Source organism: Helicobacter sp. 11S02596-1 (assembly GCF_002272825.1).
In the GTDB taxonomy this organism is placed as follows: domain Bacteria; phylum Campylobacterota; class Campylobacteria; order Campylobacterales; family Helicobacteraceae; genus Helicobacter_J.
Genome location: NZ_MLAM01000003.1, coordinates 1 through 57,671, shown reverse-complemented (window position 1 = coordinate 57,671; position 57,671 = coordinate 1). Strand labels below are relative to the sequence as shown.

The 57,671-nt window shown below is 41.4% G+C and carries 53 protein-coding genes and 1 pseudogene (1 of these 54 running past the window's edge); 37 read left to right on the top strand and 17 right to left on the bottom strand.

Translation table 11 applies throughout. The features are described from left to right. On the top strand, window positions 1–1,473 hold the 3' portion of the coding sequence (serA, locus tag BJI48_RS02755; RefSeq protein WP_095331656.1) for a phosphoglycerate dehydrogenase. The gene continues 108 nt to the left of window position 1, outside the view; only the last 1,473 of its 1,581 coding nucleotides appear in the window; its start codon lies off the left edge, out of view; it ends in the stop codon at window positions 1,471–1,473. Between the two features lie 5 nt (window positions 1,474–1,478). On the opposite strand, the gene BJI48_RS02750 is transcribed toward serA, so the two are convergent. Beyond that, the gene (locus tag BJI48_RS02750) at window positions 1,479–2,384 is read right to left on the bottom strand and encodes a DMT family transporter (protein WP_095331654.1); all 906 of its coding nucleotides are present in this window, start codon (window positions 2,382–2,384) and stop codon (window positions 1,479–1,481) included. A 227-nt stretch (window positions 2,385–2,611) separates the two neighbouring features. Then, window positions 2,612–3,904 carry an isocitrate dehydrogenase (NADP(+)) gene (gene icd, locus BJI48_RS02745; RefSeq protein ID WP_095331652.1) on the bottom strand — a complete coding sequence of 431 codons (1,293 nt, stop codon included), beginning with the start codon at window positions 3,902–3,904 and terminating at the stop codon, window positions 2,612–2,614. A gap of 158 nt (window positions 3,905–4,062) precedes the next feature. Here icd and BJI48_RS02740 point away from each other — a divergent pair, with 158 nt between their 5' ends. After that, window positions 4,063–5,346 carry a citrate synthase gene (locus tag BJI48_RS02740; protein ID WP_095331650.1) on the top strand — a complete coding sequence of 428 codons (1,284 nt, stop codon included), beginning with the start codon at window positions 4,063–4,065 and terminating at the stop codon, window positions 5,344–5,346. 1,134 nt (window positions 5,347–6,480) lie between these two features. Here BJI48_RS02740 and BJI48_RS02735 read toward each other — a convergent pair. The 7 genes from BJI48_RS02735 to metK form a co-directional block, all read right to left on the bottom strand. Next, a complete protein-coding gene (locus tag BJI48_RS02735; protein WP_095331648.1) occupies window positions 6,481–7,470 on the bottom strand; it encodes a beta-ketoacyl-ACP synthase III in 990 nt (329 codons plus the stop codon). 10 nt (window positions 7,471–7,480) lie between these two features. Beyond that, window positions 7,481–8,491: a phosphate acyltransferase PlsX gene (plsX, locus tag BJI48_RS02730; RefSeq protein WP_095331646.1), complete on the bottom strand. Its 1,011-nt coding sequence runs from the start codon at window positions 8,489–8,491 to the stop codon at window positions 7,481–7,483. Window positions 8,492–8,550: 59 nt separating this feature from the next. Next, window positions 8,551–8,700 carry a 50S ribosomal protein L32 gene (rpmF, locus tag BJI48_RS02725; RefSeq protein ID WP_095331644.1) on the bottom strand — a complete coding sequence of 50 codons (150 nt, stop codon included), beginning with the start codon at window positions 8,698–8,700 and terminating at the stop codon, window positions 8,551–8,553. A 10-nt stretch (window positions 8,701–8,710) separates the two neighbouring features. After that, window positions 8,711–9,067: a hypothetical protein gene (locus tag BJI48_RS02720; RefSeq protein WP_095331642.1), complete on the bottom strand. Its 357-nt coding sequence runs from the start codon at window positions 9,065–9,067 to the stop codon at window positions 8,711–8,713. 9 nt (window positions 9,068–9,076) lie between these two features. Beyond that, complete coding sequence (gene ndk / locus BJI48_RS02715; RefSeq protein WP_095331640.1) at window positions 9,077–9,490, bottom strand: nucleoside-diphosphate kinase; 414 nt, start codon at window positions 9,488–9,490, stop codon at window positions 9,077–9,079. A gap of 155 nt (window positions 9,491–9,645) precedes the next feature. Continuing rightward, a complete protein-coding gene (locus BJI48_RS02710) occupies window positions 9,646–9,924 on the bottom strand; it encodes a 4Fe-4S dicluster domain-containing protein (protein WP_095331638.1) in 279 nt (92 codons plus the stop codon). Between the two features lie 76 nt (window positions 9,925–10,000). Beyond that, entirely contained in the window at window positions 10,001–11,161 is a 1,161-nt protein-coding gene (gene metK, locus BJI48_RS02705; protein ID WP_095331636.1) for a methionine adenosyltransferase, read from the bottom strand. Window positions 11,162–11,330: 169 nt separating this feature from the next. Here metK and BJI48_RS02700 point away from each other — a divergent pair, with 169 nt between their 5' ends. Further along, entirely contained in the window at window positions 11,331–11,927 is a 597-nt protein-coding gene (locus tag BJI48_RS02700; protein WP_095331634.1) for a peroxiredoxin, read from the top strand. Between the two features lie 36 nt (window positions 11,928–11,963). On the opposite strand, the gene BJI48_RS02695 is transcribed toward BJI48_RS02700, so the two are convergent. Further along, window positions 11,964–12,593 carry a class II aldolase and adducin N-terminal domain-containing protein gene (locus tag BJI48_RS02695; protein ID WP_180763025.1) on the bottom strand — a complete coding sequence of 210 codons (630 nt, stop codon included), beginning with the start codon at window positions 12,591–12,593 and terminating at the stop codon, window positions 11,964–11,966. A 551-nt stretch (window positions 12,594–13,144) separates the two neighbouring features. Between BJI48_RS02695 and BJI48_RS02690 the strand changes: the two genes are divergently transcribed. The 7 genes and pseudogenes from BJI48_RS02690 (at window position 13,145) to BJI48_RS02660 (ending at window position 18,528) form a co-directional block, all read left to right on the top strand. Next, window positions 13,145–13,987 carry a biotin synthase gene (locus BJI48_RS02690; RefSeq protein WP_095331630.1) on the top strand — a complete coding sequence of 281 codons (843 nt, stop codon included), beginning with the start codon at window positions 13,145–13,147 and terminating at the stop codon, window positions 13,985–13,987. Next, window positions 13,987–14,832: a YihY family inner membrane protein gene (locus tag BJI48_RS02685; protein ID WP_095331628.1), complete on the top strand. Its 846-nt coding sequence runs from the start codon at window positions 13,987–13,989 to the stop codon at window positions 14,830–14,832. Before BJI48_RS02690 ends, BJI48_RS02685 begins: the two co-directional genes overlap by 1 nt. Window positions 14,833–15,049: 217 nt before the next feature. Next, window positions 15,050–15,745 carry an outer membrane beta-barrel protein gene (locus tag BJI48_RS02680; RefSeq protein WP_095331626.1) on the top strand — a complete coding sequence of 232 codons (696 nt, stop codon included), beginning with the start codon at window positions 15,050–15,052 and terminating at the stop codon, window positions 15,743–15,745. An 84-nt stretch (window positions 15,746–15,829) separates the two neighbouring features. After that, entirely contained in the window at window positions 15,830–16,528 is a 699-nt protein-coding gene (locus BJI48_RS02675) for an outer membrane beta-barrel protein (protein ID WP_095331624.1), read from the top strand. 84 nt (window positions 16,529–16,612) lie between these two features. Next, window positions 16,613–17,314: an outer membrane beta-barrel protein gene (locus BJI48_RS02670; protein WP_095331622.1), complete on the top strand. Its 702-nt coding sequence runs from the start codon at window positions 16,613–16,615 to the stop codon at window positions 17,312–17,314. Between the two features lie 135 nt (window positions 17,315–17,449). Next, window positions 17,450–17,605: pseudogene (locus tag BJI48_RS02665) on the top strand (YhjD/YihY/BrkB family envelope integrity protein); the annotation flags it as partial. A 233-nt stretch (window positions 17,606–17,838) separates the two neighbouring features. Continuing rightward, window positions 17,839–18,528, top strand: a complete 690-nt coding sequence (locus tag BJI48_RS02660; RefSeq protein ID WP_095331618.1) for an outer membrane beta-barrel protein — start codon at window positions 17,839–17,841, stop codon at window positions 18,526–18,528. A gap of 35 nt (window positions 18,529–18,563) precedes the next feature. On the opposite strand, the gene BJI48_RS02655 is transcribed toward BJI48_RS02660, so the two are convergent. Beyond that, a complete protein-coding gene (locus BJI48_RS02655; protein ID WP_095331616.1) occupies window positions 18,564–21,095 on the bottom strand; it encodes an autotransporter outer membrane beta-barrel domain-containing protein in 2,532 nt (843 codons plus the stop codon). A gap of 161 nt (window positions 21,096–21,256) precedes the next feature. Between BJI48_RS02655 and napA the strand changes: the two genes are divergently transcribed. The 18 genes from napA to BJI48_RS02565 all read left to right on the top strand — a co-directional run bounded on the left by napA (window position 21,257) and on the right by BJI48_RS02565 (window position 38,037). Further along, window positions 21,257–24,043, top strand: a complete 2,787-nt coding sequence (napA, locus tag BJI48_RS02650; protein ID WP_095331614.1) for a nitrate reductase catalytic subunit NapA — start codon at window positions 21,257–21,259, stop codon at window positions 24,041–24,043. Window positions 24,044–24,046: 3 nt separating this feature from the next. After that, window positions 24,047–24,823, top strand: coding sequence for a ferredoxin-type protein NapG (gene napG / locus BJI48_RS02645; RefSeq protein ID WP_095331612.1), 777 nt, complete (start codon window positions 24,047–24,049; stop codon window positions 24,821–24,823). Then, window positions 24,823–25,731, top strand: a complete 909-nt coding sequence (gene napH, locus BJI48_RS02640) for a quinol dehydrogenase ferredoxin subunit NapH (RefSeq protein ID WP_095331610.1) — start codon at window positions 24,823–24,825, stop codon at window positions 25,729–25,731. The genes napG and napH overlap by 1 nt, the downstream gene beginning before the upstream one ends. Further along, on the top strand, window positions 25,728–26,255 hold the full coding sequence (locus tag BJI48_RS02635) for a nitrate reductase cytochrome c-type subunit (RefSeq protein ID WP_095331608.1): 528 nt from the start codon (window positions 25,728–25,730) through the stop codon (window positions 26,253–26,255). Before napH ends, BJI48_RS02635 begins: the two co-directional genes overlap by 4 nt. Next, the gene (locus tag BJI48_RS02630; RefSeq protein ID WP_095331606.1) at window positions 26,256–26,711 is read left to right on the top strand and encodes a 4Fe-4S binding protein; all 456 of its coding nucleotides are present in this window, start codon (window positions 26,256–26,258) and stop codon (window positions 26,709–26,711) included. It begins immediately after the preceding gene. Continuing rightward, the gene (locus BJI48_RS02625; protein ID WP_095331604.1) at window positions 26,711–27,679 is read left to right on the top strand and encodes a WD40 repeat domain-containing protein; all 969 of its coding nucleotides are present in this window, start codon (window positions 26,711–26,713) and stop codon (window positions 27,677–27,679) included. The genes BJI48_RS02630 and BJI48_RS02625 overlap by 1 nt, the downstream gene beginning before the upstream one ends. Then, window positions 27,676–28,020 carry a chaperone NapD gene (locus BJI48_RS02620; protein WP_143428760.1) on the top strand — a complete coding sequence of 115 codons (345 nt, stop codon included), beginning with the start codon at window positions 27,676–27,678 and terminating at the stop codon, window positions 28,018–28,020. Before BJI48_RS02625 ends, BJI48_RS02620 begins: the two co-directional genes overlap by 4 nt. Window positions 28,021–28,161: 141 nt before the next feature. Then, complete coding sequence (locus tag BJI48_RS02615) at window positions 28,162–28,827, top strand: META domain-containing protein (protein ID WP_095331600.1); 666 nt, start codon at window positions 28,162–28,164, stop codon at window positions 28,825–28,827. Then, on the top strand, window positions 28,824–29,411 hold the full coding sequence (locus tag BJI48_RS02610; protein WP_095331598.1) for a YigZ family protein: 588 nt from the start codon (window positions 28,824–28,826) through the stop codon (window positions 29,409–29,411). The genes BJI48_RS02615 and BJI48_RS02610 overlap by 4 nt, the downstream gene beginning before the upstream one ends. A 2-nt stretch (window positions 29,412–29,413) precedes the next feature. Beyond that, window positions 29,414–29,860, top strand: coding sequence for a protoporphyrinogen oxidase HemJ (gene hemJ / locus BJI48_RS02605; protein WP_095331596.1), 447 nt, complete (start codon window positions 29,414–29,416; stop codon window positions 29,858–29,860). 8 nt (window positions 29,861–29,868) lie between these two features. After that, complete coding sequence (gene argH, locus BJI48_RS02600) at window positions 29,869–31,296, top strand: argininosuccinate lyase (RefSeq protein WP_095331594.1); 1,428 nt, start codon at window positions 29,869–29,871, stop codon at window positions 31,294–31,296. Further along, on the top strand, window positions 31,289–32,095 hold the full coding sequence (locus tag BJI48_RS02595) for a class I SAM-dependent methyltransferase (protein WP_095331592.1): 807 nt from the start codon (window positions 31,289–31,291) through the stop codon (window positions 32,093–32,095). The genes argH and BJI48_RS02595 overlap by 8 nt, the downstream gene beginning before the upstream one ends. Further along, window positions 32,092–33,483: a cation:dicarboxylase symporter family transporter gene (locus tag BJI48_RS02590; protein ID WP_095331590.1), complete on the top strand. Its 1,392-nt coding sequence runs from the start codon at window positions 32,092–32,094 to the stop codon at window positions 33,481–33,483. The genes BJI48_RS02595 and BJI48_RS02590 overlap by 4 nt, the downstream gene beginning before the upstream one ends. A 35-nt stretch (window positions 33,484–33,518) precedes the next feature. Further along, a complete protein-coding gene (xseB, locus tag BJI48_RS02585; protein ID WP_095331588.1) occupies window positions 33,519–33,728 on the top strand; it encodes an exodeoxyribonuclease VII small subunit in 210 nt (69 codons plus the stop codon). Further along, the gene (locus BJI48_RS02580; RefSeq protein WP_095331586.1) at window positions 33,725–34,522 is read left to right on the top strand and encodes a carbon-nitrogen hydrolase family protein; all 798 of its coding nucleotides are present in this window, start codon (window positions 33,725–33,727) and stop codon (window positions 34,520–34,522) included. The genes xseB and BJI48_RS02580 overlap by 4 nt, the downstream gene beginning before the upstream one ends. 80 nt (window positions 34,523–34,602) lie before the next feature. Then, window positions 34,603–36,453, top strand: coding sequence for an RNA polymerase sigma factor RpoD (rpoD, locus tag BJI48_RS02575; protein WP_095331584.1), 1,851 nt, complete (start codon window positions 34,603–34,605; stop codon window positions 36,451–36,453). Further along, on the top strand, window positions 36,450–37,103 hold the full coding sequence (locus BJI48_RS02570) for a phosphoethanolamine transferase domain-containing protein (protein WP_095331582.1): 654 nt from the start codon (window positions 36,450–36,452) through the stop codon (window positions 37,101–37,103). The genes rpoD and BJI48_RS02570 overlap by 4 nt, the downstream gene beginning before the upstream one ends. Beyond that, on the top strand, window positions 37,063–38,037 hold the full coding sequence (locus BJI48_RS02565) for a sulfatase-like hydrolase/transferase (protein WP_180763023.1): 975 nt from the start codon (window positions 37,063–37,065) through the stop codon (window positions 38,035–38,037). Before BJI48_RS02570 ends, BJI48_RS02565 begins: the two co-directional genes overlap by 41 nt. A 5-nt stretch (window positions 38,038–38,042) precedes the next feature. Here the strand turns inward: BJI48_RS02565 and ftsZ are convergent, their stop codons facing one another. The 3 genes from ftsZ to BJI48_RS02550 are packed head-to-tail and all read right to left on the bottom strand — an operon-like array spanning window position 38,043 to window position 42,037. Then, window positions 38,043–39,182, bottom strand: a complete 1,140-nt coding sequence (gene ftsZ, locus BJI48_RS02560) for a cell division protein FtsZ (protein WP_095331578.1) — start codon at window positions 39,180–39,182, stop codon at window positions 38,043–38,045. 13 nt (window positions 39,183–39,195) lie between these two features. Continuing rightward, window positions 39,196–40,578, bottom strand: a complete 1,383-nt coding sequence (ftsA, locus tag BJI48_RS02555) for a cell division protein FtsA (protein WP_095331576.1) — start codon at window positions 40,576–40,578, stop codon at window positions 39,196–39,198. 16 nt (window positions 40,579–40,594) lie between these two features. After that, entirely contained in the window at window positions 40,595–42,037 is a 1,443-nt protein-coding gene (locus BJI48_RS02550; RefSeq protein WP_095331574.1) for a peptidylprolyl isomerase, read from the bottom strand. Window positions 42,038–42,224: 187 nt separating this feature from the next. On the opposite strand from BJI48_RS02550, the gene BJI48_RS02545 reads away from it, so the two are divergent. From BJI48_RS02545 to BJI48_RS02510, 8 genes are all read left to right on the top strand, one after another. Beyond that, complete coding sequence (locus tag BJI48_RS02545) at window positions 42,225–43,520, top strand: adenosylmethionine--8-amino-7-oxononanoate transaminase (RefSeq protein WP_095331572.1); 1,296 nt, start codon at window positions 42,225–42,227, stop codon at window positions 43,518–43,520. A gap of 136 nt (window positions 43,521–43,656) precedes the next feature. Further along, window positions 43,657–44,373: a UMP kinase gene (gene pyrH / locus BJI48_RS02540; RefSeq protein ID WP_095331570.1), complete on the top strand. Its 717-nt coding sequence runs from the start codon at window positions 43,657–43,659 to the stop codon at window positions 44,371–44,373. A gap of 28 nt (window positions 44,374–44,401) precedes the next feature. Next, window positions 44,402–44,617 (top strand): DNA-directed RNA polymerase subunit omega, encoded by a 216-nt coding sequence (locus BJI48_RS02535; RefSeq protein ID WP_095331568.1) that lies wholly within the window; start codon window positions 44,402–44,404, stop codon window positions 44,615–44,617. A gap of 15 nt (window positions 44,618–44,632) precedes the next feature. Further along, the gene (locus BJI48_RS02530) at window positions 44,633–46,777 is read left to right on the top strand and encodes a RelA/SpoT family protein (RefSeq protein ID WP_095331820.1); all 2,145 of its coding nucleotides are present in this window, start codon (window positions 44,633–44,635) and stop codon (window positions 46,775–46,777) included. 45 nt (window positions 46,778–46,822) lie between these two features. Next, entirely contained in the window at window positions 46,823–48,031 is a 1,209-nt protein-coding gene (tyrS, locus tag BJI48_RS02525) for a tyrosine--tRNA ligase (protein WP_095331818.1), read from the top strand. A gap of 18 nt (window positions 48,032–48,049) precedes the next feature. Next, window positions 48,050–49,141 (top strand): nitronate monooxygenase, encoded by a 1,092-nt coding sequence (locus BJI48_RS02520; RefSeq protein WP_095331566.1) that lies wholly within the window; start codon window positions 48,050–48,052, stop codon window positions 49,139–49,141. 4 nt (window positions 49,142–49,145) lie between these two features. After that, a complete protein-coding gene (locus BJI48_RS02515) occupies window positions 49,146–50,510 on the top strand; it encodes an N-acetylmuramoyl-L-alanine amidase (protein ID WP_095331564.1) in 1,365 nt (454 codons plus the stop codon). 12 nt (window positions 50,511–50,522) lie between these two features. After that, the gene (locus BJI48_RS02510) at window positions 50,523–51,374 is read left to right on the top strand and encodes a hypothetical protein (RefSeq protein ID WP_095331562.1); all 852 of its coding nucleotides are present in this window, start codon (window positions 50,523–50,525) and stop codon (window positions 51,372–51,374) included. Here the strand turns inward: BJI48_RS02510 and BJI48_RS02505 are convergent. Next, complete coding sequence (locus BJI48_RS02505; RefSeq protein ID WP_095331560.1) at window positions 51,371–52,054, bottom strand: MqnA/MqnD/SBP family protein; 684 nt, start codon at window positions 52,052–52,054, stop codon at window positions 51,371–51,373. The genes BJI48_RS02510 and BJI48_RS02505 overlap by 4 nt on opposite strands. An 82-nt stretch (window positions 52,055–52,136) precedes the next feature. Next, window positions 52,137–53,354, bottom strand: a complete 1,218-nt coding sequence (locus BJI48_RS02500; protein WP_095331816.1) for an aromatic amino acid transport family protein — start codon at window positions 53,352–53,354, stop codon at window positions 52,137–52,139. A gap of 266 nt (window positions 53,355–53,620) precedes the next feature. On the opposite strand from BJI48_RS02500, the gene abc-f reads away from it, so the two are divergent. Beyond that, the gene (abc-f, locus tag BJI48_RS02495; protein WP_095331558.1) at window positions 53,621–55,555 is read left to right on the top strand and encodes a ribosomal protection-like ABC-F family protein; all 1,935 of its coding nucleotides are present in this window, start codon (window positions 53,621–53,623) and stop codon (window positions 55,553–55,555) included. A 1,847-nt stretch (window positions 55,556–57,402) separates the two neighbouring features. Here abc-f and BJI48_RS09310 read toward each other — a convergent pair. Then, window positions 57,403–57,671, bottom strand: a 269-nt coding sequence (locus BJI48_RS09310) for a hypothetical protein (protein ID WP_219350123.1), incomplete at its 5' end; no start/stop codon positions are given.

Genomic DNA, 57,671 nt, shown 5'->3' with positions numbered 1-57,671 from the left:
CTCCTTAACCATCTAAAAGATGCTGATGTTATTATCACCAGAAGTTCTACCAATGTCGATGACAAGCTTTTGGCATCTGTAGGGAATCTCAAAGCCATCGTTAGGGCTGGGGTAGGGGTAGATAATATCGATATAGAAAATTGCTCCAGAAAGGGCATTGTCGTGATGAATGTTCCCACCGCAAACACCATCGCAGCTGTCGAACTCACGATGGCGCATATCATCAATGCAGTCAGGAACTTTCCCGGGGCTGATACGCAACTAAGAATCCAAAGAAAATGGAAACGTGAAGATTGGTATGGCACAGAGCTCAAAGGTAAAAAACTCGGTATTATCGGATTTGGTAACATCGGCTCTCGTGTGGGTGCGCGTGCAAAGGCTTTTGAAATGGATGTGATTGCTTATGACCCCTATATTTTTGCCTCCAAAGCAACGGATATGGGGATTGGCTACACCAAAGATTTCCAAGATATTCTAAAATGCGACATCATCACGATCCACACCCCCAAAAACGAAGAAACCAAAAACATCATCACTGCCAAAGAAATTGCAAAGATGAAAGAGGGCGTGATATTAATCAATTGTGCTAGGGGTGGGCTATATAATGAAGATGACATCTATGATGCCCTAAAAAGCCACAAAATCCGTTGGGCAGGGATTGATGTATTTGGCAAAGAGCCTGGCACAGACAACAAACTGCTTGATTTGGATAATATCTATGTTACGCCTCATATTGGGGCAAATACGCTTGAATCCCAAGAGCAAATCGCCCTCCAAGCCGCCCAAGCTGCCCTAGAAGCCGCACGAGGGGCGAGCTACCCGAATGCTTTGAATTTGCCTGTCAAAGAAACAGAGCTACCTAAATGTATCAAAGCTTATTTGGAGCTTACTCAAAAGCTAGGATTTTTCTGTGCGCAAGCCAACAAGGGGGCGATCGCTTCGGTGCATTTAAGCCTTGAGGGGGAAATCGCCAAATATGCTGATTCTTTGAAGACTTTTGCTTTGGTGGGCGTTCTCAAATCATCTTTGGGTGATAATATCAATTATGTCAATGCGCAATTCATCGCCAAAGAGCGGGGCATTGATGTGTTGGTGAAGACAAAAGAACATTCTAATTCTTACAAAAATCTCATTACTATCACTTTAGCAACCACTCAAGAGTCTTTGAGTGCGAGCGGGACGGTGTTTGGGGAGGATATTATTAGGCTTACGAACATCAATGGTTTTAATACCGACATTGAGCCTAAAGGGAGGATGATCCTTTTCAAAAATACCGATGTTCCCGGCGTGATTGGCAATGTGGGTAATATCTTGGCCAAGCACAATATCAACATCGCTGATTTTAGGCTCGGCAGAAATGCCCACAAAGAAGCACTTGCCCTCATTATTATTGACAATCAAATCCCAGAAAATGCTATCACAGAGCTTCGGAATATCCCAGCTTGTATCAGCGTGAAGAATGTTACTATCTGATACCCTTAAACGCATTGGGATAAAAAAAGCCCCAATAACACCAAAGCACTTCCTATCAATATATCTAGTGTGATGGGCTCATTGAGCGTGATAGAGGCGACTAGGATAGAAACAATCGGGATAGTGTATAGATAAGCGCTCGCTTTGAGCGTGCCTAAAAGTTTCAAAGATTTTCCCCAAGACAAATAACATACCGCCGAAGCAAAAATCCCTAAAAATAATAGATTAAAAGCATTTTGCGGGACAAAAAACCTCTCGATAGAGGGATTTACCCCGCCATAAAAAAGCGTGAGCGAACTAAAAATTATCCCATAAAAAAAGATTTTCTTCGTAATGGCAAGCGTATTTGCGGTTTTTTTGATTTCAAAAAGCTTATCTAAAAAGATGGTATAAAATGCCCAGCTAAGACCGGCTAAGATACACAAAAGATCCCCAAACGGATTGATTTGGAATGTGTTGGTTGCACGAAATGCGATGGGTTGAAATACAATGATTATTATTCCAAAAAGGGCAAAAACAAACCCGAGTAAAAAGAATCTTCCCAATCGTTTTTTGAAAATAAAAAATCCTAAAAGTGCCGTATAAATCGGACTTATCGAGACTAGCACCCCCGCATTTGAAGCGCTCGTATAGTTTAGTGCGATATTTTCTAGCAAAAAATATAGACACACCCCACACAGCCCACATATGGCAAAAAGAGCTTCTTCTTTTAAGGATATAGGCTTGAGAAATCGAGGGTAAAAAGCGAACAAACACACATAAGCGAGCAAAAATCGAAACACTAGAATTTCATAAGAATTAAAAGAATCCAATAAGGCTTTGGTCGCACTGAAGGTGCTACCCCAAATAAGGATGGTGAAAATCGCAAAAATATGCCCATAAATTCTGGAATTGCCAAGCGAGTTTTTCATAGAAATTCTTTATTGATTTTTATTAAAGCTTATACCGAAATTTTGTATCAAAATATTTAAAAAATATATAATTATTAAAAATAGCAGATTTATTCCAGAAAAAAATACGCCAAAAATCTCACATAACAAAAACCCACAGGGTGAAACAAAGCACATCAACCTGTGGATTCCCATTGTTTTTTCGGCGCTTTTTGTATCGTTTTTTGAGCTAAGTTTGTCGTATAGCCTTACATCTTTTCGATCATCACACCAGCAAACTCAGAACACTTGACCTCGCTGGCCCCATCCATCAATCTCGCAAAATCATATGTAACTTTTTTGGATTCGATAGCTTTTTTCATCGAAGCCACCACCAAATCCGCAGCCTCCACCCAGCCTATATGGCGGAGCATCATCTCCGCACTTAAGATCAAAGAACCCGGATTGACTTTATCTTGACCAGCGTATTTTGGGGCGGTGCCGTGTGTGGCTTCAAACATCGCAACGCTGTCGTTGAGATTTGCCCCTGGAGCGATACCAATCCCCCCAACCATCGCCGCTAACGCATCTGAAATATAATCACCATTGAGATTCATCGTGGCAATCACATCGTATTCAGCCGGGCGCAAAAGGATTTGTTGCAAGAAAGCATCCGCAATCACATCTTTGATGATGATTTCCTTGCCTGTTTTGGGGTTTTTGAGTTTGCACCACGGACCCCCATCGATTTCACTAGCGCCAAATTCATCTTTGGCAAGCCCATAGCCCCATTTCATAAACGCCCCCTCGGTAAATTTCATAATATTGCCCTTATGCACGAGGGTAACAGAATCCCTGTCATTATCGATAGCGTAAGCGATAGCTTTTCTCACCAGTCGTTCTGTCCCCTCTTTGCTAGCGGGCTTGATACCAATGCCACTACTTTGCGGGAAGCGAATCTTGGTAACTCCCATTTCTTTTTGCAAGAAATCAATGAGTTTTTTCGCCTCGGGGCTACCTTGGGCAAACTCAATACCCGCATAAATATCCTCGCTATTTTCCCGAAAAATAACCATATCGACCTTTGCAGGCTCTTTGACTGGGCTTGGGCTACCATACCAGCGGACAGGGCGGAGGCAAACATAGAGATCCATCATTTGGCGCAAGGCGACATTTAGCGAACGAAAACCCTCGCCTACTGGCGTGGTGAGAGGTCCTTTGATGGAAACTTTGAAATAATTGATCGCATCGATAGTATCAGGCAATAGCCATTGTTCCATCGGGCTTAGCGAGCTTTCATTTTTGAATTTGTTGTAGCATTTTTCGCCTGTAAAGACTTCATACCAAGCGATTTTCCGCTCGCCTTTGTAGGCTTTTGCCACGCTCGCATCGATGACTTTTTGCATCGCTGGGGTAATATCCACACCGATACCATCGCCCTCAATGTAGGGGATAACGGGGTTATTAGGGACGTTGAGCTTTCCATCTTGTGCGATAGTGATCGCTTCGCCACTTTCAGGGAGCTTGAGGAACTTGGGGTGATAACCATTGAATTTTGACATCATTTTCTCCTAATATTAAAATCGTATTGTATAGTTTAGCACTAAAATACTAAAAACATAGGGGAGTTATTGAGTTATTTTAAGGGTTTGGGTGTAAAATAGTGCCGGGAATCAAAATTGGCAAAAAATAAAAATTTAATTTTAAGCGAGGTATAAAAATGGCAACCGTAACTTTGATAAACAACGAGACCAACGAAAAATTCGATTTTGAGATGATAGAATGCACACGAGGGCCTAAGGCGGTAAATTTTTCAAAACTTTTTGAAACCACAGGGATTTTTTCTTATGACCCGGGCTATGGCTCTACAGCAGGGTGTGAATCAACGATTAGTTATGTAGATGGCAAAAATGGCAAGCTCTTATACAAAGGACACAAGATAGAGGATTTGGTAGCAAAATACAAATTTAGCGATGTTTGCAAGCTCCTTATCAGCGAAGAACTCCCTAAAGATGACAAAGAGTCTTTGGAGTTTGATTTGGAGTTGCGTCATCGGAGTTTTTTGCACGAAGGGCTTATCAATCTATTTTCAGCCCTGCCTGATGGCGCACACCCGATGGCGACGCTTTCTTCAGCGGTTTCCGTGCTTTCGACGCTGTATTATGATCATAAGGATATGGAAGATGAAGACGATTACCAAACGATGGCGCGTCGGATCATTGCCAAAATACCTACAATGGTGGCATTTTGCTACCGCAATGCGGTGGGTGCGCCATTTATCTATCCAGATGTCAAACGCTCCTATGTGGAAAATTTCTTGTATATGTTGCGGGCATACCCTCACGGCAGGCTAAAACAAACCTCTAGCGGGGAGGAGGAGATTACTGAGTTGGAGATTGAAGCGTTGGATAAAATCTTCACTCTCCACGCTGATCACGGGCAAAATGCCTCCACCACGACCGTTCGGAATGTTGCTTCCACAGGCGTGCATCCCTATGCTGCTATTAGTGCGGGGATTTCAGCCCTCTGGGGTCCTGCACACGGCGGGGCAAACGAAAAAGTTCTCAAACAGCTTAATGAGATCGGCGATGTCAAAAATGTCGATAAATTTATCCAAAAAGCTAAGGACAAAAATGACCCATTCCGATTGATGGGTTTTGGGCATCGGGTGTATAAAAACTACGACCCCCGAGCAAAGGTCCTCAAAAGTCTCAAAGATGAGTTGGATAAAAGGGGTATCAAGATGGATGCCCATCTGAGTGAAATCGCCGAAAAGGTCGAAGAGGTGGCGTTGAGTGATGAATATTTTATTGAAAGAAATCTCTACCCAAATGTGGATTTTTATTCAGGCATTATTCTCACAGCGCTAAAAATCCCCACCCAGCTTTTTACGCCGATTTTTGTTATTGGCAGGATGCCGGGGTGGTGTGCGCAATTGCTCGAGCATATCAAAAATCCCCACGCTAGAATCACCCGCCCAAGACAAGTCTATATCGGCAAATAGTATTTTAGAGACTATCAAGGGATAGTCTCTTTTGATAATCCCTCTATCAGTAAATCGCCATCGCAATGAGCCTATAACAAAACATAAGCGTATCCAAAACGCCAGAATACCTCATAATCTAATCTTAAATCAAAATATTTTTATCAAAAGCCATCGGGCAAGCAATGCTTAAGACTTGGATTCTAAGTCTTGGATTTTTTCGATATGGTTGATATTGAGGCAAATAAATCGATACGATAGATAAATCATTAAGGGCCAGGCAAAAAGATATAAGAGTGTCATTTTTTTCCTTTCATAGAAGTTTGCACGGATTTGCTCTGTTCAAGCGATCTTTAGATTTATTCTAGCAAATTTCAGCTAAAACTTATCTCTGATACTCAGGTAAAATTTGGTCTGAAACTTGGTAGGGTTTTTAAGTCTCTAAAGCTGGGGTGATTTTTTGGAATAACTCGGGTAGTGGTCAAACCTCTAGGAGCAAATGGGGCTTCAATCCCGTGAGTTGTCTTTTAGGTTTGCAAAACAAACCGAGCAAGAAAAGAGAGTGAGAGAAAATCCCAACAAAGTAGCTCTTCCTTACGAGCAAAATAAATAATGTTTTTTGGTCTCCCACCTTTTTATTACGCAGGGGGTGGGGTTCTACTTAGCAAGCGTCTTAGCCGTATTGCCATACAACTTGTGAAGCATAAGGCAATCGGCGTGCGAGGCTAGCAAAGCCAAGCAGTTGGCTTTGCCTTTACGCCTCTCCCCCCTTCCTAAAACCTCTTTGGGTGGGCGAGTCAGAAACCCACTGCACGCCCCCTTAGCAGATATGATGACAGGGCGTAGGTGGTTGGGTTTGAAGATGGATAAGAATTGCAAACCTTAGAAAATGGGTTGATGACCAGCGGTAGCAGGATATAACTCGAGTGGGTGGGTCGAAATCCTTTAGGAACGTAGGCGGGCTTTGCCCGTTGTAGTGGTCTTCGGATTCGATTTATCGAATCGAGTAAAACACAATAAAAACCTCTAAAACCTATCTCCAATATTCAAGCTTGCTTGAATATGAGATGATTACTTTAGGAACGTAGGGCAGTTTCACTGCCCGAAGTGGTCTTCAGATTCACAACGTGAATCAAGTAAAACATAATGAAAACTTCACGCCCCAAAATAAACCAATGCTGAACCCCACGTGAGCCCGCCACCAAAAGCGTCTAAAAGCATTAAATCTCCCGCTTTTAATCTCCCGCTTTCATAAATATCATTCATCGCCATCGGAATACTTGCAGCAGAAGTATTACCATACTTTTCAACCGTTATCACAACTTGTTCTGAAGAAAATTTTAGCTGTTCTCCGACTGCAGAAATGATACGTAAATTTGCCTGATGGGGGATAAAAAAATCAATATCCTTAGATGCAATATTATTCTTTTTCATAATATTTTCAACATCATTTGTAAGCGTTTTGACCGCCAGCTTGAACGTCTCATTACCTTTCATTTGGAGATATTGAGGGGAAAACCTTTCTTGCAAAAACCCGCTTCCTTTCAAGGTCCTGGGTGTGAATAAATAATCATAATACGTGCCATCTGAAGAAATATGCACATCAAGGATCGATTTATCCTGTTCGGTGGTGCTTGTAATAACAGCCGCCCCTGCCCCATCGCCAAAAAGCACACAGGTGCTTCTATCCTTGAAATCAAGGATGCTACTGACTTTTTCTGCCCCGACAATCAAAATATTTTCATAAGTGCCTGACTCTATAAAGGATTTTGCCAAAGAAAGCAGGTAAATAAAACCCGAACAGGCGGTGCTGATATCAAAAGCAGGTTTGTTTCTAATCCCAAGCTTGGCGCTCAAAAGACAAGCAGTCGATGGCATCCCCAAATAATCCGGACTCAATGTCGCTACGATCACCAAATCAATATCCCCAACAGCCAATCCTGCACGTTCGATGGCTAATTTTGCAGCCTTTGTGCCTAAATCGCTACTATTTTCATCATCAGAAGCAAAATAACGTGTCTGGATACCGGTGCGTTTGCGTATCCATTCATCAGTAGTATCCAAAACCGCTTCGAAATCGGAATTTTTCACACATCTTGAGGGGATATAAGAAGCGATGGATTTCAAAGAAGCGTATTTTTTCATCTATCGCCCTTCATCCTATTGTCTTTGCAGGATTGTCTGTGCGATTGCTAAAAGCTTGTGCTATCTTATCGCAAACATTCGATTCAATCGCTCGGATTGCTTGATAAATAGCACATTCAATTGCTCTAGCATTGCTCTTGCCGTGACTAATAATAACGGTCTTATTCACACCCAAAAGAGGCGCGCCACCATACTCGGCATAATCCATCTTTTTTTTGAGATTTTTAAACACACCTTTCAAAAGCAAGCCACCCAAAAGCCCCCATACACAAGATTTGATCTCACTTTTAAGGATATGACTGATAGAACTCGCCACCCCCTCAGCAGCCTTTAATACGATATTCCCACTGAAGCCATCACAAACAACAACATCCACGCTACCATTGAAGATGTCGTTGCCCTCGACATTGCCCTTGAAAAATGGGTATTGTTGCAACATCTTAAAAGCTTCTTTGGTGAGTTCATTACCCTTACAATCTTCTTCTCCATTTGCCAAAAGCCCCACGCAAGGATTGGCATAGCCCATAACATTTTTGGCATATTCATAGCCCATAATTGCAAAATCAACCAAATACTCAGGCTTACAATCCGTATTCGCACCCGCATCCAGTATCATACTAGGATTTTGCGTGATTGAGGGCATCAGCGTGCAGATAGCAGGGCGGGAAACCCCAGCGATTCTGCCGATTTTAAGCGTTGCCAAACTCATCGTAGCCCCGCTATGCCCTGCAGAAACGATGGCATCGGCCTTGCCCTCTCTAACAAGCTCAGTCCCTATATATATGGAAGACTGCTTTCTTTTTGTAGCCACAGAGGCTGTTTCTTCCATCTTGATAAAATCTGAACAATGGACGATCTCAATCTTGTTGGCAATATTTTTTGGAATCAAGGGCTTGATGGCGTCCTCATCGCCGACCAATATTGCCTCAAAATCCTTGGAAGCCAAAGCCCTACTGACCCCCGCAACAATGGGCAAAACACCATTGTCAGCACCCATCGCATCGACGACTATCTTTAACATATGTTTTCCCAATTATTTAAAATCCAAATCATTATCGCAAAAAATCTTGCTCAAGCAATTTATTTGTAAGAACCGGTAAATTTATTCACACGATGGGGCATTTTCCAACTCCCGTCTTTATCACGCACAGGACACGCCAACTTGACTTTATAATGCGTGCGTCTTTTTGCTGCTCTGGTTTTACTCACTCGCCTATCAGGAACTGCCATTTTAACTCCTTTATGATTCTTTCGTATGATAGTCCATCTTGATGGAGGCTATCTCGCTTTCTAAAATATATCCAATATCAATAAAGCCATCAAAAAACTCAATAACATCAAAATCATCAAGCTTTAAACTTTGGCTTTGCATATCCCACAAACCATCTGAAATATACAAAACCAAAGATTCATCAAAATCTTTGAAAAAACTTTCCCCACTAATATCACAAACCAACTCCAAACTCCCGTTCAAGTTCGCTTGCATACAAAAAAGCTTGGAAGACTTCCGAGCGATCTCCCCCCGTAAAACAAGCCCCTCAGATTCCAAAGAAAACACCTTGGGAACCTGAGTGATTTTTCTCATTTCTATCTTCATCCAAAAATACTAACAAATTTCCCTTTTTGAAAAGAAAAATTCAATTTCAATTTTTGCATTCTCAAGGCTATCGCTCCCGTGCACGGCATTTGCATCGATACTTTCAGCAAAATCAGCACGAATCGTTCCAGGCTTGGCTTCTTTAGGATTAGTAGCTCCCATCAAATCGCGATTTTTCATAACAGCATTTTCGCCCTCCAAAACCATCGCAACCACAGAACCACTCACCATAAATTTCACCAAATCGTTAAAAAATGGTCTGTCTTTATGCACATTATAAAAAGCTTTTGCCTCACATTCTGACAAATGAATTTTTTTAATAGCAACAATTCTTAGCCCTGCAGACTCAAATCGATCGATAATCTTTCCAATGACGTTTTTTTTCACCGCATCGGGTTTGATAATTGAGAGTGTCTGTTCCATAAATAATGCTCCTCATTGAAAGGCTAAAATTGCCTAGAATTTTACAAAATCAAACTTTGATTATACATAAAATCGCCTTAGGAATGCTTAAATCTCTCCCAAAGACTTCAAAATCAAAATTTGCAAGCTTTTTGAAAAAACTCTAAACACAAACCTCACCGCCCAACAGGACACAACCCATCCCGCATACCCAAACCAATCTCAATCCGATGGGGCTTGCCTAGATCGCTCCAAACAATACACCCATCCGTAGGGCAAGCATTTGCGCACGCAGGCATTTGATTATACCCAACGCATTCAACGCATTTATCGGGATATACATAATAAGTGTTTTCACCATCAGGATTGTCATCATTATCGACAATCGCCCAAACAGGGCATTCATCAATACACGCACCACACGCAATGCAAATATCTGTAATTTTTACCGACATCCCATTCTATCCATCAATCAGGCTTCAAACACAATCAAATGCCCCATCAAGCAACGGAGCAAATCCCATAACCCAATCAGTGAATACCAAAAAATTCTTTTATCTCGCTGACCTTATCGGTTTTTTCCCAGCTAAACTCGGGCAATTCTCGCCCAAAATGCCCATAAGCTGCTGTGTTTCTATAGATGGGTCTAAGCAAATCCAAGCTTTCGATGATGCCTTTAGGGGTCAGACGAAAAACCTTCCGAACGCAAGCTTCGATTTTTGCATCATCAAATGTTGCAGTCCCGTGCGTATTGACATAGATAGAGACAGGTTCGACAACCCCGATAGCATAGGCAAGCTGCACGGTTGCTCGCTCACAAACCCCGCTGGCAACGAGATTTTTTGCCACATATCTGGCTGCATAGGCCGCACTTCTATCGACTTTGCTCGGGTCTTTCCCACTAAATGCCCCACCGCCGTGCGGGCAAGAACCCCCATAGGTATCTACGATGATTTTTCTTCCTGTAAGCCCCGCATCCCCTTGTGGGCCTCCGATGACAAACTTACCGGTAGGATTGACGTGATATTTAATGTCATCATTGAGGTATTCTTTTGGCAAAACCTTATAAACGATTTCTTCGATGACAGCTTCACGCAAATGTTGCTGATCGACTTCGGGGGAATGCTGGGTAGAGATGACAATAGTATCGATAGCAACGGGCTTGCCATCGACATATTTGACCGTTACTTGGGATTTGCCATCAGGTCGTAGAAATGGAATCGTGCCATCTTTTCTCCTTGCTGCAAGCCCTTCGGTAAGCTTGTGTGCCAGCCAGATAGGCAAAGGCATTAGTGTATCGGTTTCTTTGCACGCATAGCCAAACATCAACCCCTGATCGCCTGCCCCGATCTCACCATCGCTCCGATCTACGCCTTGATTGATATCAGGACTTTGCTCGCCAATACCATTAAGCACGGCTGCACTGCGGTAATCAAAGCCATAGAGTGCATCGGTATAACCGATACTTTTTACTACTTCCCGAGCGATCTCTTGCATTGGGGCATAAACAGAAGTCTTGAGCTCCCCAGCGATCACACAAAAACCATTTGAAACGAGCGTCTCACAAGCCACGCGAGCGTTTTTGTCTCTCCCAATGATATAGTCTAAAACCGCATCGCTAATCTGATCAGCCATCTTGTCGGGATGTCCCTCTGTTACAGACTCTGAAGTAAAAAGAAATTCATTTTTCATAAACTCACCTTGTATTTGAAATTTTTTTGGGATTGTAGCAGTTTTTTACAAATACAAATAGGACTCAAAATGAAAATAATTAGACGTCAATTAACTTTCAATCGTTATCATTAGCAAGTGATAATTATTATTTGTTATCAAACTCAAAATTAACTTACAAGGAGAAAAAATGTTAGTAACAAAAAAAGCACCTGATTTCAAAGCAGCAGCGGTTTTAGCCAATAATGAGATTGTTGAGGATTTTGAGCTATCAAAAAACCTAGGCAAAAATGGTGCGGTGTTGTTTTTTTGGCCAAAAGATTTTACATTTGTATGCCCATCAGAAATCATCGCATTTGATCATCGTGTCAAGGATTTTCAAGAAAAAGGCTTCAATGTTATTGGTGTATCGACAGATACTGAAGTTGTGCATTTTGCGTGGAAAAATACCCCTGTCAATCAAGGCGGTATCGGCAATATCACATTCCCAATGGTAGCAGATATCACCAAAGCAATCTCAAGAGATTATGATGTGCTATTCAACGGTGCTGTCGCCCTTAGAGGTTCGTTTTTGATCGACAAAAATCAAATCATCCGCCACGCTGTCATCAACGATCTTCCATTAGGTAGAAATGTCGATGAGATGATCCGAATGGTAGATGCCCTCTTGTTCTTTGAAGAAAATGGCGAAGTTTGCCCCGCAGGCTGGAGAAAAGGCGATAAAGGGATGAAAGCTACCCATCAAGGTGTCGCAGAATATCTATCTGAAAACGCTTCAAAGCTCTAAGCCCAAACAACCAAGGCATTGCCTTGGTTAGTTTAATCAAATATCAAACCGCATTTCATTCCCATAACCCAAATCAAACATATCTGCTAATTGCAACACCTTGCAACTATTTTCGATCAAAGCGATGATTTTTGCTAGCGAATACAAATCCCGGTGATACGCATAAATCCCATAGCCTTTGATAAAAACAAAATTTCTTTTTGTTTGCTTGAAATATCTTGAAATATCAATATCAGCCCGCTCATACCAATCATCATAGTTTTTTGGATCAAAAATATCGATTTGTTTGCCCAAAAATCGATAACCAAAATAATCTTTGGGGAATAAAACATCGTGTTTGAGTGAATACGCAACACTATAAGGGGGCATACTATAGACGACAAAACGCGCCTCTGTGAAGTTCTGATAAATATTAGAATGGATATATGCATCCATACTTGCTTCCTGCCAGCGATAGTCCTCTTTGTCATAAAGCATAATCAAAGAATTATTATCAATCCTGTCAAATATGGCGTCTTTTTTGTTGATAAGGAATCGATTTTGAGAAACTCTCGCAGATATTGAGCCGTGAAAAACCCCAAAAAAGCTCTTGCGAAACATCGCCAAAGAAACACTGCTGATCTTGTCAATGAGATTTGGATCTACATCTTTTGTATATATATTCATAAATTGCATTCTACCATTGAATTGAAAACCTAAACTTTAACCCAAACACACAATAATCAGGCAGATAAATCAAAATATTTAGGAATAAATGGGGAGCTAAGCTTTCGTGAGTGGTCTTCAGGTTTGCAAGGCGACAAACCGAGTTTGTATAATCAATTGTGTATTTTGCCACCAGCTTAAAGTTAAGGGGAATTAAAGGTTAGATAAATTTTTTACTACGATTATGTTTGAGGTTGTGCCAAGAGGGCAAGCAACCTCTTGGCAAATTTATGACCTCGAAATGAGGTGATGAAGATGTCAATACATAAGATAGTCAAGGCTATCTTGAGGGTGATTATAGCATTAATTTTATTAATCTCATTAGCCCTTTAAGATAAAACGCTTAGAGTGAGGGAAATTTCTCTTCAGCAAGCCACTCTAAGCTTCTTGATTATCTCCCTCTAGCTTGCTTTTCTTGATTTTATTTATCAATTTGATTCTTTCTTGCTGGTCATATTTATTCACAACGATACAATTTGTTATAATTTCTTTTTAGCCAAAAGGAAGTTTAAATGGATGATGGAATATTTTTGTGTTCGATTTCAAATGTGAGTAGCGGGAATTGTAGCGAAGATTGTGCGTATTGTGCGCAGAGTTCGCATTATCACGCCGATATTGAAAAATACAAGTTCAAAGCCCCAGAAGTCGTTTTGAAAGAGGCTAGGGCGTTAAAAGAATTTGGGGCATTGGGGTTTTGCTTGGTAACGGCGGGGCGGGGTTTGGATGATAAAAAATGCGATTATATTGCAAAAACTGCCAAGATGATCAAAGATGATGGCTTGGATTTGCATATCATCGCGTGTTGTGGGCGTGCGGATACGGAGTCGCTCAAATATCTGAAGCAAAACGGCGTGGATAGCTACAATCACAACCTAGAAACCGCCAAGGATTTTTTCCCAAAGATTTGCACGACCCATCCGTGGAAAGAGCGTTTTGAGACTTGTGAAAATGCCTTGAGTGCAGGGCTTGGGCTGTGTAGCGGGGGGATATTTGGCTTGGGAGAGAGCTGGGGGGATCGTATCGAGCTACTCAAAGCACTCCAAATCCTCTCCCCGCATTCGGTGCCGGTGAATTTTTTTATCCACAACCCCGCTTTACCTATCTCACAAACCACGCTAGAGCCTGAGGAAGCCCTCGAATGCGTGGTGCTAGCAAGGGAATTTTTGCCTAAGGCGCGTTTGATGATCGCAGGCGGGCGGGAAGTGGTGTTTGGCAGGGAACAAAAAGCCTTGTTTGAATGTGGTATCAATGCCGTCGTGCTGGGGGATTATCTCACCACAAAAGGCGATAGCCCCCAAAAAGATGTCGATATGATACGCTCTTATGGGCTTGAGATCGCAACAAGTTGCCACTGATGAAATTCACAATCTTGCAAGAATTTTGTCGCAATATCTCCAAAAAGCTCAAAGAAATCTATAGTTTTCTCACCCACGAACAAGAGATGTTTTATTATGCCTCATCGCTAAGTTTTTACACGATTTTTGCTTTGATCCCGTTGTTGTTGATTGTATTTTCGATAATGCTAAATTTCCCCAATGTCCGGGATCGTGTCAATGATTTTAAGGATTTTATCCTCTCAAACATCCTGCCGACCCATACCGAAATCATCAGCTCCTTTTTGGATACTTTTATGCAAAATAGCACGAAACTCGGCGTGATGGGGCTTATTTATATTCTTTTTACCTCGCTGATGTTTTTTAGAAATTATGCTTATATCACATCGAAGATGTTTAATTCCAAGCCACGAAAGTTTTTTGATTCTCTGGTGGTGTATTGGGCGATGATGACGCTTTTTCCGATCGCATTTTTTATGACGATTTATTTTAGTGGGGCGGTGCAGGGGGCTTTCAAAGACAAGGTAAATGGGTTGTTTTTCCCAGATATTTTGTTATGGCTAGGGACTTGTGTGCTGTTTTTGACCCTATTTCAGATCTCAGCTAACAAGCCGTTGAATAAAAAAGCGTTGGTATTTACGTCGTTTGCGAGTGCTAGCGTGTGGTATTTGTTTAAATGGGGATTTGTTTATTATGTTTCTTATAACAAGACATACCCCACGCTTTATGGGTCGGTATCGGTGTTGTTGATATTGATGCTGTGGATTTATATTTCTTGGTTGGTTTTGCTTTTTGGGATGCGATCGTGTGAGGCACTTATTTCTAATTTTGGTAAAAATGAAAAAGAAACTATCAAAGATTCCTAGCTTTTCCTTTTTTAATCGTGCATTTTGTCATTTATGTCAATAGATTTAAAAAATAGATAAATATTTTATAATAATTAAAATAATATTGATTTTATTAAATACATATCCCATCATAAAAATAATCCTAGTTTTTTTCATTATCGATAATTTATTTTTCAGTTATATTTCAGATAATTATTTATAGAATAGAAAATCAAATTTATTAAGGAGGTTTTCTATGGGTCGGTTTTTAAAGGTCACATTGTGTTCGATGGCGTTATTTTCTGCTTTGAATGCAGAAAGTAGTGGCGCATTTATCGGCGTAAGTATGCAGATGGGGGCAGGGAGTGCTGTTTTTGAGGGAGAAAGCAAAACTCAAAATGTTTCTGAAACTACAAAAATAGATACCTCGGTTATGGGATTTGGTATTAAGTTGGGTTATAAACAATTTTTCAATCCCACATTGGGTGTTCGTTATTACGGATTTGTGGATTCTGGAGAATTTATAAGGGGTGCATCTTCTGCCACTCTTGCTAACGTTGTGCCTTTGCTGAACTATGGGGTCGGTGCGGAAGCTCTTTATAATATTGTGGCGTTGCCATCATTTGATTTTGGTGTATTTGGTGGGTTGGGATTAGGGGCAAATACCTACTTTAATGAGAGCTATCAGGTAGAAGTAACTGGATCAATACCAGTCCCCCCGAACACTCCCCTAAAATCCCCTTATCAAAATACCCACTTTCAGATGACTTTGGATCTGGGAGTGCGGGCGATTTTAAAAAGTGGTAGTAGTATCGAGCTTGGGCTTAAAGCGCCACTTTTAAGCAGTAAGATCTTTAAAAAACCCCCTGAAGCGATGTATGCCACTAGCGTTACTGCTATCACTGCTCGCCACAATTTTTCATTTTATGCCAGCTATGTTTATGCGTTTTGATTGAACCAAAATTCCTATCACACGAGGTAGTTGATGGGTTAATAGGCGTATTCTTCCTAATTGTTTTTTATAAGGAGATTTTCTATGGGTCGGTTTTTAAAGGTCACATTGTGTTCGATGGTGTTATGCTCTGCTTTGAATGCAGAAAATAACGGGGCATTTATCGGCGTGAGCGCACAAGTAGGAGCGGGGAGCGCTACTGCTGAAGCCAACATATCAACCATTGCTTCAGGTGTTGAAACTAATAATTCAGCCATCCAAAAATCCAATACTTTAATCACAGGATTTGGTATCAAATTGGGTTATAAATATTTTTTCACACAAGGCTTAGGCATTCGGGCTTATGGTTTTACGGATTCTGGAAAATTTATATTTAGCCCCACTAACGTTGTGCCTTTGCTGAACTATGGGGTCGGTGCGGAAGCTCTTTATAATATTGTGGCGTTGCCATCATTTGATTTTGGTGTATTTGGTGGGTTGGGATTAGGGGCAAATACCTACTTTAATGAGAGCTATCAGGTAGAAGTAACTGGATCAATACCAGTCCCCCCGAACACTCCCCTAAAATCCCCTTATCAAAATACCCACTTTCAGATGACTTTGGATCTGGGAGTGCGGGCGATTTTAAAAAGTGGTAGTAGTATCGAGCTTGGGCTTAAAGCGCCACTTTTAAGCAGTAAGATCTTTAAAAAACCCCCTGAAGCGATGTATGCCACTAGCGTTACTGCTATCACTGCTCGCCACAATTTTTCATTTTATGCCAGCTATGTTTATGCGTTTTGATTGAACCAAAATTCCTATCACACGAGGTAGTTGATGGGTTAATAGGCGTATTCTTCCTAATTGTTTTTTATAAGGAGATTTTCTATGGGTCGGTTTTTAAAGGTCACATTGTGTTCGATGGTGTTATGCTCTGCTTTGAATGCAGAAAATAACGGGGCATTTATCGGCGTGAGCGCACAAGTAGGAGCGGGGAGCGCTACTGCTGAAGCCAACATATCAACCATTGCTTCAGGTGTTGAAACTAATAATTCAGCCATCCAAAAATCCAATACTTTAATCACAGGATTTGGTATCAAATTGGGTTATAAATATTTTTTCACACAAGGCTTAGGCATTCGGGCTTATGGTTTTACGGATTCTGGAAAATTTATATTTAGCCCCACTAATGTTGTGTCTTTGCTGAACTATGGGGTCGGTGCGGAAGCCCTTTATAATGTCGTAGCATTGCCATCATTTGATTTTGGTGTATTTGGTGGGCTGGGATTAGGAGCAAATACGTATTTTTATAATAGCTATCAAGTAACTACAAAGAAAAATGGAAAAACCCGAAAAACAAACTCCTCTGATAAAAATACCCACTTTCAAATGACTTTGGATCTGGGAGTGCGGGCGATTTTAAAGAGTGGCAGTAGTATTGAGCTTGGGTTCAAAGCACCACTTTTGACCAATACAATCTCTGAACAAAAAAGCGTAATTTACAAATCAACTACAACTCAAGTTATTGAAATGATTGGCACCACCCGCCATAATTTTTCATTTTATGCCAGCTATGTTTATGCGTTTTGATGGGGGTAAATCCCTCACGCCCCTAGCCGATAAGCTTATTTAGAAAAGCCCTCAAAATGATTTTCCCGATAAAACGTATCTGGTGCTTTTTGCAACGGCGGTTCATAGGGTTTATGGGGATTTGTTTATAACAAAACATATCCCACGCTTTATGGGTCGGTATCGGTGTTGTTGATATTGATGCTGTGGATTTATATTTCTTGGTTGGTTTTGCTTTTTGGGATGCGATCGTGTGAGGCACTTATTTCTAACTTTGGTAAAAATAAAAAAGATATTATTACAGAGATTTAATTCTGTATTTTGGCAATAGGAGATTACCTATTGTCGCTACCTACTATAAATAGACTCTAAAATAGATAAATATTCTATAAAAATCAAAATAATATTGATTTTGAAAAATACCTATCCTGTCATAAAAATAATCCTAAATTTTTTTATTCTTACTAACTTTGTTATTCAGTTGTTTTTCAAATAAATACTTATAAAATAGAAAATCAAAATTATTTTGCATAAGGAGATTTTCTATGGGTCGGTTTTCAAAGGTAATATTGTGTTCGATGGCATTATGCTCTGCTTTGAATGCAGAAAATAGTGGCGCATTTATCGGTGTGAGTGCGCAAGTGGGGGCGGGGAACTCTGTTACTAAAACAGAAACAACAACTCGTCATTCTGTTGAAACCACCAAGCTAGATACTTTGATTACAGGGGTTGGTATCAAGTTGGGTTATAAATATTTTTTCACACAAGGCTTAGGCATTCGGGCTTATGGATTTGTGGATTCTGGAAATTCTACAACAGCTATATCTAATGCCATTATAGATCCCGCTATACATTTGCTCAACTACGGGGTCGGTGCGGAAGTCCTTTATAATATTGTGGCGTTGCCATCATTTGATTTTGGTGTATTTGGTGGGTTGGGATTAGGGGCAAATACTTACTTTGCAGGGAGTTCGCAAACAACAACAAAGCTCAATGGAAAAACCGAAATAACAAATTCTAAAAACCGAAATACCCACTTTCAGATGACTTTAGATCTGGGAGTGCGGGCGATTTTAAAGAGTGGTAGCAGTATCGAGCTGGGGTTCAAAGCGCCACTTTTGACCAATACAATCCTTAAAGATACCTCAGGATTGACCACTTCAGGATTAACCACTATTACTTTAACCACCCGCCACAATTTCTCACTCTATGCCAGCTATGTTTATGCGTTTTGATGGGGGTAAATCCCTCACACCCCTAGCCGATAAGCTTATTTAGGAAAGCCCTCAAAATGGTTTTCCCGATAAAACGTATCGGGTGCTTTTTGCAACGGCGGTTCATAGGGTTTGAGGAAATTCATTTTTTTGCTTTTTTGGCTATTTTTGTCTTTGGGGCGCTTAGGGATAGGGCGAGTGCTTAGTTGTGGCATAGCTTTTGGAGGCTTTTGTCCAAATTTATAACGCAAGCCCGCACTAATAAGCCAATAGGTATTGAGCCTACCAAAAAATTCGGTTTTAAAATCAGCAAACAAACTCAAGCTATCATAAAGCCCCAGCCATTTTATCCCCGCACCCATCCCAAGCCGATGGTCGGCGTGATTGGCGTCATTATATAGCGGGACTTTTGCGGTATCTATGAGCGTAACCTTACCCCCAAGATTCAAGTCGGCGCTGTATTCAACCAAAGCATTCACGCTCAAAACTCCCCAATCATATTCATAACGTTTCACCCCCAAAAGCCCGATTTTACTAATCAACACTGGTGCTGTGCCAAGCTTGGCTGTGATGGGGACTTGGGATTGTTTTTGGACAAATGAAAACTCTTGCCCCCATACCACGCCCGGACTAAGCGAGGCATAAGGCTCAAGATACGTGCGGGTATCTTTGATCTTTGTGGCTACTTTGACATTCCTGCAAAAGACCTTTTGGATACATTTTTCTATAGTTCTGGTTCTATGCACAGAAAAAGGATATATCTTATACCCCGCCCGAGCGCTCATTAGCAACATATGGGAATTGAAATCAATCGGCGTATCTTGCGCGTTTAGATGGGTGCGCACAGGGGCATAGATATAGCCCATACTCCCATCTAGCACCCAACCTTCTTGTTGGATATACCCACCATATGCGCCCAGCTCAATCGCTTCTGCTTTGCCCTGATAGCCACTATCTGAAGCATTGAGATGGGTATAACCCAAATTCCCCCCATAAAAATACCGCCAAGTTTCAAAAGTCTCCCCCACATCATAGCCCCCAGAAAAATGATAAAAAAGATTTTGGGTGGTTGGTGCGCCATCGGGTTGTTTGGCATAAATGCCCCCGCCAGAAGTTTTCACCCACGCCCCATTGAGTGTGGGCGGGTAGGTGAGATCATCGACTCTGGTGTGGAGATTATCTGCTTGGAGACGATAGATCATATACGGCAGGGAAAAGATATTCAAAAGGCTTTTTGCCGTTTGGCTAGGTGTCCGCTCAATCGCGCTCAAAACCCATTCGCTCCCGCCTGTTGCGGTGGTGTTTTTTTGCAAAATAGGCAGATAGTCATACAGCCCAAGCAACGTGGCAATGCCTCTGAAATCTGCCCCATCACCTAGCGTGTTTGCCTCTGCGACGACCATATTGGGCGTAGCGGGGGTCAAAAGGATATTGTTGGGATTTTGATAGATTTGGATGAAATGCACCCCACGCACTTCACCGGCTTCTATGCGATCGCTTTGCCCGGAGGCCAAATCCGCCATCAGGGCAAAGATGCCATTTTCTCCATTGATGGATTGGGTTTTGAGGGTGCGTGGAGCAAAGGTTTCTGCAGTTCTAGGGCAGTCATCATTGGGGCAATACACGCCTGGAATATTGCTAGAAGCGTATTTGGCGAGATCGACAATAGAAAGATTTTGCATACTCTCCAGACTGATGGGTATATCGGGATTCAAAGATGAGTTCGATACGCTAAGATTGCCCGCATAAGAATCATCGGTTAAAAACCATTTGCCCCCATTTTCAAGGGTGAGATTGACAAAGGAATTGCTTGTGGGGTCATCTCTTGCTGTGCGTGTTTTGCCTATCAAGAAAGAATAGGGATTGGTGAGATTGATAAATACGCTGGAATTTCTTGAAGCAGTAGCAGCGGTGTCTGAAAAATTAATATCACCTTTGAGTTGGACAATATTATTGACATCAACGCTCTGATTTGTGGTGGGGTCGTAGTTGAAATAAGCTACGCCCGCATTTTCTAGCTCGATGATGGAACGCACATATGTCCCACTCGTGCAACTTGCCGTGCCACAAGCGAGGCGGGGGAGGGCGTTGTTTGCGTCGATGAATGTATTTTTGTTGAAATGCAAAATCCCTGAGACTACGCCACTAGAAGGTCCCCAAAAAACAGCTCGCCCCATATTTGAACCCGCAGCCATCCTCACAGAAATATTGGAATCAAAAATCAAAGGCTGGGTGTTTGTGCCTGCTTTTTCACGCGTTATAAAAAGCCCTCCAAGATTGGTGTTTGTGCCAATGCGTGTCCCATCATAATAAAAATTCAAACTCCCGCCTTCAAAACGCACCGGATTTTTATCATTGCCAAGTATAAAGACAGAAAAAACAGCCCCCGGTGTTAAGCCGGTCGCTGTGAAATTGATAGTATAAACTGCCCCATTTGACAAGGTATTGGTGCTATCGTGCGGGAATAATGGTCTATAGTTTTCAAGTGTATTATTTATGTTTAGTGTTTGGTCTGAGGTGAAGTCCCAGCCATACAAAAAATCTAAAACAAAACAAATAAAAAGGATAGAGATAATATTTTGATTCACTGCCAATACTTCATTAATTTTATAAAATCAAACAAATTGCATTCCATTATCGCAATTATAAGCCTATAGGGGGTTTGATATATATCAAGCTTTGAGAGTGGGATTGTTTATACAATTTTCATCAAGCATTTTTGCTATACCAAGACCTTTGAGGAGACTATATGAGTGGCTTATCAAGAAGAGACTTTATCAAGGCTGCAGCGGTTGCTTCTGCTGCATCGAGTGTAGGCATTGCTGTCCCTAGCTCGCTAGCAGCACAAGCAGAAGTTGCCCAGAAAAATTGGAAATGGGACAAGGCAGTTTGTCGGTTTTGTGGGACTGGGTGCGGGATTATGGTAGCTACAAAAGACAAAAAAATCGTAGCGGTCAAAGGAGATCCTGAAGCACCTGTAAATCGAGGCTTGAATTGTATCAAGGGGTATTTTTGTGCCAAAATTATGTATGGAGAAGATCGGCTCACCCAGCCCCTTTTGCGGGTGAATGCCAAAGGTGAGTTTGACAAAAAAGGAAAATTCACCCCTGTGAGCTGGCAGAGAGCATTTGATGAGATGGAAAAGCAATTTAGAAAGACCTATGAGCAGATGGGACCCAAAGGGATTGCCGTGATGGCAAGCGGGCAATACACCGTTCAAGAGGGCTATGCAGCAGTTAAGTTGATGAAAGGGGGCTTTAGGAGCAATAATATCGATCCTAATGCGAGGCATTGTATGGCAAGTGCGGTTGTTGGGTTTATGCAGACATTTGGGATTGATGAGCCAGCAGGTTGCTATGATGATATTGAGCTTACCGATACGATCATCGCGTGGGGGGCGAATATGGCTGAAATGCACCCCATTCTTTGGAGCCGTGTAACCGATAGAAAGCTCAGCAATGCTTCCAAAGTAAAAGTTGTCAATCTCACGACATTTACCAATAGAACTTCTGATTTGGCAGATATTGAGATTGTTTTCAAACCCCAGACAGACTTGGCGATTTGGAATTATATTGCCAGAGAGATTGTTTATAACCACCCTGAAGTCATTGATAAGCGCTTTGTCCAAGAAAACTGCGTGTTTAGCACCGGATTTGTCAATATTGGCTATGGGATGCGACGCGACCCTAATCACAAGGGGTTCAATCCATTAGAAAAAGAGATTGTTGCTAAAGAATTAGCCAAGCCATTGAGCGAAGATGAGGCGATTTCTCTGCAGTATCTAGGACTCAAAGCAGGCGATGAGATGAAGATGGATAATGCGGGAAAAGCCGATGCGCATTGGGAAATTAGCTTTGAAGATTTCAAAAAGGCTTTAGAACCTTATACATTGGATTTTGTTGCCAAACTCGCTAAGGGCAATGAAGATGAGAGCCTAGAGGATTTCAAAAAGAAACTCCAAAGCCTTGCGAATCTCTATATCGAGAAAAACCGCAAGGTCGTGAGCTTTTGGACAATGGGATTCAACCAGCACCAACGAGGCACTTGGGTGAATGAACAAAGCTATATGGTGCATATGCTACTTGGCAAACAGAGCAAGCCGGGTAATGGCGCATTTAGCCTTACAGGACAGCCAAGTGCGTGCGGGACAGCTAGAGAGGTGGGGACATTTTCCCATCGCTTGCCCGCAGATATGGTCGTCGCCAATCCCAAACATCGTGAAATTACCGAAAAAATATGGAATCTCCCACAAGGCACGCTCAATGGCAAACCCGGCTCGCCGTATTTGGGGATTATGAGGGATCTCGAAGATGGCAAGATCAAATGGGTATGGGTTTCCGTCAATAATCCGTGGCAAAACACCGCCAATGCCAACCACTGGATCAAGGCAGCACGTGAAATGGATAATTTTATCATCGTGAGTGATTGCTATCCTGGAATCAGTGCAAAAGTAGCGGATTTGATTTTGCCTACAGCGATGATTTATGAAAAATGGGGTGCTTATGGTAATGCCGAGCGTCGAACACAGCACTGGAAGCAACAAGTCTTGCCACAAGGGAATTCGATGAGTGATACGTGGCAATATATGGAATTTGCCAAACGCTTTACGCTCGAAGATGTTTGGGGCAAGGATTATCAAGATTTGGGTCTAAAATCTGTCTTGAAACAAGCTCAAGCGATGGGATATAACCCAAAAGACACGTTGTTTGATGTTTTGTTTGCCAATAAAAATGCCAAAAAATTCACCACAAAAGAAGCGTTGCTAAAAGATGGCACGCTTAATTCAGAAGTTTTTGGCGATGAAAGGAATGTGCTTGGGAGTGATGGCAAGCCATTTGGTGGGTATGGATTTTTTGTCCAAAAATACCTTTGGGAAGAATACCGCAAATTTGGGTTAGGACACGGGCACGATTTGGCTGAATTTGATGTTTATTATAAGGTCCGTGGCTTGCGTTGGCCCGTTGTTGATGGCAAAGAAACCCAGTGGCGGTTTAATGCCAAATACGACCCTTATGCGAGAAAATACGGCAATGGCAAAGAGTTTGCTTTCTACGGACATCAAAATGCTTCTTTGAGCAAGGGGGATTTGTTTAAGCCAATGGATCAAAAAGTTTCGATCCACAATAAAGCAAAAATATTTTTCCGCCCATATATGGAGCCTTGCGAAATGCCGGATAAAGATTATCCGATGTGGCTTTCTACGGGCAGGGTCTTAGAGCATTGGCATAGTGGGACGATGACAATGCGTGTGCCAGAGCTTTATCGTGCTGTGCCTGAAGCCTTGTGCTATATGCACCCCCAAGATGCTGCCAAAAATGGCTTCAAGCAAGATGAGATCATCTGGGTAGAAAGTCGGCGAGGCAAGGTAAAAGCAAGGATTGATACACGAGGGCGAAACAGACCGCCAAAAGGACTTGTTTATGTGCCGTGGTTTGATGAATTGGTCTATATCAATAAGGTTTGTTTGGATGCTACTTGTCCGTTGTCTAAGCAAACGGATTTCAAAAAATGCGCTGTAAAAGTTTATAAGGCTTAAGCAGTGGGGACGGGCTTTGATGCCAACAGGCGTGCGGGCTTACTCAAGATCGCCCAAGCTACGGGAATGATGGCTGTAGGCGGGCTTTTGTGGGGGGCTTATGTCAAAAAGGCAAATGCTTCAAGCTTGTTGTTATTGCCTCCGGGGGCAAAACAAAAAGATGCATTTTTCAAAAATTGTATCAAATGCGGGATGTGCGTGGAAGCCTGCCCGTATTATACGCTCAAGCTTGCCAAGCCTGCAGACAATATCCCTGTCGGCGTGCCTTATTTTACCCCTAGAGATGTTCCTTGCTATATGTGCAAAGATGTTCCTTGTGTGAATGCCTGCCCTACCGATGCGCTTGATAAAGAATCGCTGATGGACAAAGGTCGTTTGGATGTAAATCTATCGCGAATGGGCGTGGCGATCGTGGATACAAAAAATTGTATCGCCTATGCGGGTATCCAGTGTGATGCGTGTTATCGAGCGTGTCCTTTGATAGATGAAGCGTTGTATCTTGAATACAAAAGGAATGATCGCACCGGCAAGCATTCTTTTTTGCTCCCAATGGTGGATAATGATATTTGCACCGGTTGTGGGAAATGCGAGCGGGTGTGTGTAACCGAGGAGGCTTCGATTCGGGTTTTGCCCCGTGATGTTGTGCTTGGAAAAATGGGCACCAACTATATCAAGGGCTGGGAAAAACAAGACGAAAGCCGTTTGCAAGACGCCCCTACGGATATAAAAACCCCATCAAAGCGTGGGGCAACAGACTATCTCAATAGCGGGGATTTGTGATGGCATATCGGTTTTTGATACTCAGGAGAGTTATTCAAATTGGGATTTTGGTCTTGTTTTTTGTAGGTAATTTTTCTTGGGTGCAGATTGGAAGCAAGCAATATGGGGTTTATCAGGGTGATACGAGTGTTTTTATCCAAGATGATAGGAATCTAGCTAGCAATCAGAGCAAAATCATTCCGAGCGCGACGCAGATTTTTCAAGGCAATTTGAGTAGTTCAAAAATTTTTGGGGTTATCCCGATGAGTGACCCTTTGGCAGTTGCCCAGCTTTTTTTGGCTGGGGGTGCTTTGGCTTTGGATATTTATTTAGGGCTTTTTGTGGTGCTTGTGATTTATGGCGTTTTCTTGGGGAGGGCTTATTGTGCTTATGTCTGCCCGCTCAATCTGGTAACGGATTTTGCAGCGTTTTTGCGGAGAAAGCTTGGCTGGAATCAATCAGTCAAGCAAATCCATTTAAGCAGAAATGCCAAATACGGCGTTTTGTTTTTGACCTTGGTGCTTTCATTTGTTTTTGGGGTGGCTGTTTTTGAGATGGTAAGCCCCATTTCGATGTTACATCGGGGGATTGTTTTTGGGATGGGGGCAGGTTTTTTTGGCGTATTGGGAGTATTTTTGTTTGATTTATTGCTTCTAAAAAATGGCTTTTGTGGGCATATTTGTCCATTGGGAGCGACATTTGGCTTGATCGGAAAATACAGCATTTGGCGTGTGAAATATGACCTTGAAAAATGCACCCATTGCAAACGTTGTGTGCAGATATGTCCTGAAAATCAGGTCTTGCATATGATTGGGAAAAAAAGTGGCGTGATTGATGGGATGGCTTGTATCAAATGTGGCAGGTGTGTTGAGGTATGCAACGATGACGCCCTCCATTATGGGATAGCCAACTTAATAAAAAGGAGATAAAAATGAAGTTGAAAATATTTGGTTTGATCGCGATAATTGGTCTGATTGTGGCTTGTTCGGTAGATTCTGGGAGTATCAAAGATGAGTCTTTGGGTTTGAGAAAAGTTTCTGTGCAAGATGAAAAAAATATCCGACTGGGGGATTATCAATATAGCAACTCGGCAGCAGGAGAGAGTCAAAAGATTGAGCGTTCTTATGAAAATGCCCCGCCGATGATTCCTCACGATACAGAGGGAATGCTTGATATTTCCAAAGATAGCAATATGTGTTTGAGTTGCCATTCTCCCGATGTGGCTGAATCTGTTGGCGCGCCATCTGTTCCCAAATCACATACTTATGATTTGAGAAATCATCAAGCGCATAAAGATGGTATCGATCCTAGCCGTTATAATTGCACCCAGTGCCACGTGCCTCAAGCAAATGCTAAGCCTTTGGTCAATAATGCTTTCCAGCCGGATTTTACAAACCAAAATGCTAAGGTAAAATCCAATCTGATGGATGTCATCAATGAGGGTGTCAAATAAATGTCTTTGAGGCATTTTTTCAGATCCAAAAGCCCGCTCGTTTTTCTCCCATATCAGAGAAATTCGAGTGATTTTTGTATGCAATGTCTGGGTGAATGCGTGGATGTGTGTGCCGAGGGGATTATTATCAAAAAAGATGAGGCTGTGCCTTATCTGGATTTTGCCACTAATGGCTGTGTGTTTTGCAAAAAATGCGCCCAGATCTGTGAGGCAACCTATGGCGAAAATAGTGTATTAGACCCATCGCTTGAGGACAAGATAAATGCCCGTGCCAAAATTGATGTGATAGGTTGTTTGGCTTATCATCAAGTCATTTGTTCAGCGTGCAAAGATATATGCGATGGGGCGATACGCTTTAGTGGGATGTTTTATCCAGAGATTTTGGAAAGTTGCACCGGCTGTGGGAAATGCGAGCGTGTATGTCCAAAAGACGCTATTAATATCGTGGCACTTTGATGATGAGAGGTTTATTTTTTTGGGTGCTGTTCTGCTCGCTTGTGTTCTCGAAAAATCCTATCACAAGCATCCCGGATTTTGTTTTGGAGACAGATTCGGTGATTTCTTCTATGAGCCATTATCAAAACAATCTTTATATTTCGCAAAATGATGGTTCGCTAAGGGTTTATGATTTGGTGGGTAAAAGATTTATTCGCCAGTTTGTTTTGCCTGAAATCGTTGATTTTTTTGATGAAAGGAAAAAGCCCAAGATTTACAATGCCGATACGCTTGATGGGCGTAATATCTTGGTGTTGAGTGAGGCAGCCAATGGTAGCAGAGAATTGCGGATTATTTCTGGTTCTAAAATGCAAGTTGTTTTTGATGGGGCGGATAATCTTTGGATTTCTAAGGCGCTTTGGGTGGATGAACATCGCATTTTGCTTGGGTTTATGGGTAATGAAATCGCCTTATATGACCTCAAATCCCAAACTTTTGTCTATAAAATCCACCCGAGCACGGCTTCGTTTTCTGATTTGATTTTGAGTGTCGATAGAAGGATTGCGTTTTCGACGGCTGAATCGGGTATCGTGTATATGATAGATGTCTATCAGGGCAGGATAATTGCGAAATTTGAGGGTGTGAATAAAGATAATAACTACCAGCTTGCCACTGCAAAAAATATTGTTTTGAGTGCGGGGCAGGATAGAAAGATGGGGATTTATAGGATTGGAGAAAGCACGCAGAATACGAGTGTGGAGTCGAGATTTTTGGTGTATGCTGTGGGTATTAGCAACGACGCTAGATATGGGGCAATGATGTATGATGAGGAGGGGAGCATTGCTATTATTGATTTGCATACGCTTGAGATTGAGCGGTTTTTAAAAGGCGCGCATTGTATCATCAATACGATTTTGTTTTATCAGCACCAAGTTGTCGCTGCTTGCGATGGAAAAAAGATATTATTTTGGAATTTGAAAGGGATATGATGAATGTTTCAAGTATCATCATCAAAATAGATTGGAATCACTACGAAAATGTGATTTCTGAACTAGGGCTTTTAGAGGGCATAGAGGTTCATATTTGTGATGAAGCGACTGCTAGTATTATCGTGAGTATCACCGCTGTTGATGTTAGTGGTGAGATCGCACGCCTCAAAGACATTGAGAAAATCACTGGGGTGTTGAGCGCAAATATGCATTATAGCTATTCAGAAGAGGAGCTTGAGAAAAATATTTCAACTCAAAAAATGTTAGAAAACATTGAAAAATCTCAAGACGCCAAAGAAATCCGATACAAAGGTAACGTGGGTTCGTGGTTGCCTGAATAAAATAAATTTTTTAATTTCTGCTAGGCTTTACTCCCAAGGGGCTTGCGTTTGGATAAAAGCTTTGGTTTGTTATCAAGCTTTGGGTATGATTTCGGAAAAAATTCATAAAAAATCAGATTGCTTTAAGGGGTTCTTGAACCGATGAGAATTATTTTCTTGGCATTGGGTGTAGTATTGTTGGGCGGTTGTTCGATTTGGAGTATCTTTGAGGGCAAGATTGCTCGGACGGATTGGCAGATACAAAAAATCGTTGTTGATGGTAAAGAATATCTTTCACCCCAAGCTCTCAAAGCCCAAGCAATCCAAGATATGCAAGCCAAGCAAGATAAGCAGACCAAAGAAGATGGGCTAAATCAAGAAAATACGCCTACAGATTCGTTGGGGAGTGATTTGAATAATAGTGATTTAAATAACAGCGACTTAAATAATGTTGCCGAAAATACCGCTTTGCCAGAATCTCAAGAAGAATCTCAAAACTCTATGCAAGCCACACCAGAATCAGAAAAACAAACATCAGAAGAAGATTTTTTGAATATCAGCGAGACAGCAACGATGATTTTTGATCAATCCCAGCACCGCATTTATGGGATTGCGGGTTGTAATAATTATTTTGCCAGCTATACGTGGAAAGATAGCGATCATCTTGAAATTGGCAATGCTGGGATGACAAGGAAGCTTTGCCATCCTGATGCGTTGATGAGCTTTGAATTTCGCTTGATGAGGAATTTTAGCGGGCTATTTGATGTCAAAAGAGACAAAAACTCAATGGTGTTGGATAATGGAAAAATGCAGATATATCTCCAATGAATACGATTGCTGAAATCCTTTGCTCGGATTTTCAAAGCAAAGGATCAAGATTTTTGGGTTTTTTGATCCCACGCAAGCTGTTTGATACCACGCTAAAAGAATTGAAAGATTCCCACCCTAAGGCTGTTCATTTTGTCTATGCGTATCGATTTGTCCAGGGCAATCAAATTGATGAGCGTTTTAGCGATGATAATGAGCCTAGAGGCAGTGCAGGGATGCCTGTTTTGAATGTTTTGCGTGGGGAGGATTTGGTCGATGTGGCGATGGTGGTGGTGCGTTATTTTGGGGGCGTGCTTTTGGGCGTTGGGGGATTGGTGAGGGCTTATAGCAAAAGCGTGCTTTTGTGCGTGGAGTTGGGTAAAAAAAATGGCACAATCTTTCCTTTTGAGTTTTGCAAAAGTATTGTTTTGGAATGCCCGTATGGATTGCTTGGCAGGGTGGAATATCTGGCAAAACAGCTTGCAATTACGCTAGAAAAAGAAGACTTTTTGGAAAAAACGATTAAAATAAAGCTTTTTGGAAATCTAAAAAATATCGATACGTTTTTGGGCATATACGAGCAAGATTTGAAATTTAGGAGTTGAAAATGGAATTTTTAAGCCAATATTATTTATGGATCAAGGCATTTCACGTGGTCGCTTTTGTCTCTTGGATGGCAATGCTTTTTTATCTGCCTCGTCTTTTTGTGTATCACGCTGAAAATATCCAAGCCCAGCAATATGTCGCAATTGCCAAGATTCAAGAAAGCAAGCTTTATAGTTTTATCGGCCAGCCTGCAATGATTTTTACGCTACTAACGGGGCTATTGATGTTGGGTGCCAATCCCGGGCTATTTGCTACAGGGGGATGGCTACATACGAAGTTGTTATTTGTCGCTATTTTATTGGTATATCATTTTTTGTGTGGGCATTATCTCAAAGCTTTTGCGCGTGGGACGTGCAAAAAGAGCGGGAAATTTTTTAGGGTTTTCAATGAAGTCCCGACATTGTGTTTGATCGTGATTGCGATTTGTGCGGTTACAAAATCGTTTTAGGAGGGATAATGGCAAAATTATGGGGCGGTAGATTTGGCAAGGAAAGCAGCTCGTTACTTGATCGGTTCAACGCATCGATTGGATTTGACCAACAGCTTTGGAAATATGACATTGAGGGTTCAAAGATTCACGCCAAAATGCTACTTTCTATCGGCGTTTTAGATGATAAGGAATATGCTGCGATTATAAGCGGGCTTGAACGCATTGCGAGCCAGATTGAAGCCGGTGCATTTGCGTTTAAGATTTCAGATGAAGATATCCATATGTCTATTGAAGCAGCCCTCACTGATCTCATCGGCGAGGCGGGCAAAAAGCTCCATACCGCCAGAAGTAGGAACGATCAAGTTGCGCTGGATTTTAGGATGTATGTGCTAGAACACAATCAAATCATTCGGGGCAAAATTCTTTGCTTGATGGAGACAATCCTTGAGATTGCTCGCTTGCATACCGAGACGATAATGCCCGGGATGACCCATCTCCAGCACGCCCAACCTATCAATTTTGGCTTCCATTTGGTCGCTTGGTGTGCGAATTTCAAACGTGATGTGGAGCGTTTGAGCGCTAGCTATGAACGCAATAATTTTTTGCCACTAGGGGTTGGTGCGATGGCAGGCACGCCTTATGGGAATGATCGGGAGATGATGGCAAAAGCGCTAGGATTTCAAGCCCCCACGCTCAATGCAATGGATACCGTGAGTGAGCGGGATTTTGCACTGGATTTGCTTTATGATATTGCAATGCTATTGATGCATATTTCACGGGTAGCTGAAGAACTCGTGCTTTGGAGTAGCTATGAGTTCAAATTCATCACGCTTTCAGATAGCTATTCTACGGGAAGTTCGATTATGCCTCAAAAGAAAAATCCCGATGTCCCCGAGCTTTTGCGTGGCAAAAGTGGGCGGACTTTTGGGAATTTGATGGCACTTTTGAGCGTGATGAAAGGCTTGCCTTTAGCTTACAACAAAGACACACAAGAAGACAAAGAGGGCGTGTTTGACAGCGTGAATACGGCATTGATTTCTTTGGATATTTTACAAGCAGTGCTATCTACGATGCATATCCATCCAGAAAATATGCTAAAAATGGCTAAAATTGGGCATTTGACAGCGACAGATTTGGCGGATTTTTTGGTAAGAAAACACAAACTCCCTTTTAGAGAGGCACACCATCTTACCGGCAAAATCGTCGCATTTGCTGAGGAAAAAGGCATAGATATTAGCGAGCTAGAAGAAGAGGATATTTTCAAGGTCGCTTCTTTGGAGATGGCAGGCGTCAAAGATGTTTTGGATCTCAAAGCTTCGATGAATGCGCGCGATAGCTTTGGGGGGACATCAAGCAATCAGACAGCCCAGCAAATCGCCATCCTTTCAAAATGGCTAGAAAAAACCCGCCAACTAGAGGGGTGCAAAAAATTAGAGGGGTGCGAAATTGGATAAGCAACAACAAATCATTGAGATGTTTGATAAAATCGCCCCAACATATGATAGTGCCAATCGTATTTTGAGCTTAGGGATTGATGTGGCTTGGCGAAAAGAGGCGTGCAAAAAGGCTTTTGAATTTGCTAGGTGCGAGGGCGGGGCGATGATTTTAGATGTGGCTTGCGGGACAGGGGATATGATAATCCATTGGCGTAAAAATGCTACTAAATTTGGCAAGCCAATCAAAAAAATCATTGGTATTGACCCTTCAGAGGGGATGCTTGAGGTTGCTAAAAAGAAGTTGGAAAATTATTTGTGCGACCAAAAATCAAAAAATAAAGAACCAAACGATGGAGAATCGCCCGCCCAAAAATCAAATGATGAAAAATCCTGCGATAAAAAGGTTGAGCTATATTTGGGCGAAGCTAAGAATCTTCATATGATAGATTCTGGCAGTATGGATATTATTTCCATCGCCTATGGGCTCAGAAATGTCGTAGATGTTAGCGAGGCATTGAATGAGTTTGGGCGGGTTTTGAAGAAAGATGGGATTTTGGTTGTGCTTGAATTTACAAAAAAAGAAAAAGAGAATTTTTTAGATAAAATAACGGGTATCTATACAAAAAAAATACTCCCTTTAATTGGAGGACTTGTATCGAGAAATTATAAGGCTTACCGATATTTACCTGATTCTATCGGTGGATTTTTGAGTGCGAGAAAACTCAAAGAAGAATTAAATAAAGTTGGGATTGAAACGCGATTTATTAAGTCTTATAGCGCAGGGATTTCAACCCTATTGATTGGAATAAAACGATGATAAATGATAAAAGTTTTTTAAAAAATTTTCTAGCGCTTTCAGAGCCTCTCACTTGGGGGGTGTTGCTGGCTTTGGGGATTTGTTTTTATCTATTATGGGTATTGCAGAAAAAAGATTTTAGTTTTTCTGTGAGGATGTTGGTAGCACTGGTGATAGGGGTTGGCTTTGGTGTCGCAATTCAGGCGATGGCAGGCTTTCCTGAACATAATGAGTTGCAACATATCGCTTGGTTATCTGAAGTAAAAATCTGGTTTAGTTTTTTTGGTAAAGCATTTGTGGGATTTATCAAAATGCTTGTCATCCCGATTATCTTGTTTTCGATGATTCGAGTGATTTTGCGCATTGATAATGGTATCAATCTCGCCTCACTTTTGAGCCGTTCGCTTTTTTGGCTTTTATTTACGACAGCGATTGCTGCGAGTTTGGGGATTGCTTTGGCTGTGGGTTTTGGTCTGGGAGAAAATGCTAGCGTTTATCGTGGCGATGCTGTAATTCGTGATGTCAAGACATTTGCAGATGTTTTATTGGGGCTGATCCCTAGCAACCCGATTGTGGCGATGAATACTGATAACATCGTTGGTGTGGTGATTTTGACATTTTTTGTTGGTTTTGGTGCGAGGAGTGTGGCAAAGACTGCGAAATTCCAAAATGCTTGTAAGACTTTTTCTGATTTGATTGAGGCGGGTTATCAAATCGTGATGGTAATGACATTGTTTGTGATCCGTTTTATGCCTTATGCGGTGGTTTGTTTGATGACAAACACACTGATTTCCAATGGTTTTGGGGCGATCAAAGATGCGATGTTGTTTGTGGGATTGATTTATCTGGCAATGGCGATAATGATGGTGATCCATTTGATTTTGGTCGCAATTCACGGGCTAAATCCTTGGATATATTTTAAAAAATGCCTTGATATTTGGTTGATTGCATTTACGAGCAGGTCATCGGTGGCAATGCTTCCTTTGACGATTTCAACACTCACAAATCGCTTGGGCGTGAATGCGGGAACCGCGAATTTTACAGCTTCTTTGGGGAGCACAGCAGGGCTGAATGGCTGTGCGGGCTATTTTCCGGCAATGACAGCGGTATTTGTTGCCCATTTATTGGGCGTGCCGATTGATTTTAGTTTTATGGTGATGGTCGTTGTCGTTGCTGTTTTAGGCTCTTTGGGGATTACTGGGATTCCCGGAGTTGCTACGATGGCAGCTTCGATTATGCTTGCTGGGATTGGATTTGGTGAGTATTTTGGTCTGCTTGCGATTGTCCTTGCTATCGATCCGATTTTGGATATGGCACGCACGCTTAGCAATGTCTCTGGGGCGATGACTTCTGCAGTTTGTGCGGACAAGGAGCTTGGCACGCTTGATAAAAAGATTTATAATGCCTAAATAAAAAATTTGCAAGAATTGCCATAGGAGTGCGAATGGAAGAAGTCAGTTTTGAAACACGGGTGGAAAAAGCCAAGGAGATTCTTGGAAAGCTCAATACTCAAAATCTAAGCCTTAAAGAGGGGTTGGAACTCTATAAAGAGGGGATGGGCGAACTTGAATCTGCACAGAAAATGCTAGAACAAGCCAAACTAGAGTATCAAGAACTTAAAAATAATCATACACAAAACAAGGAAAAAGAATGAATCTCGCTATTTTCCAACTCCCCTCATTACCTCTAAAAGAAGATAAACTTTCTTCCTACCTCAAAGCCATCAAAAAAGGTTCGGTGGTGGTGCTAGGTGAGTATGTTTTGAATCTTTTTTTTCACGAAATCAGCAATGCCCCCAAGGATATCATCAACAAAACCACCCAAAGCAAGCTCGCTGAACTCACTAAGCTGGCAAAAAAATATGACTTGATTGTTGTTGTCCCTGTGCTGTGCGGGGATGAAAAAAAAATTTATAAAAAAATAGCCATTCTTGATGGCAAAAAAATTGACTTTTATACCCAACAAAAATTGATCAACTATGAAGATTGGGACGAAGAAGCGTTTTTTGGAAATCCCAAGACAAGGGCATTTAAACTCCCTTATTTGTTTGAAAAAGAAGGCTTGCGATTTGCTGTTTTGTTTGGTTTTGAATTGCATTTTGATGAAATCTGGCTAAAGATGAAAAATGCGGGTGTGGATGTGGTGCTTTTATGCACGGCTTCTACATTTGAATCCAATCAACGCTGGCGGGATCTGTGCAAAGCAAGGGCGTTTTTTAATTCCTGTGTGGTGGTGCGGGCAAATCGTATCGGGGAAACGACCTATCAAGGGCATACCTGGAAATTTTATGGCGATAGCTTTATTGCCCTGCCTAATGGAAAAATCGAAGATAGCTTGGGCGATAAAGAAGAGGTTTTGTGCGCAGAAATAGAAAAAAGCCAGATTGAAGAATTTGTCAAAGAATGGAAATTTCGAGAAAACAAGCCCGAAAAAACTCCCTCTGTCTAGGGGTTTAAAAAATTTGGGTATAATCCTTTTTCTTTAAAGAAAAATCACCTCTCCAATCATCCTAGCAAATAAGGGAAGTTATGTCTGCGAAAGTAATCAATCAAGAATTAGAAAATTTATTTAAAGAAGCCGAAAGTGGTTTTGTATCCTACGAAAAGATAGCCCAGATACTGCAAAAAGCACCCACGAATGCCCAGATAAAAAAAATCAGAGAATTATCCCAGAAGCATAAACGCACGCTTTTGAGTTCTTCGGAATTGGCAAAAAAGCTCAATACCAGAGATGAAATCAAGCTCGCTGAAGAAAAAAGAAAGATTTTAGATGAAGAGCTTGAAGATGAATTTGATTTTATGAAAGAGCGCGAACTTTTAGAATGGAGCAGGAGCGATAGCCCTGTAAGGATGTATCTTCGAGAAATGGGGCAAATTGCTCTTTTGACAAAAGAAGAAGAAATCGAGTTGAGTAAGCAAATTGAATTGGGTGAAAATACGATTTTGGATGCGATTTGTTCTGTGCCTTATTTGATTGATTTTATTTATGATTACAAAGACGCATTGATCAATCGCGAAAGGCGGGTCAAGGAGCTTTTTAAGAGCTTTGATGATGATAATGATGAGGGTGATGAAAGCGAAGATGAAGAGGAAGATGGGGGTGATGAGGAAGAAAGCGAAGCTAAAAAACCCATTTCCAAAAAGGACCAAAAGCGTGTCGAAAAAGTTTTAGAAAGTTTTAAAGCCCTTGATAAGGCAAAAAAAGATTGGCTGAAAGTCTTAGATATCCCCGCTGATCCCAAAGAAGATGAGTTGATCTCTATCCTCACATTGGCGCATAAAAAGCAGGTTTTAAAAGACAGATTGCTCGATCTAGGGCCTACAAGCAAGCTCATCAATGAACTCGTGCGGGCGATGGAAAATACCCTAAAAAGTGGCGATGGTTTTGAAAGAGAACTCAAAAGACTTGAATACAAGCTCCCACTTTTCAATGATATATTGATCGAAAATCACCAGCGTATCCTGGAAAATATCACGAATATGTCTCGAGAAGATATTATTGCTGCAGTCCCTGAAACCACGATGGTGAGCGTTTATGTCGAACTCAAAAAGCTTTTTCAAACCAAAGAGGCTAGCGAAGATGGCTTCAATCTCAAGCCTGAGAAACTCAAAGAGATTTTGGAGCAAATCAAACGGGGCAAATCCATTTCAGACAAAGCCAAAAACAAGATGGCAAAGTCGAATCTACGGCTCGTGGTGAGTATCGCCAAACGATACACAAATCGGGGATTGCCGTTTTTGGATTTGATCCAAGAGGGCAATATCGGGCTGATGAAAGCAGTCGATAAATTTGAATACAAAAAAGGTTTCAAATTTTCTACGTATGCGACTTGGTGGATCAGGCAGGCGATTTCACGGGCGATTGCCGATCAGGCTCGAACGATCCGCATCCCGATCCATATGATTGAAACCATCAATCGTATCCATAAGATTATGCGTAAATACGTGCAAGAAAATGGCAAAGAACCCGATGTGGAAGTCATCGCCCAAGAGGTCGGCTTGCCGATTGATAAGGTCAAAAATGTTATCAAGATCACCAAAGAACCCATTAGTCTGGAAGCACCCATCGGCAATGATGATGATGGCAAGTTTGGTGATTTTGTCGAAGACAAAAATTCGATGGGTCCGATGGATTATATTATGAAAGAAGATCTCAAAGTTCAGATTGATGAAGTCCTCGACCAGCTCAATGACAGAGAAAAGGCGGTTATTAGGATGCGTTTTGGTCTTTTGGACGATGAGAGTGATCGGACGCTTGAAGAAATTGGCAAAGAGTTGAATGTAACCAGAGAGCGGGTCAGGCAGATAGAATCGAGTGCGATCAAAAAGCTCAAGCACCCCAAGGTTGGCAGGAAGCTTAAGAATTACATCGAAGAATGAAAGTAAAGAATATTTTTTCTCATCCTCTTTCTTACCATTGGGTGATTTTTGTTTTTTCAGTCATTTTGGTTGGTTTTTATAACGATGTTTTTTGGCTAAAGATTTATTCCTACGTGCAAAATGATGGAAACAGCGATTATTCTTTGATGGTTGTTTTATTTTTTGCCTATGTTTTTATCATCGCCTTGGCGATTGAATTACTTAGTATGCGTGCGATTGTTAAATGGGTGATTGGCATTTTGATAGCCATTGCTGGGGTGAGCCAGTATTATATGCAATCACTTGATATCACCATCAATAATATGGTGATTGAAAGCTTGTTGCATACGAATGCGACTGAAGTTAAGGATTTTTTGACAATAGGCTTGCTTTGGTCCTTGTTGCTTTATGTGGTATTGCCGATTGGCTTGCTCTGCTGTATCCAGCTAAAACCAGCGCCAACTTTTTTGCGCGGTAGTTATGCAAAAATCGGTATCATCGCTTTATACTTGCTCATCATAGCTAGTCTGTATCTCTGGAGGGGGGGGGGCTATCGTTTTTGCTTTCAAGAGTTCGAAGTCGATCATTTATGCTACCAACCCGATTGCCCCGATCCGTTCTGCTATTCATTTGGTTTCAGAAACACTCAAGCCCGCGCCACATTTTGTTAATGTCGGGCTAGATGCGAGGCTGAAACCAACGCATACCCAGCCCAAAATATTTGTTTTGGTGATTGGGGAGAGTGCGCGGGCTGCGAATTTTTCTCTGAATGGGTATGTGCGGGATACAAACCCCTATATGGCGAAATTAGACACGCTGGTAAATTTCACAAACTTTTATTCTTGTGGGGTTATCACAGCGATTTCTATCCCGTGTATGCTCACAAACTACACCCATCAGACATATAAAAGCAGGAATCAATCGCTTTATATCGATAATATTTTGGATATTGCCCAAAGGGCGGGTTACCAGACGTATTGGATTAGTAATAATGGCGGGGGCTGTATGGGCGATGTGTGTGCTAGGATTGGCAATGTGAGTTATTATAACGATGGTCGGCTTGATGGGGCGATGCTCCCAGAAATTGAGGGGCTTATCAAGAATGCGAAGCGGGATTTGTTTATCGTGGTGAATCTCCACGGGAGCCACGGGGCGAGTTATTATGAGCGATACCCGAAAGATTTTGAGATTTTCTCTCCGGTTTGTCGTGATAAAGAACTTCAAAAATGTTCGCACCAAAGCATTGTCAATGCTTATGATAATTCATTGGTTTATACGGATTATTTTTTGTATCAGATTGTTTTGGCGTTGGATAAAAACAAAAAATCTTCTGTAGGGATGTGGTATTTGAGCGATCACGGCGAAAGTCTTGGGGAGTATGGGCAGTATATGCACGGGGGTTTGCCCTATGCGCTTTCGCCTGATGTTCAAAAACATATTCCTTCGATGATTTGGCTGGGAAGGGGATTTGAGAAAGATTACAAAAAACTATTGGCAAACAAAGACAAGCCTTTGAATCAAGATTATCTTTTTGATACGCTCCTTGATTTGCTTGACATTCAAACCAAAGACTATCAAAAAGAACTTGATATTGCCAATCAATAGGGAGTTTAGTCTTTTTGATTTCTCATAATAGTAGGGATATCAAGGTCTCTCTCCCTAAAATCTTCGCCCCCGCTAACAATGCGGATAGCATCAAGAGAAATCTGGGACATCAAATGCGGGGGTTCATTTTTTTCTTTGGCTTCATCATTGATGATTTCTTTTTCAAAACCCGTGGCGATGATGGTTACCCTGACCTGATCGATAGGAAAATCTGGGCTTGTATGTGTCCCAAAGCAAATTTTGGCTTCTTCGCTGGCAGCTTCTTCGATAAGGCTCATTGCCTCGTTGATTTCTAGTATGGGATAATCAGGGTGGATTTCAAAATTTACCAAAACACCCATCGCACCATTGATAGAGAGATTGTCAAATAATGGGGATTCGATAGCTTTTCTGACTGCTTCAAGCGCAGAAGCTTCGCCATTGACCTCTCCTGTTCCCATCAAGGCAAGACCTTTATAGCTCATAACACTTTTTAAGTCAGCAAAATCGAGATTGATGTCAGTAGCCCCGTGATTGAGAATGACACCTGAAATGCCATTGACAGCCCGTGCGAGGACATTATCTACTTCTTTGAAGCTCTCTTTGAGACCTGCATTTTTGCTGATAACAGAGAGAAGTTTTTCATTGGGGATCACTACGATGGTATCGCTGGTTTTTTTGAGTTCTTTCAGCCCTTCTTCTGCTGATTTTGCACGGCTTTTGCCCTCAAATTTGAATGGCTTAGTAACAACAGAAATCGCCAATGCCCCCACTTCCTTGGCAGCTTGGGCGATGATGGGGGCTGCTCCTGTGCCTGTGCCACCGCCAAGACCTGCAGAGATAAAGACAATATCAGAATCGCTCAGGACTTCTTTGATATGATCAAAGCTTTCTTGGGCTGCTTGCATACCGACTTCTGGATGCCCTCCTGCTCCTAATCCTTTGGTGAGCTTTTCGCCGAGTTTGATTTTGATACGGGCAGGCGATGTTTCTAGATGTTGGTTATCGGTATTGGCAGCGACTAGTGTGATGTCTTTGTGTGTCCCGGTTGCGATGAGGTGGGCAATCATATTGGAACCGCCACCGCCCACGCCCACCGCAGTAATCTTTGCACCGCTGGTTGTATGGATTTCTTGTATATCTATTTTAATATTTTCATTTGCCATTCTCTCGCCTTTCTTAAAATAACTTCGACGCCAATCGTGTGAAAAAATTGGTCACTTTATTGCTTTTTGTGTCATTGATATCAGCAATTATATCTTTTTTTTGAACTTTATGGTCATTTTTTATGATCTCTTCTTTAAGATTTGTGAGATCTGCTCCTATGAAACTTCGTTGTTGGGAGTAGGATGGACTCGGTTCGCTATTGACTTTATCCTTTTTGTATCGGATGTTTTTCTCAGAATCTTTTTCGTAATTGGTATATTTTCCTGCTCCATACCAAATCAGACCGATCGCTACGGAGCTTGAAGGGTCTTTGAGTTCTTCAAAAAAGCCCATTGTTTCAATCGGTTTGGCAATCCTGATAGGCATTCTTTGAAAGATCGCCCCAGCAATATCCCGGATGCCTGTCATATTGATCATCCCTCCGGTGAGGACGACACCAGCTCCGAGCTGGTCTTTTAGACCGCTCCTGATAACGGATTTTGCCAAAATGCTAAGGGTTTCTACCACCCGTGAATGGATGACATTTTGGGCGGTTTCTAGCAGGATAAAATGTTTGGTGTCATCTGTCCCAATTGATGGGACTTCGATTCTTTGGGGGGTTTCTTCTGTAGGAGAAAGGTTGCCGTATTGGATTTTTACCGCTTCAGCTGCTGCGATATGGGTGTTTAGCACCATCGCCAAATCGCTGGTGATATGATGAGAACCCACACCCAAAAAGTCGTTGTATTTCATTGAGTTGCCCTCATAAATCATCAATTCGCACGTGCTCCCGCCAATATCAATACACGCCACACCGAGTTCTTTTTCATCATCACTCAAAACAGCAATAGATGCTGCATATGCCGACAATACGACATTTTCAATCTCAACACCAGCAAGACGCACGGATTTTTTGAGGTTTTCCAAGCTGGTGCGCTGTGCGGTTACAATATGCACGAAGACTTCTAGCCTTGCCCCATTCATCCCCATCGGGTCTTCGATGAAGTCTTGATCATCGAGTTTGAATTTATAAGGAAGAACGTGAATAACCTCGTATTCAGAGGGGATGGAGGCATTGTATAGGGCAGTTTCTAAAACACGGCTAATCTCTTTGATACCGATTTCGCTGCTTGGGATATTGACCACGCCGGAGCTATTGATACTTTTGGTATAAGCCCCAGAAATCGAAACAATGGCTTTATTGACATTGTCAAGCCCTGCCATTCGCTTCGCATCGGCAATGGAATTTTTGATAGCCCGGCTTGCGAGTTCAATATTGACAATCACGCCTTTTTTGATACCCTGGGATTTTTGCGTGCCAGTTCCGATAATCTGAGGGACACCATCTCTTACTTCAGCGATGATGGAGCAAATTTTGCTGGAACCTATATCGACTCCCAGAATTGTATGACTCAAATTTGCCTCCTAGTTTTTAATATCTTTTGATAGTGTATTGTCGCCTGAGATGATCAATGAGGGTTTGATCAAGATAATTGGTTTTGAGATTTTCTGTTATATTTTGCATTAAACTTTTATCGCTTTCTTGTAGCTTATTTTTGAAATCTTGTTGGGTTATCCGATACAAAATGGCTTTATCGTTGATGATAGCAAAATTTGACTTTTTGTTGCTAGCAAAAATTTGTGCGATAAGTTCGGATGTCTCTTTTTCGTCTAAGCCTTCGATTTTGCCTTTAAAATTTGGATATACAAATCCAATATTTTTGCCTGTGAATGTCTCGAGTTTATTTTGCGCTTCAATCTTTAGAAGTTGGATTTTTTTTGTCGCCTCAAGTTCGCTCAAAGCTTGCGATTTGGCTGCTTCAAAATCCTTTGGTTGGGCGTCTTTTTTGCCAATGAGTTTGATAACAATATACCCATCTTGATAGACTTGAGGCTTTAGCGTATCATTGATTTTGGCTTTTTGGAGTTCTTGCATTACTTCTGGTGGGTATCGATTGTCTGAAAATGTTTGGCTTTGGAAGTTTTTTGCCTCACCTTTTTTAAGCTTGAGATATTCTTGAAGCGCTTGAGATTGGGCTTTTTGCATTTGGACATCTTTTTGGATTTTTTCTTTTGCGCTCTGGAAGCTTTCTAGCTCGCCTTTATCATTGAGATAAAGGCTTTTATTTTGCTTGTATTGCTCTTCTAGTTCTATAGGAGTAACAGGTTGTGTATTTGAGCCTACAAATATGGACTGAATGTCAAACTCAGCGGGTTTTTGATACTTATTTTTGTTTTGTTCCCAGAATGTTTTGAGTTCTGTTTGCGGGATATTGGGGTGGATGGTTTTGGTGGTTAAGATGGCGATTTCGATTTTATCTTCAAGCTCAAATCCAGAAGAAACTGCGGACAATTCCAGAGGCGTGATAGTTTTAGGGAGTAGGGCAGTGATTTTTTGCAATAAAAGGGCATTTCTAACATTTTCTTCAAAATCTGATGGGCGGTAGCGGTTTTCTTGCAAGAGGGTTTTGTATCGATTTTCATCAAAATGCCCATTATCTTGGAATGCCTCATTCTGCGTGATTTCATCGATAACTTCGGTATCTTCTACCTGCAATCCCAAATCCAGAGCAAAGTTTCTAAGCAGTGCTTGATTGATGAGGAAATTGAGTGCGGCATTTTCAAGCCCCATCGCTTGAGCGTCCTCTTGGCTAAAATTATCGATAGCTTGAGCATATATTTCATAAAATCTGCGGTATTCTTGCTCGAGTTCTTGCCTAGAAATGGTTATTTTACCGACTTTAGCGACGCTATCTCCTGAAATAGAAAAATTGTATTGACCCCAGCCGATCATCCCTGCGGCTATGAATGCGATGGTGCTGATCCATATTGTGATAACAAGATATTTTTTGTGTTTTTGCATCCACTCTATCATCTGTTTGATAATTCCCTAAGTATAATTTTTGTCAAAATGTTTATCATTTTGGATCTAAAATCTTAAAAAAATATAACATAATATCAAAAAATATTATATCTTTCTTCCAAAGATTCATTAATGCGGTGGATTATACTTAAAAATGGCTAAAATTAGACTTATTTAAAAGCAAAACTTGGGAGTTTTTATGGATACAAGCGAACTGATAGCATCCGATCTCAAAACGATTTGGCATCCTTGCACGCAAATGAAAGACCACGAAAAGCTTCCCATCATCCCTATCAAACGGGGCAAGGGAGTTTATTTATACGATTTTGATGGGAATGCTTATATTGATTGTGTGAGTAGCTGGTGGGTGAATCTATTTGGGCATAGCAATGATTATATTAATGCCAAGCTAAAAGAGCAGATCGACACGCTTGAACACGTGATTTTTGCAGGCTTCACGCACGAGGGTATTATCCGACTTTCCAATCGCTTAGTCGGGCTAACGCCTAAAGGATTGGAAAAATGTTTTTATGCAGACAATGGTTCATCGTGCGTGGAAGTAGCACTCAAGATGAGCTACCACGCCCATTTGTTAGATGGCAAAAAGCGCCCAAAATTTTTGTCGCTGAGTAATGCGTATCACGGCGAGACTATTGGGGCGCTTTCTGTTGGGGCAGTGGGGCTTTATAAAAATACTTATGAAGAGATATTGATTGAATGCCTCCAAACCCCTGTTCCAAAGGATAACGCAGATATTCCCAATGCCCTTAAGGCACTCGAAATCATCTTGGATACTGAGGGCAAAAATATCGCAGCCTTTATCTTAGAGCCATTGATCCAGTGTGCGGGGAATATGCATATCTATAGCGCTGAATATGTCCTGAAAGCTTCTAGGATGTGCCAAGAGCGTGGGATTTATGTGATTTTTGATGAAATTGCTGTGGGGTTTGGCAGGAGCGGGAGTTTGTTTGCTTATGAACAATGCGATATAACGCCGGATTTTTTGTGCCTTTCAAAGGGCTTGAGTGGGGGGTATATGCCGTTGTCTGTGGTGATGACAAGCGATGAGGTTTATGAAAAATTTTATGCTCCCTATGAGGCACACAAGGCGTTTTTGCATTCGCATAGCTACACAGGCAATGCCCTAGCGTGTGCGTGTGCGAATGCGGTGCTTGATATTTTTGAGTCCCAAGATGTTATTGCAAAAAATAAGATTTTTAGCCATAAGATTGTGGCATTGATGGAAGAACTCAAAGAATTTAAATTTATTTCCAACTTTCGCTATCAAGGGATGGTTTTTGCCTTTGATTTGGTGGGATTTCCGCAGGGGAGGCGCGTGGGGTTAGAGATTTTTGAAAAAGGCTTGAAAAAAGGTCTTTTATTGCGTCCTTTGGGGAATACGATTTATCTAATGCCCCCTTATACCATCACCCTAGAAGAAGTTGCGTATATTATTGATTCTTTGAAAGTTATTTTGAAACAAATCCAATATTAAGTAAGAATTTACTAAAATTTCAACGTAAGCGTGGTTTGAGATTTGACTTGCAAGCGTTTGGTGTTTTTACTCTATGTAGTGGTCTTTTAGATTTGGATTAACCCAAACGGAGCAAAAATAAAGAAAGGGATTGTTTATGGAAGCCAAAAAAAAGCGTGTTTTAGTGAAATTTTCGGGCGAGGCGATGGCAGGAGAAAATGGTTTTGGTATTGATAGCTCTATCCTTGCGTATATTGCTACCGAAATCAAATCATTGGCTCAAAACGACATCGAAGTAGGGATTGTCATTGGCGGGGGCAATATTATTCGGGGCGTGAGCGCATCTGCAGGGGGGATTATCCGTCGCACAAGCGGGGATTATATGGGAATGCTTGCGACGGTTATCAACGCGGTCGCAATGCAAGAAGCCCTCGAACATATCGGTATGGATGTGCGGGTGCAAAGTGCGATCGAGATAAAAGAAATCTGTGAAAGTTATATTTATAGAAAAGCGATCCGCCATCTTGAAAAAGGTAGGATTGTGATTTTTGGGGCAGGGACGGGGAATCCATTTTTTACCACCGATACCGCAGCGACTTTGCGGGCAGTTGAGATCGGTGCGGATATGATTGTAAAAGCCACAAAAGTTGATGGCGTTTATGATAAAGACCCTCAAAAATTCCCCGATGCCAAGAAGCTTGATAGATTGAGCTATGATGAAGCATTGCACGATCATATCAAGGTGATGGATGATACAGCGATCGCTTTGGCAAAAGACAATAAACTCCCGATTGTGGTTTGTAATATGTTTTTGAAGGAAAATTTGTTAAAAATCATCAGAGACAATGATGGCACTTGCTCTGTGGTAAAATAACGCCCGAAATTTAAAAAAAGGATCGAAATTGAGAACTGAAGAAATCGTAGCGAAAGCACTTGAAAGAATTGGGAATGATAGGTATATCCTCTCAAACCTCGTATTTTCTAGGGTCAAACAGCTTAGTGCGGGGGCAAAACCCCTCGTGGATATGGATATGAAAAAAAACAAGCTTGCTGATATTGCAATGAGAGAGATTGCTGAGGGGAAAGTCAGTGTTGATCGGATCGATGAGCGCAATTAAAAGGTCTGTTTGAATTTGGAATTTTTTGATACCTTAAGGAAAATCACCGAACCTCAAGAGGGGATAAAGACCCTGCAGAATTTGGTTCAAATCACTTCAAAAATTGACAACGCATTGGAAATTGCTATCAAATATCACGATGGGCAAAAAAGAAAAAGTGGCGAACCCTACGTTGTCCATCCTATTTGCGTGGCTTGCATTGTGGCTTTTTATGGTGGCGATGAAGCGATGATTTGCTCAGCCTTGCTCCACGATGTTGTCGAAGATACATTGTGTGATATTGATGTCATCAAGGCTGAATTTGGCGATGATGTTGCTGTTTTGGTCGATGCACTGACTAAAATCACAGAAATCAGAAAAGAAGAACTTGTTTCTAATAATTCGAGCCAAAAAGTCATCATCTCGGCTTTGTCTTTTAGAAAAATGCTTGTCGCAGCCATCAAAGACCCCAGAGCGCTGGTGATTAAGATTAGCGATCGCTTGCATAATATGCTAACCCTTGAGGTGTTACCCTATGAAAAGCAGATTCGCATTTCAGAAGAAACATTGGTGGTATATGCCCCTATCGCTCATCGTTTGGGGATTTCTTCGATCAAAAATGAGCTTGAAGACAAGAGCTTTCATTATATTTTTCCCCAAGAATATGAAAAAATCCGCAATTATCTCAAAGAAAACAAGCAATCTTTGTCATTGAGGCTCAATCATTTTATTGACAAGCTCAATAAAATGCTTTTAACGCAAGGCTTTTCAGATACTGATTTTCATATCGAAAGTCGGGTAAAACGCCCGTATTCTATTTACCTAAAAATGCAAAGAAAGGGCGTGAGTATCGATGAGGTTCTTGATTTGCTTGCGGTGAGAATCATCGTCAAAAATCCGATTGAATGCTATAAAGTCTTAGGAATGGTGCATTTGAATTTCAAACCCATTGTCTCACGATTCAAAGATTATATCGCCTTGCCTAAGGAAAATGGCTATCAAACCATCCATACGACGATTTTTGATGAGGCATTGGTTTATGAAATCCAGATCCGCACATTTGATATGCACAAAAGTGCAGAATACGGCATTGCAGCGCATTGGAAATACAAGAGCGGCGGGATGATTCCTAGCCTAGAATGGTTGCATAATCTCCAATACCAAAACAACACTATCGAGGAATTTTACGAGCTTGCCAAAAATGATTTGTATCAAGAAGATATTGTGGTATTTTCGCCCGATGGGGATACTTACGCCTTGCCTGTGGGGGCGATTGCACTTGATTTTGCCTATGCGGTCCATAGCGAGCTAGGTGATAATGCCAAAGAAGCCTATGTGAATAACCAAAAAGTCTCTTTGCTCCAGACGCTCAAAAGCGGGGATATTGTGCGGATTATTGTCGGCAGAGAAGCTGCGCCGAAATACACCTGGGTCGATGCGGTCAAAACCTCGCGTGCAAAAAGCCATTTGCGCCTGCAACGCCAAAACCAGATCCGTGAGATTGAGAAAAAAAGCGCTATCAATATTTTGGCAACCATTTTTGGCAAAAATCACAAAATATTTGAAAGGTATCTTTCGATCAAAGGCTTTGATAACTCGCTTTTCCGCGCTACCAAAGACATTGGATTTTTGCAGGATCTCAAAAATAAAATCAAGCAAAGCTTCAATACCGAGTCGAGTTTTTTTGCCAAAATACGGATGAATCTCCTCAAACTCAAAAAAATCGAACTCGAAAATTTCGTGATTTATACCAATCGTAATGTGAATGAAATCTTGTTTGATTATTGTTGTCATCCCAAATACGGCGATGAGATTTTGGCTATAATGACGGGTCAAAAAGCCGTTGTCCATCACAAACTATGCGAGAAAGTCAGTGAAGATATCCAATCAGGTGTGTCAATGGTATTTGTCGAATGGGCAAAGAAAATAAAAACCGCTTATAAGGTCATTGTCGCCCTTGAAGACAAAAAAGGCACGTTAGCAAATTTCTTAAATAATTTGGCAAAAAATGGTTGCAATGTTATCGGCGTGTCGTATTTGGGGTATAAAAGCCAGTTTTCAACGCATTGTGAAATCTTGTTTGAGGTTGATTTTCGGGACATCAAACCACTCAAAGAATCGCTAATGAGGAAATACAAAGTGATAGAATTTTCAAGTTTAAAAGACGCATATCAAAACTGAGGGGAGCAAATGGGCGATCACAATCAAATAAATCTTGAGCCAGAAATTAAACAAAAAGTTCAAGAAGCGATGGCAGAAATCACGCGTGGGGCAAGCGAATTTATTGGAGCAGATTATATCGCTTCTTTGGTGGGGAGATATTATACAACCGGTGAGCGATTTGTCGTGAAAGCAGGCTTTGATCCCACTGCACCCGATCTACATTTGGGGCATACGGTTTTGATCCAAAAGCTAGCTGTTTTTCAGCGATATGGTGGGGATGTGAAATTTCTCATCGGTGATTTTACCGCTACCATCGGCGATCCTAGTGGCAAGAGCGAGACGAGAAAACAACTCAGCGCCCAAGAGGTCCAAAACAACGCCCAAACCTACAAAGAACAGGTTTTTAAGATACTCGATCCCAAATATACAGAGATTTGTTTTAATTCCAAATGGATCAATGCGCTTGGGGTAGGGGGGTTGGTAGATTTGACATCGAAGTTTTCGGTTGCGAGGATGCTAGAACGGGATGATTTTGAAAAACGCTACCAGCAAAATCGCCCGATTAGTATTATTGAATTTATGTATCCTCTATTGCAGGGGTATGATTCGGTTGCGCTGGGTTGTGATATTGAGCTTGGTGGTAATGACCAAAAGTTCAATCTCCTCGTAGGCAGAACGCTCCAGCGTGCTTATGGGCTAAATAAAGAGCAATCCGTGCTGACCGTGCCGTTGCTTGAGGGGCTTGATGGCGTGAATAAAATGAGCAAGAGTTTGGGAAATTATATCGGGGTTACAGAAAAACCTAATGCAATGTATGCTAAAATACTCAGCATTTCTGATGATTTGATGTGGAAATATTATGAGCTTTTGAGTAGTAAAACCATCGGGGAAATAGAAGAATACAAGCGTGGTGTTGCAAACGGCGTGTTGCATCCCAAAGCAGTCAAAGAAGAGCTAGCCCTAGAAATCACAGCGAGGTATCACAGCTTGGATTTGGCGCAAAATGCTAAAAAAGAGTTTGATGAGGTTTTTCAAGGCGATGCAACACCTAGCGAGGCACCTCAGATGGCGTTTCAAAAAGGCATTTGGATTTGTGAGCTTCTCAAGCTTGCCAATCTTTGCTCCTCGACTTCTCAGGCGAGGAGAGATATTCAGGGAGGGGGTCTCAAAATCAATAAACAAAAAATTATGGACGAAAATTATAAATTTGAATCGGGAGAATATGTGATACAAATAGGAAAAAGAAAGTTTATCCGAGCTGTGATTAAATGATTTGAGGAAAAATAATCGATGAACGTGAAATTAAAACCATTAAAAATCGGGAAACATACCATCAAATACCCCATATTCCAAGGAGGTATGGGCGTGGGTATCAGTTGGGATGAGCTTGCGGGCAATGTCTCAAAAGAGGGTGGCTTGGGGATTATCAGTGCCGTAGGGACGGGGTATTATAAAAAAATGCATTTTGTTGAAAGGATTGTTTCTTCCAAGCCATTTGAAGCGATCAATTTTTATTCCAAACAGGCGTTGAATGAGATATTTAAAAATACCAGAAAAATCTGTGGCAATAGCCCTTTGGGTGCAAATATTCTCTATGCTATCAATGAATATGGCAGGGTCGTCAGAGATGCTTGTGAGGCGGGGGCAAATATCATCGTTACAGGTGCGGGATTGCCTACGAATATGCCTGAATTTACAAAGAATTTTCCGGAGGTTGCACTCGTGCCGATCGTATCTTCGGTAAAGGCATTGCGGATTATTTGCAAGCGCTGGGAAGATCGGTATCAAAGACTCCCCGATGCGATTATTGTCGAAGGTCCTTTGAGCGGGGGACATCAGGGGTTTAAATACGAAGATTGTTTCAAGGAAGAGTTCCAGCTAGAAAACCTTGTCCCACAGATCGCTGATGAAGCCAAAAAATGGGGAAATATCCCTGTGATTGCTGCGGGGGGCATTTGGGATCGCGGCGATATTGATAGGATGATTGCTTTGGGTGCGAGCGGGGTGCAGATGGGGACACGCTTTTTAGGGACAAAAGAATGCGACGCCAAGGCGTATGCAGAGATTTTGCCCTTTGTAAAAAAAGATGACATCAAGCTTGTCAAATCGCCTGTGGGCTACCCAGCCAGAGCGATCAATATCGGCGTTTTGCAAAGATTGCAAGAGGGCAATGCCCCAAAGGTTCGTTGTATCAGCAATTGCGTTTCTCCTTGCCATCGGGGTGTTGAGGCAAAGGCAGTTGGGTATTGTATCGCTGATAGTTTGGGAAAAGGGCATTTGGGAGACAAACAAGAGGGGCTTTATTTTAGTGGCGCGAATGGCTATAGAATAGAAAAAATCATCACGGTAAAAGAATTAATGCACGAGCTGACACAGGAGTAATCGTGTGCGCGCAATCCTAATTTTATTTTTTTATGTATTGGGATTTGCTTTGGCTTCAGACCTCAAGATTCTTCAGATTATTCCTTTTGGCACGAGCAGTGTTCGCATTACTTTTAATCAAGACATTTCAAAGCTCTCTTTTAAACGCCATAGTCTCAAGGATTTTAGAAATTTTTTAGACATCGAGGCGGTTTTAATTGGTCCAAGAAAAAATTATAATTTTTCCAACCGCACGCAGGTTTCAATCGCCCAAAATACGCCTGAGATTGTGCGTGTCGTCATCAAGACGAACAAAGATAGCACTTATCAGACTAAGATCGTAGAAAAACACCTCTATATCAGTATCATCGACAAACTCCCTGAACCCGAAGCGACAAAAGTCGCAAAAGAACCAAAAGCCACAAAAAAACCCCCTGAACAAAAAGAAAGCAAGCCTCCAGCCCCAAAAAGCACCCCCAAAACCCCCACCAAGCCCCAAAAAAAACCTGAAAAGCCAAAAAATACTACTCCCAAACCGCCCATCAAAGCACCCGTTTCTAAGCAATCTCAAACTGCGCCCGCACAAAAGCCAGCTACAAAATCCCAATCACCTGTAAAATCCCAATCTAGCACAAATAAAACCGAGCCAAAATCATCCCCCGTAGCTCAAACAAAAACCGCCCCCGCCCAAGAATCTCCCAAAACTTCCAAAAAATACAAAATTGTCATCGATCCCGGACACGGGGGCAAGGATTGCGGTGCGATGGGGGTAAGCAAGATATGTGAGAAAGTGATTGTCTTGAGTGTTTCAAAGTTTTTGGAGCAAGAGCTTAAAAAAAGAGGCTATATTGTTTATATGACGAGAAATAAGGACGTTTATATCAATCTGAAGGAACGAACGGATTTTGCCAATGCTAAGAATGTGGATTTGTTTGTTTCTATTCACGCCAATTCTGTGCCAAAAAATTCTAGCGATAGCCCCCAAGGTGTCGAAACCTATTTCCTTTCGACCGCACGGAGTGAGCGTGCGAGAAAGGTTGCTGAGCTTGAAAACAAAGACGATGTGGATGTGATGAATTATTTTTCTAAATTTTCTTTTCTAAATTCTCTAAACTCCCATCGCCTCATCGCTTCTAATAAGCTTGCTATTGATATCCAGTTTGGTATTTTAAGAGAACTCCGCAAGCATTATCAGGGCGTGGTCGATGGCGGGGTGCGGGAAGGTCCTTTTTGGGTTTTGGCAGGGGCGTTGATGCCATCAGTTTTGATTGAGATAGGCTATAATTCCAATCCAATTGAAGCGCGCAGGATTGATGATAAGCGTTACCAGAGGTTTTTGGCTAAGGGGATAGCTGATGGGATTGAGGGCTATTTTGCCAAAAATTATTAACCAAGGAACATAATGAATAAACCAAACACATATAAGGTTATTTTTTCATCGATATTTTTTTTATTATTTGTTTTTAGTATTTTATCACTTTTGGTTTCTCAATTCAGCAATACTTTTTCACAATTATTTTTTATATTGACCAAAAATGACCGAGCTTATGATAATGCTGTGAATATTTTTTATCTTTTTGGTATTATGATGTCTTTGGGGTATTTGATTCTTGCTTCTTATATACAGAGGGATATTTTTTTCCAGAGGCTCGTTGCGGTTGGGATTTGCATTGTTTTGATTTTTATTTTCGTTTTGAGTTTGAGCACTGAAAAATCGTTGGATTCAGCGATACTGGGCTTGATGACTGGGGATGGACTCAAGGATCTTTCTTTTTTGGATTTGGTCTTAGAAAATCTCAAATATATTTTTATTTCAGGATTTTTTTATATTTTCTTTTTATTTTTGCCGTTGATACTTTTTGGTTTTGGTTTTCGCCTGAATGTCAAAAACCAGCTTGGAAAATACCTCGCATTTTTTTGCCCCTCTATCAATGTTTGTTTGGTGGTTTTGTTTGCTTCTGGTTTTCAGGCTTATTATGATAAAAGCAATTTATGGTTGTATATGGATTTTTTGATGTTTTGTGTGGGATTTATTTTGTTTATCAAGGTATTTTTGTCTCGTAAAGAATTTTTTGGATTTTATGAATACGCCAATATGTTGTTTTTGGCATTAGGCGTGTTGGTGTGTTTGTTTTGCTCCAACACGCTTTCTCAAACAGAAAATTATTACAATGCACGTATGGCGTTTTATATGCTGGCTTTTTTGGGCTGGTGTGGGGAATGGATGTATCGGAGTTTTAGCGAAGATGCCTAAAAACGTGCGGGTTTTTTGATTTTTTTAAAAAGCAATTCCCGATAAAACCGCTCCAGACCAAGCCGTTCTTTTGGGCCTATTTTGTAATAGATATGTTTGAGGTATTCTAAGATATAGCTTTTGGGGATTTGGGTTTTTTGGGCGTATGCCATCAAGATAAAATGGGGGATTTTGATTTTTTTTTGGTTAAATTCTTTGCTTATGCGGTGATAAAAATCCCCGTAGGCATTGAAACAAAATCTACCAAACACAAATGGCAAATGTTTTTTTTCATACCAAATTTTACCCATATCCAGATGTTCGCCCCCTTTGTAGCGGTAGGCTAATGCCCTATCACCGATGAGAACCTCCCCACTAAGCCCCAAAACCTTGCACAAGGCATTGGATGTCGCTGATTGGTAATCTTCAGCTTGGGGATTGGGGATGATGATGACACTCCATACGCTCCCTTTGGCGATGATGGCAGAATCGGTGGCTTTGTGCTTGCGTGCTGCGTGATAGCCGGCAATCGATGAGATAAAGCCCGCATCGATTCTGCGGAATAGAAAATCCTTGTTGAGCCTAGAGGGATAAGATTTTTTTAACTGCAAGAATTTTTTGAATCCTGAATGCAAAGGGTATGCCTTGATAAAAACGTCAAATGGCAATAGATTGATATATTCTATTTTTCCAAAACGCATACAGCCTCCGCTTGCATTTTTCGCCTACATTTTATTATGTAATCCTTGGCGTGAATGCAAAGATTCTAGCCAAGAATCATTATTATTGTGTAAATTGATACAAAATTGCTGAAATCGCAATCAAGCCCGTTATCACGATAAACCCATCAGCGAGCGGGTTTGCAAAATGCCTCATCGAAGGGATTTTATAGATAGCAGCTACTGGGAGCAAAAACAAAATCACAGCAATGATAGGACCCCCGAGACTTTCGATGAAGCCCAAAATGCTTGGATTGACATAGGCTGTCGCAATCATCGTGATATAGATAAACAAGGCACTGAATGTTTTGATAGTTTTATTCAGATCGTTTTGTTTGGTGTATTTGCGGATAATCCCATTGAGACCCTCTCTAGCACCCAAATAATGCCCAAAAAACGATGTCGTGATGGCTGTGAAAGCAATCAATGGGGCGACATACGAAATAATAGGGTTATCAAATTTATTGGCAAAATAAGAAAGAATTGGGATGTTTTGTTCTCTAGCAGCTTGAAGCTCAAGCGGTGAGAGACATAATATACAACTAAAGACAAAAAACATCACAAAAATCAGCAAAAGCCCTGAAGTAACAAACAAAATCTGATTGGATTTTTCAAGCGCTTGGGATTTGTAGGCTTTGCGAATGCTAAGTGAAAATGCCGAAATCGCTGGGGAGTGATTGAAAGAAAAAATCAAAACGGGCAATGTGATCCACAAAACATTGGCAAATTGCTTGGGTGAGGGGATTTCTAAAAGTGCATCGATTTTCCAGTAGGGAATCAAATAAAGCGAAAATCCCATCAAAGCGATAATTAGCGGGTATGTGAGGGCTTGGGAAAATCGCAACATAATGCGTTCGTTAAAAGACATCACTAACATCATCGCGCTGATAAGCACAAATGCGAGTAAAAGCCTGTTGGTAGGCTGTAGGTGCATTTGGTAGGTCAAAAAGCTATCAAGGGTATTGGTAATCCCCACCCCATAAGCTAGGCAGATAGGATAGATAGCAAAAAAATAAAGCACCGTGATGAGTTTGCCAACACCGCTTCCAAAATATTCTTCAACAACGTGCGTGATGTCCTTGTCGGGGTGTTTGGCACACAGCACAAAGCGACTAAGCGAGCGATGGCTCAAAAAAATCATTGGAAATATAAACAAACTCATCAATGCGATAGGCCAAAACCCTCCCATTCCGGCATTGATCGGCAAAAACAAAATGCCTGCTCCCACAGCGGTCCCAAATAGCCCGATGACCCAGCTGGTATCAAATGCTTCTAACCTCATTTTATTGCTGGATTTGTCTTTGGGCTTTTGTTTGGTATTTTCTTGCGACTGCATTTTTCTCCTTTTTTCTTGATAAATCTTGGATTTTGCACGGGATGCTAGCTTATTGATGAAATTTTATAATAAAAATCACGTATTTGAAAAAAATATTTTGTTTTGGGGAATCCCATAGATTTTGGTATGATTTTTCCTTTTGATATTTTTAGAAATATACGACGCAAAATGCGACATAAAATCCGGTATGCACAGAAGAGGACAAAGAGACAATGGCACTTTTGAGTTTGCTTGATATTTGCAAACAATACGATCACAAAATAGTCTTAAGCAATATAAATTTTTCGATCCAAAAAGGCGAAAAAATCGCTATCGTAGGCAAAAATGGCAGTGGCAAAAGCACACTGCTCCAGATCCTTTGTGGCGAAGTGGAACAAGATTCTGGGGAGCGCATTATCCAAAATAATCTCAAGATTTTAAGCCTCCCCCAGCACCCTGTTTTTGACCCGCTTATCAGTGTCAAAGAAGTCTGTGAAGACAGCCTCAAAGAACTCAAAGAAGCCCACAAATGCCTTGAAACCATCCATCAAAAAATCGCCCAAGATCCCAATATAGATAGCGAGATTTTAGAGGAGCAAGGGCGTTTGATGGGTTTTATTGATAGCCATCGCGCGTGGGATTTGAGTAATAAGGTTGATGAAATCTTGCAACGCTTTGATCTAAAAGATATCGCCGATCGTTTGGCAAATACGCTCAGTGGTGGCGAGCAAAAGCGCTTAGCCCTTGCAGGAATGTTGCTAAAAGATGCCGATATTTTGATCTTTGATGAGCCGACCAATCATTTGGATGTAGAGACGCTTGAATTTTTAGAAGAAATGATCGCCGGGCTGGCTTGTAGTGTGGTGTTTATCAGCCACGATCGGTATTTTATCGAAAGGCTGGCTTCTCGTGTCGTAGAAATCGATGATGGTAAGCTTTTGAGTTTTGATGGCGGGTATAGCAATTATTTGCAGAAAAAAGAGGAGATTTTAGCCCATCTCACCAAAGAACACCAGCACCTCCTCAAGCTACTAAAAAACGAAGAAGAATGGCTTCAAAAAGGCGTGCAGGCAAGGAGAAAACGCAACGAGGGACGCAAGGCTAGGGTTTTGCAGATGCGAGAGAGCGCAAAAACCAATCCAGCCATCATCGCCAAAATGCGTGTGGCACTTGAGCGAGAAAAAAAGCATTTTAATCGTGAAGAGAGTATCAATGCCAAAAAAATGCTGTTTGAATGCGAAAATATTTCTAAAGCCATCGAGGGAAAACCCTTGATAAAAAATCTTTCATTGCGGGTTTTGCAAAAAGATAAAATCGCTATCGTAGGCAAAAATGGCAGTGGCAAAAGCACATTACTGAAGATTTTGCTGGGTGAAATACCCCAAGATGGCGGTGTTATCAAGCGGGGTGAGATGAAAATCGGGTATTTTGACCAGCATAGAAAAATGCTTGATGAAAGCAAAAATCTCCTCGAGACATTTTGCCCCAATGGTGGCGATCACATCGATGTTAGGGGCAAGAATATCCACGTTTTTGGGTATTTGAAAAATTTTTTATTTCCCAAAGAGTTTTTGGACAAAAAAATAGCATTTTTGAGCGGTGGGGAGAAAAACAGGGTGGCTTTGGCTTTGTTGTTTGCTAGGAAATATGATTGTTTGATTTTAGATGAGCCGACTAATGACCTTGATATTGCCACCATCAATATTCTGGAGGAGTATCTGCAGAACTTTGATGGCGGGGTGATTTTTGTCAGCCACGATCGGTATTTTGTCGATAAAATCGCCCATAAATTGCTTGTTTTCAAAGGGGATAGCATTTGTGAAGAGCTCGTAATTGGCTATAGCGAGTATCTTGATATGTGCAAGGAACTAGCAGAATATGAAGAAATTGCCCGTGAGGCTGGCGAGCAAAAGGTGAATTTAGCGCCCAAGAAATCCACCAAGCTTGGCTACAAAGAAGCCAGAGAACTCGATATGCTTCCTGGCGAGATAGAGGCATTGGAAGAAAAGATCAAATCCCTAGAAGCAATGCTCTCTAACCCCAGTGCCTATGAGGTGGGTGCTATCACGGATTTGGCGATGGATTTGCAAACAACAAAAGATGATTTGGAGCTAAAAATCGGGCGATATTTTGAGCTTGAAGAAAAACAACAGGCACTAGGCTGTTAGCGATGATGAGGCACTTTTATCATTTTGTCATTATGCTAACTCGGTTTTCATTATTTTGAACTCGATTCACGTTGTGAATCTAAAGACCATTCCAAGAGGCAAAGCCTCTTTCCATTCCTAAAGGACAGGGTTATTCCGTGCTTCGCACGTCATCAACCCATTTTTTAAGGTTTCCATTCACAAACCAATATCAAACCCAGCCCGCTACGCACTTTCACCCTATCTGCTAAGGGGGCGGGTCAGGGGGTTTTCACCCGCCCGCCCGATGAGTTTGAGGGGGATATTAGACCCGCCCACCCTGCGGACTTCGCAAAGAGAGGCGTTAAAAAAAGCTCCCACACTTTTTCAAACTCAAACAGAATATCCTTTGAAAATTTGTTATAATCAATGCAACCATTGTCAAGAATGGTGATTTCTAAGTTTTCAGAGGTTGGAAACTTGTAGTAAAAAAGCCCGATACCTAGCGTGTCGGGTTTTTTTTTGGTTGATTCTTTATTTTTTAAAATTTTGCAATCGGGGCAGGGGTGGGATTTTACTACAAGGCGTCCAAAATGGAAGTTTTTATCATTGCTATTTTGTCGCTTGCCATCCTTATAAAAGAGATTCGCAAGTTTAAAAAATAGCCACTCCAACCTCTTGGAGCACTGCTTGACCAGTGCCCTGCTGTATTCCTATTGTTTTCTACTCGGTTTAATTTTTTCTTTGAAAAATTAAACCTGAAGACCACTTCGCAAGATATAAAATCTTGCTTCGCTCCTAAAGCTACCATCTCATATTCAAGCAAGCTTGAATATTCGAGATAAGTTTTAAAGGTTTGTCAGTCTGGAATTGCTACCAAAAAAGCCAGCTACGCTTTTTAATCCCGCATTGCATTGGGGGCGTGACGGGGGTAGGGGTTCTAAAGGGGTCTAGGGGGGCGGTCTTCGCAAGGAGAGGCGTAAAGGTGAAGCCAACTGCTTGGCTTCACTAGCCTCACACGCCGATGCGTATATGCCCGCAAGGGTATAGCAGACGGCTAGCCCCTCCCTTTCTAGCTAGTATAAGAAACAATCACTAGTCACACAGCTATGAAAAACATTATGTTTTACTCGGTTTGAATTTTAAAATCCAAACTTAAAGACCGCTACTATCGATCGAATCAGTATTCGTTCCTAGGTAAAAATTTCTATAGATTTTGAAAGTAGCTAAAAGTCTCTAGAAACGCGAAAGGTCTTTTTGAGGATATGGAAAATGTGATAAAATTATTGTTGAGGTTGAAGCCCCAAGGAGGGTAACAGCCTCCTAGGAGCAAATCCAAACAACCTCTTTGAAGGAAGTTTGTGTGAAGTTTCTGGAATTGCTAAAAACAATCCTTGAGATAATTGTAGCACTTCTTGTTATATTTAACAAGAAAGGGCGATGATTTTTTTAGGATTCCTCCCGTTTTTGGGAGGTTAGCAATTGAAAACCCATCCACCAAAAACCCCACCCACCTAGCAAAAAACATCAAATCAAAACTCATAATTTTTGCAAATCCAGATTTAAATAAACACCTAAATAGCTTATTTTTCCATAATTTTCAAAATTTCAGCATAACTTAAAGAGGTTTTATACTAAAATAATGCTTTTTAAATCCAAAAATCTCAAAGATTGACAAAAGGAATACGTAATGAATACCCAAAATCATCACCCAGAAATACTGCGGGGGGGGGGCAAGATCTCCTAAATAGCTCTTTAACTAGCCCTCTTCAATCCCCCACCACCCAAAAATCCCAACAAACTCGAGGTTTAAAAACTTCCCAACAACTTCAAAACCTTAAAGATTCCCAAATTCGGAGTTTCGATAAACTTCAAAAATCCCCCAATCATTATGGGTCTGAAAGCTCCCAACACTTCCAACCCGCCAAAGATTCAAAAAACTTCCAAGAATCGCAGTTATTTCTAAAATCTAAAGGCTTACAACAAGATTTAAAAAACGTCTCATCATCTCTAAAATCCAAAAAATCCTCATTCAAACCCCTTTTCTCCATCATCTTGGCTTCTTTGATGGGGAGTGCTTTGGTATATGGGGCGGATATTTCTCTAGGTGGTGATACTACTTGTTCTACAGATGGCACAGAAGCTTGCCTCACTGGCA

What these genes read in the sequence shown, in the direction of transcription:
- BJI48_RS02610 (WP_095331598.1), top strand. Translation starts at nt 28,824, where the DNA reads ATGAATACGATTGCTGAAATCCTTTGCTCGGATTTTCAAAGCAAAGGA.
- BJI48_RS02615 (WP_095331600.1), top strand. Translation starts at nt 28,162, where the DNA reads ATGAGAATTATTTTCTTGGCATTGGGTGTAGTATTGTTGGGCGGTTGT.
- BJI48_RS02630 (WP_095331606.1), top strand. Translation starts at nt 26,256, where the DNA reads ATGTCTTTGAGGCATTTTTTCAGATCCAAAAGCCCGCTCGTTTTTCTC.
- BJI48_RS02690 (WP_095331630.1), top strand. Translation starts at nt 13,145, where the DNA reads ATGGATGATGGAATATTTTTGTGTTCGATTTCAAATGTGAGTAGCGGG.
- BJI48_RS02570 (WP_095331582.1), top strand. Translation starts at nt 36,450, where the DNA reads ATGAAAGTAAAGAATATTTTTTCTCATCCTCTTTCTTACCATTGGGTG.
- plsX (WP_095331646.1), bottom strand. Translation starts at nt 8,491, where the DNA reads ATGTTAAAGATAGTCGTCGATGCGATGGGTGCTGACAATGGTGTTTTG.
- BJI48_RS02550 (WP_095331574.1), bottom strand. Translation starts at nt 42,037, where the DNA reads ATGATAGAGTGGATGCAAAAACACAAAAAATATCTTGTTATCACAATA.
- BJI48_RS02545 (WP_095331572.1), top strand. Translation starts at nt 42,225, where the DNA reads ATGGATACAAGCGAACTGATAGCATCCGATCTCAAAACGATTTGGCAT.
- BJI48_RS02735 (WP_095331648.1), bottom strand. Translation starts at nt 7,470, where the DNA reads ATGAAAAAATACGCTTCTTTGAAATCCATCGCTTCTTATATCCCCTCA.
- BJI48_RS02675 (WP_095331624.1), top strand. Translation starts at nt 15,830, where the DNA reads ATGGGTCGGTTTTTAAAGGTCACATTGTGTTCGATGGTGTTATGCTCT.
- BJI48_RS02660 (WP_095331618.1), top strand. Translation starts at nt 17,839, where the DNA reads ATGGGTCGGTTTTCAAAGGTAATATTGTGTTCGATGGCATTATGCTCT.
- icd (WP_095331652.1), bottom strand. Translation starts at nt 3,904, where the DNA reads ATGTCAAAATTCAATGGTTATCACCCCAAGTTCCTCAAGCTCCCTGAA.
- BJI48_RS02700 (WP_095331634.1), top strand. Translation starts at nt 11,331, where the DNA reads ATGTTAGTAACAAAAAAAGCACCTGATTTCAAAGCAGCAGCGGTTTTA.
- BJI48_RS02510 (WP_095331562.1), top strand. Translation starts at nt 50,523, where the DNA reads ATGAATAAACCAAACACATATAAGGTTATTTTTTCATCGATATTTTTT.
- metK (WP_095331636.1), bottom strand. Translation starts at nt 11,161, where the DNA reads ATGAAAAATGAATTTCTTTTTACTTCAGAGTCTGTAACAGAGGGACAT.
- BJI48_RS02500 (WP_095331816.1), bottom strand. Translation starts at nt 53,354, where the DNA reads ATGAGGTTAGAAGCATTTGATACCAGCTGGGTCATCGGGCTATTTGGG.
- napH (WP_095331610.1), top strand. Translation starts at nt 24,823, where the DNA reads ATGGCATATCGGTTTTTGATACTCAGGAGAGTTATTCAAATTGGGATT.
- rpoD (WP_095331584.1), top strand. Translation starts at nt 34,603, where the DNA reads ATGTCTGCGAAAGTAATCAATCAAGAATTAGAAAATTTATTTAAAGAA.
- BJI48_RS02680 (WP_095331626.1), top strand. Translation starts at nt 15,050, where the DNA reads ATGGGTCGGTTTTTAAAGGTCACATTGTGTTCGATGGCGTTATTTTCT.
- ftsZ (WP_095331578.1), bottom strand. Translation starts at nt 39,182, where the DNA reads ATGGCAAATGAAAATATTAAAATAGATATACAAGAAATCCATACAACC.
- BJI48_RS02685 (WP_095331628.1), top strand. Translation starts at nt 13,987, where the DNA reads ATGAAATTCACAATCTTGCAAGAATTTTGTCGCAATATCTCCAAAAAG.
- BJI48_RS02695 (WP_180763025.1), bottom strand. Translation starts at nt 12,593, where the DNA reads ATGAATATATATACAAAAGATGTAGATCCAAATCTCATTGACAAGATC.
- BJI48_RS02670 (WP_095331622.1), top strand. Translation starts at nt 16,613, where the DNA reads ATGGGTCGGTTTTTAAAGGTCACATTGTGTTCGATGGTGTTATGCTCT.
- BJI48_RS02625 (WP_095331604.1), top strand. Translation starts at nt 26,711, where the DNA reads ATGATGAGAGGTTTATTTTTTTGGGTGCTGTTCTGCTCGCTTGTGTTC.
- BJI48_RS02505 (WP_095331560.1), bottom strand. Translation starts at nt 52,054, where the DNA reads ATGCGTTTTGGAAAAATAGAATATATCAATCTATTGCCATTTGACGTT.
- abc-f (WP_095331558.1), top strand. Translation starts at nt 53,621, where the DNA reads ATGGCACTTTTGAGTTTGCTTGATATTTGCAAACAATACGATCACAAA.
- ndk (WP_095331640.1), bottom strand. Translation starts at nt 9,490, where the DNA reads ATGGAACAGACACTCTCAATTATCAAACCCGATGCGGTGAAAAAAAAC.
- BJI48_RS02720 (WP_095331642.1), bottom strand. Translation starts at nt 9,067, where the DNA reads ATGAAGATAGAAATGAGAAAAATCACTCAGGTTCCCAAGGTGTTTTCT.
- BJI48_RS02520 (WP_095331566.1), top strand. Translation starts at nt 48,050, where the DNA reads ATGAACGTGAAATTAAAACCATTAAAAATCGGGAAACATACCATCAAA.
- argH (WP_095331594.1), top strand. Translation starts at nt 29,869, where the DNA reads ATGGCAAAATTATGGGGCGGTAGATTTGGCAAGGAAAGCAGCTCGTTA.
- rpmF (WP_095331644.1), bottom strand. Translation starts at nt 8,700, where the DNA reads ATGGCAGTTCCTGATAGGCGAGTGAGTAAAACCAGAGCAGCAAAAAGA.
- napA (WP_095331614.1), top strand. Translation starts at nt 21,257, where the DNA reads ATGAGTGGCTTATCAAGAAGAGACTTTATCAAGGCTGCAGCGGTTGCT.
- hemJ (WP_095331596.1), top strand. Translation starts at nt 29,414, where the DNA reads ATGGAATTTTTAAGCCAATATTATTTATGGATCAAGGCATTTCACGTG.
- BJI48_RS02710 (WP_095331638.1), bottom strand. Translation starts at nt 9,924, where the DNA reads ATGTCGGTAAAAATTACAGATATTTGCATTGCGTGTGGTGCGTGTATT.
- BJI48_RS02590 (WP_095331590.1), top strand. Translation starts at nt 32,092, where the DNA reads ATGATAAATGATAAAAGTTTTTTAAAAAATTTTCTAGCGCTTTCAGAG.
- BJI48_RS02750 (WP_095331654.1), bottom strand. Translation starts at nt 2,384, where the DNA reads ATGAAAAACTCGCTTGGCAATTCCAGAATTTATGGGCATATTTTTGCG.
- xseB (WP_095331588.1), top strand. Translation starts at nt 33,519, where the DNA reads ATGGAAGAAGTCAGTTTTGAAACACGGGTGGAAAAAGCCAAGGAGATT.
- BJI48_RS02620 (WP_143428760.1), top strand. Translation starts at nt 27,676, where the DNA reads ATGATGAATGTTTCAAGTATCATCATCAAAATAGATTGGAATCACTAC.
- BJI48_RS02740 (WP_095331650.1), top strand. Translation starts at nt 4,063, where the DNA reads ATGGCAACCGTAACTTTGATAAACAACGAGACCAACGAAAAATTCGAT.
- BJI48_RS02580 (WP_095331586.1), top strand. Translation starts at nt 33,725, where the DNA reads ATGAATCTCGCTATTTTCCAACTCCCCTCATTACCTCTAAAAGAAGAT.
- pyrH (WP_095331570.1), top strand. Translation starts at nt 43,657, where the DNA reads ATGGAAGCCAAAAAAAAGCGTGTTTTAGTGAAATTTTCGGGCGAGGCG.